At 72.0% G+C, this 57671-nt stretch carries 43 protein-coding genes and 5 pseudogenes (2 of these 48 cut by a window edge); 26 read left to right on the top strand and 22 right to left on the bottom strand.

Features of this window, described 5'->3' with window-relative positions; all coding sequences use genetic code 11:
- The 4 genes in view from ACF1CT_RS19370 to hpaD are tightly spaced (at most 40 nt apart) and all read left to right on the top strand, a layout consistent with a single transcriptional unit that may run on beyond the window.
- Positions 1-666 carry the 3' end of a fumarylacetoacetate hydrolase family protein gene (locus ACF1CT_RS19370; protein WP_391785091.1) on the top strand. Its footprint begins 771 nt before the window's first position, so 666 of the gene's 1437 nt are visible here — the last part of the coding sequence; its start codon lies beyond the left edge, outside the window; the stop codon is at positions 664-666.
- Between the two features lie 40 nt (positions 667-706).
- A complete protein-coding gene (gene dapA / locus ACF1CT_RS19365; RefSeq protein ID WP_391785090.1) occupies positions 707-1627 on the top strand; it encodes a 4-hydroxy-tetrahydrodipicolinate synthase in 921 nt (306 codons plus the stop codon).
- A gap of 24 nt (positions 1628-1651) precedes the next feature.
- Positions 1652-3151 carry a 5-carboxymethyl-2-hydroxymuconate semialdehyde dehydrogenase gene (hpaE, locus tag ACF1CT_RS19360; protein ID WP_391785089.1) on the top strand — a complete coding sequence of 500 codons (1500 nt, stop codon included), beginning with the start codon at positions 1652-1654 and terminating at the stop codon, positions 3149-3151.
- A 19-nt stretch (positions 3152-3170) separates the two neighbouring features.
- Positions 3171-4196: a 3,4-dihydroxyphenylacetate 2,3-dioxygenase gene (gene hpaD / locus ACF1CT_RS19355; protein WP_391785088.1), complete on the top strand. Its 1026-nt coding sequence runs from the start codon at positions 3171-3173 to the stop codon at positions 4194-4196.
- Between the two features lie 69 nt (positions 4197-4265).
- Here the strand turns inward: hpaD and ACF1CT_RS19350 are convergent, their stop codons facing one another.
- The 4 genes from ACF1CT_RS19350 to ACF1CT_RS19335 form a co-directional block, all read right to left on the bottom strand.
- Entirely contained in the window at positions 4266-5513 is a 1248-nt protein-coding gene (locus ACF1CT_RS19350; protein WP_391785087.1) for a multidrug effflux MFS transporter, read from the bottom strand.
- A gap of 29 nt (positions 5514-5542) precedes the next feature.
- Positions 5543-6571 (bottom strand): alpha/beta hydrolase fold domain-containing protein, encoded by a 1029-nt coding sequence (locus ACF1CT_RS19345; protein ID WP_391785086.1) that lies wholly within the window; start codon positions 6569-6571, stop codon positions 5543-5545.
- A 2-nt stretch (positions 6572-6573) separates the two neighbouring features.
- Positions 6574-7536, bottom strand: a complete 963-nt coding sequence (locus ACF1CT_RS19340; RefSeq protein ID WP_391785085.1) for an aldo/keto reductase — start codon at positions 7534-7536, stop codon at positions 6574-6576.
- 79 nt (positions 7537-7615) lie between these two features.
- Positions 7616-8725, bottom strand: coding sequence for a zinc-binding dehydrogenase (locus ACF1CT_RS19335; RefSeq protein WP_391785084.1), 1110 nt, complete (start codon positions 8723-8725; stop codon positions 7616-7618).
- A 99-nt stretch (positions 8726-8824) separates the two neighbouring features.
- Here ACF1CT_RS19335 and ACF1CT_RS19330 point away from each other — a divergent pair, with 99 nt between their 5' ends.
- Positions 8825-10258 (top strand): amidohydrolase, encoded by a 1434-nt coding sequence (locus ACF1CT_RS19330; protein WP_391785083.1) that lies wholly within the window; start codon positions 8825-8827, stop codon positions 10256-10258.
- A gap of 189 nt (positions 10259-10447) precedes the next feature.
- On the opposite strand, the gene ACF1CT_RS19325 is transcribed toward ACF1CT_RS19330, so the two are convergent.
- Positions 10448-11188, bottom strand: a complete 741-nt coding sequence (locus ACF1CT_RS19325; RefSeq protein WP_391785082.1) for an SDR family NAD(P)-dependent oxidoreductase — start codon at positions 11186-11188, stop codon at positions 10448-10450.
- A gap of 92 nt (positions 11189-11280) precedes the next feature.
- On the opposite strand from ACF1CT_RS19325, the gene ACF1CT_RS19320 reads away from it, so the two are divergent.
- The 8 genes from ACF1CT_RS19320 to ACF1CT_RS19285 all read left to right on the top strand — a co-directional run bounded on the left by ACF1CT_RS19320 (position 11281) and on the right by ACF1CT_RS19285 (position 19987).
- Positions 11281-12246, top strand: a complete 966-nt coding sequence (locus tag ACF1CT_RS19320; protein WP_391785081.1) for an aldo/keto reductase — start codon at positions 11281-11283, stop codon at positions 12244-12246.
- Positions 12247-12320: 74 nt separating this feature from the next.
- The gene (locus ACF1CT_RS19315) at positions 12321-13310 is read left to right on the top strand and encodes a methyltransferase dimerization domain-containing protein (RefSeq protein ID WP_391785080.1); all 990 of its coding nucleotides are present in this window, start codon (positions 12321-12323) and stop codon (positions 13308-13310) included.
- A gap of 262 nt (positions 13311-13572) precedes the next feature.
- A complete protein-coding gene (locus ACF1CT_RS19310; protein WP_391785079.1) occupies positions 13573-15084 on the top strand; it encodes an ABC transporter substrate-binding protein in 1512 nt (503 codons plus the stop codon).
- A 110-nt stretch (positions 15085-15194) separates the two neighbouring features.
- Positions 15195-16136, top strand: a complete 942-nt coding sequence (locus ACF1CT_RS19305) for an ABC transporter permease (protein WP_391785078.1) — start codon at positions 15195-15197, stop codon at positions 16134-16136.
- The gene (locus tag ACF1CT_RS19300; RefSeq protein WP_391785077.1) at positions 16133-17914 is read left to right on the top strand and encodes a dipeptide/oligopeptide/nickel ABC transporter permease/ATP-binding protein; all 1782 of its coding nucleotides are present in this window, start codon (positions 16133-16135) and stop codon (positions 17912-17914) included. The genes ACF1CT_RS19305 and ACF1CT_RS19300 overlap by 4 nt, the downstream gene beginning before the upstream one ends.
- Positions 17911-18762 carry an ATP-binding cassette domain-containing protein gene (locus ACF1CT_RS19295; protein WP_391785076.1) on the top strand — a complete coding sequence of 284 codons (852 nt, stop codon included), beginning with the start codon at positions 17911-17913 and terminating at the stop codon, positions 18760-18762. Before ACF1CT_RS19300 ends, ACF1CT_RS19295 begins: the two co-directional genes overlap by 4 nt.
- Positions 18763-18770: 8 nt before the next feature.
- The gene (locus tag ACF1CT_RS19290; protein WP_391785075.1) at positions 18771-19361 is read left to right on the top strand and encodes a TetR/AcrR family transcriptional regulator; all 591 of its coding nucleotides are present in this window, start codon (positions 18771-18773) and stop codon (positions 19359-19361) included.
- A 242-nt stretch (positions 19362-19603) separates the two neighbouring features.
- Positions 19604-19987 (top strand): nuclear transport factor 2 family protein, encoded by a 384-nt coding sequence (locus ACF1CT_RS19285; protein ID WP_391785074.1) that lies wholly within the window; start codon positions 19604-19606, stop codon positions 19985-19987.
- A gap of 10 nt (positions 19988-19997) precedes the next feature.
- Here the strand turns inward: ACF1CT_RS19285 and ACF1CT_RS19280 are convergent.
- Positions 19998-20584, bottom strand: a pseudogene (locus ACF1CT_RS19280) (SRPBCC family protein); the annotation flags it as partial.
- Positions 20585-20636: 52 nt separating this feature from the next.
- Here ACF1CT_RS19280 and ACF1CT_RS19275 point away from each other — a divergent pair.
- A pseudogene (locus tag ACF1CT_RS19275) lies at positions 20637-20941 on the top strand (TetR-like C-terminal domain-containing protein); the annotation flags it as partial.
- A 277-nt stretch (positions 20942-21218) separates the two neighbouring features.
- On the opposite strand, the gene ACF1CT_RS19270 reads toward ACF1CT_RS19275, so the two are convergent.
- The gene (locus ACF1CT_RS19270) at positions 21219-22751 is read right to left on the bottom strand and encodes a hypothetical protein (protein WP_391785073.1); all 1533 of its coding nucleotides are present in this window, start codon (positions 22749-22751) and stop codon (positions 21219-21221) included.
- 295 nt (positions 22752-23046) lie between these two features.
- On the opposite strand from ACF1CT_RS19270, the gene ACF1CT_RS19265 reads away from it, so the two are divergent.
- The 3 genes from ACF1CT_RS19265 (at position 23047) to ACF1CT_RS19255 (ending at position 30248) form a co-directional block, all read left to right on the top strand.
- Positions 23047-26340 carry an FtsX-like permease family protein gene (locus ACF1CT_RS19265; protein ID WP_391785072.1) on the top strand — a complete coding sequence of 1098 codons (3294 nt, stop codon included), beginning with the start codon at positions 23047-23049 and terminating at the stop codon, positions 26338-26340.
- A gap of 4 nt (positions 26341-26344) precedes the next feature.
- On the top strand, positions 26345-29095 hold the full coding sequence (locus ACF1CT_RS19260) for an FtsX-like permease family protein (RefSeq protein ID WP_391785216.1): 2751 nt from the start codon (positions 26345-26347) through the stop codon (positions 29093-29095).
- A gap of 196 nt (positions 29096-29291) precedes the next feature.
- Positions 29292-30248 (top strand): ABC transporter ATP-binding protein, encoded by a 957-nt coding sequence (locus tag ACF1CT_RS19255; RefSeq protein WP_391785071.1) that lies wholly within the window; start codon positions 29292-29294, stop codon positions 30246-30248.
- 146 nt (positions 30249-30394) lie between these two features.
- Here the strand turns inward: ACF1CT_RS19255 and ACF1CT_RS19250 are convergent, their stop codons facing one another.
- Positions 30395-31096 carry an ABC transporter ATP-binding protein gene (locus tag ACF1CT_RS19250; RefSeq protein ID WP_391785070.1) on the bottom strand — a complete coding sequence of 234 codons (702 nt, stop codon included), beginning with the start codon at positions 31094-31096 and terminating at the stop codon, positions 30395-30397.
- A gap of 390 nt (positions 31097-31486) precedes the next feature.
- On the opposite strand from ACF1CT_RS19250, the gene ACF1CT_RS19245 reads away from it, so the two are divergent.
- On the top strand, positions 31487-32104 hold the full coding sequence (locus ACF1CT_RS19245; protein ID WP_391785069.1) for a TOPRIM nucleotidyl transferase/hydrolase domain-containing protein: 618 nt from the start codon (positions 31487-31489) through the stop codon (positions 32102-32104).
- 712 nt (positions 32105-32816) lie between these two features.
- Here ACF1CT_RS19245 and ACF1CT_RS19240 read toward each other — a convergent pair.
- A complete protein-coding gene (locus ACF1CT_RS19240) occupies positions 32817-33044 on the bottom strand; it encodes a hypothetical protein (protein ID WP_391785068.1) in 228 nt (75 codons plus the stop codon).
- Between the two features lie 307 nt (positions 33045-33351).
- Positions 33352-34278: an NADP-dependent oxidoreductase gene (locus ACF1CT_RS19235; protein WP_391785067.1), complete on the bottom strand. Its 927-nt coding sequence runs from the start codon at positions 34276-34278 to the stop codon at positions 33352-33354.
- 747 nt (positions 34279-35025) lie between these two features.
- Here ACF1CT_RS19235 and ACF1CT_RS19230 point away from each other — a divergent pair.
- Positions 35026-35925: a GNAT family N-acetyltransferase gene (locus ACF1CT_RS19230; protein ID WP_391785066.1), complete on the top strand. Its 900-nt coding sequence runs from the start codon at positions 35026-35028 to the stop codon at positions 35923-35925.
- A gap of 16 nt (positions 35926-35941) precedes the next feature.
- Here ACF1CT_RS19230 and ACF1CT_RS19225 read toward each other — a convergent pair.
- Positions 35942-36166, bottom strand: a pseudogene (locus ACF1CT_RS19225) (IS5/IS1182 family transposase); the annotation flags it as partial.
- A 392-nt stretch (positions 36167-36558) separates the two neighbouring features.
- Positions 36559-37119 (bottom strand): hypothetical protein, encoded by a 561-nt coding sequence (locus tag ACF1CT_RS19220; protein ID WP_391785065.1) that lies wholly within the window; start codon positions 37117-37119, stop codon positions 36559-36561.
- A 643-nt stretch (positions 37120-37762) separates the two neighbouring features.
- Here ACF1CT_RS19220 and ACF1CT_RS19215 point away from each other — a divergent pair.
- Both ACF1CT_RS19215 and ACF1CT_RS19210 read left to right on the top strand, forming a co-directional pair.
- Positions 37763-39337, top strand: coding sequence for a N,N-dimethylformamidase beta subunit family domain-containing protein (locus tag ACF1CT_RS19215; protein WP_391785064.1), 1575 nt, complete (start codon positions 37763-37765; stop codon positions 39335-39337).
- A gap of 479 nt (positions 39338-39816) precedes the next feature.
- A complete protein-coding gene (locus ACF1CT_RS19210) occupies positions 39817-40857 on the top strand; it encodes an NAD(P)/FAD-dependent oxidoreductase (RefSeq protein WP_391785063.1) in 1041 nt (346 codons plus the stop codon).
- A gap of 102 nt (positions 40858-40959) precedes the next feature.
- Here the strand turns inward: ACF1CT_RS19210 and ACF1CT_RS19205 are convergent, their stop codons facing one another.
- From ACF1CT_RS19205 to ACF1CT_RS19195, 3 genes are all read right to left on the bottom strand, one after another.
- Positions 40960-41682 carry a GNAT family N-acetyltransferase gene (locus tag ACF1CT_RS19205; RefSeq protein WP_391785062.1) on the bottom strand — a complete coding sequence of 241 codons (723 nt, stop codon included), beginning with the start codon at positions 41680-41682 and terminating at the stop codon, positions 40960-40962.
- A gap of 64 nt (positions 41683-41746) precedes the next feature.
- Positions 41747-42805 carry a GNAT family N-acetyltransferase gene (locus ACF1CT_RS19200; protein ID WP_391785061.1) on the bottom strand — a complete coding sequence of 353 codons (1059 nt, stop codon included), beginning with the start codon at positions 42803-42805 and terminating at the stop codon, positions 41747-41749.
- Positions 42806-43244: 439 nt separating this feature from the next.
- The gene (locus ACF1CT_RS19195; protein ID WP_391785060.1) at positions 43245-44117 is read right to left on the bottom strand and encodes a LysR family transcriptional regulator; all 873 of its coding nucleotides are present in this window, start codon (positions 44115-44117) and stop codon (positions 43245-43247) included.
- Between the two features lie 856 nt (positions 44118-44973).
- On the opposite strand from ACF1CT_RS19195, the gene ACF1CT_RS19190 reads away from it, so the two are divergent.
- Positions 44974-45555, top strand: a complete 582-nt coding sequence (locus tag ACF1CT_RS19190) for a hypothetical protein (protein ID WP_391785059.1) — start codon at positions 44974-44976, stop codon at positions 45553-45555.
- A 382-nt stretch (positions 45556-45937) separates the two neighbouring features.
- On the opposite strand, the gene ACF1CT_RS19185 is transcribed toward ACF1CT_RS19190, so the two are convergent.
- Both ACF1CT_RS19185 and ACF1CT_RS19180 read right to left on the bottom strand, forming a co-directional pair.
- Positions 45938-46675, bottom strand: a complete 738-nt coding sequence (locus ACF1CT_RS19185; protein WP_391785058.1) for a maleylpyruvate isomerase family mycothiol-dependent enzyme — start codon at positions 46673-46675, stop codon at positions 45938-45940.
- Between the two features lie 177 nt (positions 46676-46852).
- Positions 46853-47848: an LLM class oxidoreductase gene (locus ACF1CT_RS19180; protein WP_391785057.1), complete on the bottom strand. Its 996-nt coding sequence runs from the start codon at positions 47846-47848 to the stop codon at positions 46853-46855.
- Between the two features lie 88 nt (positions 47849-47936).
- Here ACF1CT_RS19180 and ACF1CT_RS19175 point away from each other — a divergent pair, with 88 nt between their 5' ends.
- Positions 47937-48542, top strand: a complete 606-nt coding sequence (locus ACF1CT_RS19175) for a TetR/AcrR family transcriptional regulator (RefSeq protein WP_391785056.1) — start codon at positions 47937-47939, stop codon at positions 48540-48542.
- A gap of 570 nt (positions 48543-49112) precedes the next feature.
- Here ACF1CT_RS19175 and ACF1CT_RS19170 read toward each other — a convergent pair.
- Positions 49113-50711, bottom strand: coding sequence for an MFS transporter (locus ACF1CT_RS19170; protein WP_391785055.1), 1599 nt, complete (start codon positions 50709-50711; stop codon positions 49113-49115).
- Positions 50712-50917: 206 nt separating this feature from the next.
- Here ACF1CT_RS19170 and ACF1CT_RS19165 point away from each other — a divergent pair, with 206 nt between their 5' ends.
- A complete protein-coding gene (locus ACF1CT_RS19165; protein ID WP_391785054.1) occupies positions 50918-51751 on the top strand; it encodes a TetR/AcrR family transcriptional regulator C-terminal domain-containing protein in 834 nt (277 codons plus the stop codon).
- A gap of 181 nt (positions 51752-51932) precedes the next feature.
- On the opposite strand, the gene ACF1CT_RS19160 is transcribed toward ACF1CT_RS19165, so the two are convergent.
- Entirely contained in the window at positions 51933-53309 is a 1377-nt protein-coding gene (locus tag ACF1CT_RS19160) for a M1 family metallopeptidase (protein ID WP_391785053.1), read from the bottom strand.
- Positions 53310-53398: 89 nt separating this feature from the next.
- A pseudogene (locus tag ACF1CT_RS19155) lies at positions 53399-54010 on the bottom strand (GNAT family N-acetyltransferase); the annotation flags it as partial.
- A gap of 363 nt (positions 54011-54373) precedes the next feature.
- On the opposite strand from ACF1CT_RS19155, the gene ACF1CT_RS19150 reads away from it, so the two are divergent.
- Together ACF1CT_RS19150 and ACF1CT_RS19145 are read left to right on the top strand one after the other, a co-directional pair.
- The gene (locus ACF1CT_RS19150; RefSeq protein WP_391785052.1) at positions 54374-55042 is read left to right on the top strand and encodes a DUF4232 domain-containing protein; all 669 of its coding nucleotides are present in this window, start codon (positions 54374-54376) and stop codon (positions 55040-55042) included.
- Positions 55043-55526: 484 nt separating this feature from the next.
- Positions 55527-56672: a serine hydrolase domain-containing protein gene (locus tag ACF1CT_RS19145; RefSeq protein WP_391785051.1), complete on the top strand. Its 1146-nt coding sequence runs from the start codon at positions 55527-55529 to the stop codon at positions 56670-56672.
- A gap of 114 nt (positions 56673-56786) precedes the next feature.
- Here the strand turns inward: ACF1CT_RS19145 and ACF1CT_RS19140 are convergent.
- A pseudogene (locus tag ACF1CT_RS19140) lies at positions 56787-56885 on the bottom strand (ketosteroid isomerase); the annotation flags it as partial.
- Between the two features lie 399 nt (positions 56886-57284).
- Positions 57285-57671, bottom strand: the 3' portion of a protein-coding gene (gene manD, locus ACF1CT_RS19135) for a D-mannonate dehydratase ManD (RefSeq protein WP_391785050.1). 843 nt of this gene lie beyond the right edge of the window; 387 of the gene's 1230 nt are visible here — the last part of the coding sequence; the start codon falls outside the window, past its right edge; it ends in the stop codon at positions 57285-57287.

Raw genomic sequence — 57671 nt, 5'->3', positions numbered from 1 at the left:
TCCCTCGCCACCGCCACCCTCAGCTCCCAACTGCGCAAGCGCGGCCTGCAGCACATGACGATCGACGGGGTGCGACCCACCCGCCCCGGCGACAGACTGGTCGGATCCGCGCACACCCTGCGCTACCTGCCGCTGCGCGAGGACCTGTTCCGGAAGTACGGCAACGGCATGAACGCCCAGAAGCGCGCCGTCGAGGAACTGCGCCCCGGCCAGGTGCTCGTCATGGACGCCCGCCGCGACCCCACCGCCGGCACCATCGGCGACATCCTGGCCCTGCGGGCCATGAAACGCGGCGCGGCCGGCATCGTCACCGACGGCGGCCTGCGCGACAGCGCCGCGGTCGCCGCCCTCGACCTGCCCACGTACTACGCCGCCGAGCACCCGGCCGTCCTGGGCCGCCGTCACATCCCCTGGGACACCGGCACCCCCGTCGCCTGCGGCGGAGCACTCGTCCAGCCCGGCGACATCCTCGTCGGCGACGCGGACGGCGTGGTCGTCGTCCCGCCGGACCTGGCCGCGGAACTCATCGCCGACAGCACCGAGCAGGAACTGCAGGAACGCTTCATCGCCGAACAGGTGGCGGCGGGCGAGCCCGTCGAGGGCCTGTACCCGCTCGGTCCCGCCCGGCACGCCGCCTACCGGCAGTGGCGCGACACCCGCCACTGACCACTCCCGCCCCCATCCGCCCCACCCACCGGAGCAGTCCATGAAGTACCGCACCGACCCCGCCACCATCCGCGGGTCCATCGCCCCCGTCGTCACCCCGTTCACCGACGGGGGCGCGGTCGACCACGACGGCCTGCGGGGCCTGATCCGCTGGCAGCTGGAGTCCGGCTCGCACGGCATCTCGCTGGGCGGCTCGACCGGTGAGCCGTCCGCCCAGAGCGCCGCCGAACGCATCGCCGCGATGCGGACCGCCGCGGACGAGATCGGCGACCGCGTGCCCTTCCTGCCCGGCACCGGTTCGCACAAGCTGGACGAGACCCTCGAAATCACCGCCGCCGCCCGGGACCTGGGCGCCGACGCGGCCCTGGTCATCACCCCGTACTACGCCAGGCCCACCCAGGAAGCGCTGTACCGGTGGTATGCCACGGTGGCCCGCGAGTTCCCCGACCTGCCCCTCGTCGCCTACAACGTGCCCTCGCGCACCGCCGTCGACATCGCGCCCGAGACGGTGCGGCGCCTGTTCACCGACTTCGACAACTTCGTCGGCGTCAAGGAGACCACCAAGGACTTCGAGCACTTCTCCCGGGTCCTGCACGCCTGCGGCCGCGAGCTGCTGGTGTGGTCCGGCATCGAGCTGCTGTGCCTGCCGCTGCTCGCGCTCGGCGGAGCCGGCTTCGTCTCCGCCGTGGCCAACCTGGCGCCGACCGCCGTGGCGCGCATGTACGAACTGTGGGAGGCCGGTGAGTTCGACGCCGCCCGGGACCTCCACTACCGGCTGCACCCGTTGGTCGACCTGCTGTTCGTCGAGACCAACCCGGCCCCCGCCAAGTGGGTCCTCGAACAGCAGGGCCGGATCGCCTCGGCCCACGTCCGCCCGCCGCTCACCGGGCCCACCGAGGCCGGCCTGGCCCGGATCCGCGCCCTGCTCGCCGAGGGCGGCGACCTCACCCGGCAGATCTGACCCCCGCGAACGAAGAGAGACGCCATGACCACCGACACTCCGGCCACACGCCCGGCCGACCTGCCCGACGCGATCCACCACTGGATCGGCGGGAAGCTCACCGGCAGCGCCGACGGCCGTACCCTCCCGGTCGCCGACCCCGTGTCCAACACCCCGTACACCACCGCCGCCGCGGGCGGGCCCGACGACGTGGACCGCGCCGTCGCCGCGGCCCGGGCCGCCTTCCCCTCCTGGTCGAAAGTGGGCAACCGGGAACGCGCCAGCGTCCTGTACCGGATCGCGGACGCCGTCGAGGCGCACGAGGAACGGCTGGCCGCCTGGGAGACCTTCGACTCCGGCCTGCCCATCACCCAGGCCAGGGGCCAGGCCAGGCGGGCGGCGGAGAACTTCCGCTACTTCGCCGACGTCGTCGTCGCCCTCGGCGAGGAGGCCTTCAGGGCCGGTGACCAGCAGCTCAACTACGTCGTCCGCACCCCGGTCGGCGTCGCGGGCCTGATCACCCCCTGGAACACCCCGTTCATGCTGGAGAGCTGGAAGCTGGCCCCCGCCCTGGCGTCCGGCTGCACGCTCGTCCTCAAGCCCGCCGAGTGGACCCCGCTGTCCGCGAGTCTGTGGCCCGAGATCCTCGACCAGGCGGGACTGCCCTCCGGCGTGGTCAACATCGTGCACGGCATCGGCGAGGAGGCCGGCCAGGCCCTCGTCGACCACCCGGACGTACCGCTCATCTCCTTCACCGGCTCCACCGACACCGGACGGCACATCGTCCGCAGCTCCGCGGCGCACCTGAAGACCACCTCCATGGAACTGGGCGGAAAGTCCCCGGTGGTGCTCTTCGCCGACGCCGACCTCGAAGCCGCCCTGGACTCGGTGGTCTTCGGCGTCTTCTCGCTCAACGGGGAACGCTGCACCGCCGGTTCCCGCGTGCTGGTCCAGCGCCCGGTGTACGAGGAGTTCACCCGCCGCCTGGCCGAGCGGGCCGACCAGGTCAGAGTCGGCCCGCCCGCGGACCCGGCCACCGAGGTCGGCGCGCTGGTCCACCCCGAGCACTACGCACGCGTGCTCCAGTACGTCGAGATCGGACGCCGGGAGGCCAGGCTGATGGCCGGCGGAGTGCGCCCCGCACACCTCCCGGAGGGCAACTACCTCCAGCCCACCGTCTTCGCCGACGTCCCCAGGGACGCCCGCATCTTCCAGGAGGAGATCTTCGGACCGGTCGTCGCCGTCGCCCCCTTCGACGACGAGGCCGAGGCCGTCGAACTGGCCAACGCCACCGCGTACGGTCTCGCGGCCTACGTGTGGACGTCCGACCTCAAGCGCGGGCACCGCGTCGCCCACGCCGTCGAGTCCGGCATGGTCTGGGTCAACTCGCACAACGTCCGCGACCTGCGCACCCCCTTCGGAGGCGTGAAGGCCTCCGGACTCGGCCGCGAGGGCGGCGCGCATAGTATCGACTTCTATACCGAGTCGAAGATCGTCCACGTGATGCTCGGCGAGGTGCGCACACCCCGCTTCGGCGCGTCCTGACCGCGAAGGAGTAGCACCCATGAGTACACCTCCCGATGTCGTCCGCTCCGCCTATGCCCAGCTCGTCGTCACCGACCTGGCCAGGGCCCGCTGGTTCTGGTGCGACATGCTCGGCTTCCACGTCCAGTACGAGGACGAGACGCTGCTCTGCCTGCGCGGCACCGACGAACTCACCCACCACTCCCTCGTCCTGCGCGCGGGCGGGACGCCCGCCTTGGACCATCTCGCCTACCGGGTGCGCACCCCCGAGGACGTCGACCGCGCCGAGGAGTACTTCACCGCCCTCGGCCGTCCCGTCCGCCGCGTTCCCCGGGGACAGGGCACACCGGGGGTCGGCGACGCCGTCCGTGTCGTGGACCCGCTCGGTTTCCCCGTGGAGTTCTTCCACGACATCGACCGCGCCGAACGCCTCATCCAGCGCTACGACCTCCGCCGCGGCGCCGAGATCGCACGGCTGGACCACTTCAACATCTGCACCCCCGACATACCCGCCGCCTACGCCCACTACCAGGCGCTCGGTTTCGGCTGTTCGGAGACCATCGAGGGTGACGAGCACGAGCTCTACGCGGCCTGGATGTACCGCAAACAGACCGTCCACGACGTCGCCTTCACCGGTGGCGCGGGGCCCCGGCTGCACCATGTGGGCGTGGCCACCCACGAGTCCCACCACGTGCTGCGCACCGCCGACATCTTCGGCTCCGTGCGCAAGGAGCACCACATAGAACGGGGCCCCGGCCGGCACGGTGTCTCCAACGCCTTCTACCTCTACCTGCGCGACCCCGACGGCCACCGGGTGGAGATCTACACCTCCGACTACTACACCGGCGACCCCGACCACGAGACCTACCGGTGGAACGTGCGCGACGACCGCCGCCGCGACTTCTGGGGCAACGCGGTGATCGAGTCCTGGTACAAGGAGGCGTCCCCGGTCCTCGACCTCGACGGCTGCCCCCGGCCCGTCACCGAGGCACTGCTGGACGAGTCCGCCGTCCGGGTCGGCGCCGACGGCCTCGGCATCGTCGACCCGGCCGGGCAGGACGGCTGACACCCGGATGCCGGGGGCGGCGCGCACCGTCCCCGGCATCCCCGTCCGCGCCGGCGGTCCGCCGGCCCCTCACCGTGGGACGCCGCGCCGTCCCACGGTGTTCCCGTCGTCGAGCCCGCTCGTCGTCGAGGGGTTCCCGGGCCGGCGAAGCAGGGGAAGCACGGCGGTCCGGACGAGCACGCACGCCAGGACGGTCGCGGCGGCCATGGTGAGCGCCATGGTCACCTCGGTGGTGCCGGCGAGCGAGACGAGGGGCGCCACCACGGGACCGACGGCGAAGCCCGACATGCCGAGCAGCGCGGCGGCCGTTCCGGCGTGGCCGCCGTGCCCGGCGAGCGCGAGCGCCGAGCTGTTCGGACCGATGACGCCGTAGCAGAACAGCACCAGCGCGAGCAGCACGAGCACGGTGGCCGGACCGGCCCCGGCGAGGACCGCGGCGAGCAGCCCCAGGGCCGCCGCGGCCGTCGCCGCGGTGCCCGCCACGTACATGCGCACCGGCCCGGCCCGGCGTACGACGGCCCGGTTGAACAGGGACCCGAGCACGGCGACGACCGCGTTGGCCGCGAAGACCACCCCGAAGGCGCGCGGGGTGAGGTGGAAGCCGTCCTGCAGGACGAAGCTGATGGACGCCAGATACGTGAAGAAGGCGGTGCCGGTGCACGCTCCCACCAGCAGGTAGCAGACGAAGAGACGGTCGCGCAGCACCGTGCCGAACCGCCGCCCGGTGCCGGCGAATCCGCCGCCTCGGTGCCGCAGTTCCGGGGGATGGGTCTCCGGCAGCAGGGTGGACGCGACGACCAGCAGGGCGAGGCCGACGACGGCGAGCACCACGAACAGCCCGCGCCAGTCCAGGACCGAGCTGAGCTGCCCACCGGCGACCGGAGCCAGGATCGGCGCCAGCGCGCCGACCAGCCCGAGCAGGCTCAGCAGCCGCACCAGTTCGGTGCCCGAGGCGATGTCCCGGGCGGCGGCGAGCGCGATGACGACCCCCGCCGAACCCGTGACCCCCTGCAGGAAACGCGTCACGAGCAGAACCTCGATCGTCGGCGCGAGCGCGCACATCAGCGAGAACACCGCGAACAGCGCGATGCCGCCCAGCAGCGGCCGGCGCCGCCCCAGGCGGTCGCTGAGCGGACCCGCCGCGAGCTGGCCGAACGCGAGCCCGAGCATGCACACCGACATCGACGCCTGGGCGAGGCTGTCACTGGTGTGCAGATCCCTGGCGAGCCGGGGCAGCAGCGGCATGGACAGGTCCATGGACAGCGGCCCGAACACCTCCAGCGAGCCCAGGACGAACGCGGCGCGGCGCGCGCTCATCGGGCGCGCGCCGCCGGGAGGGGCCGTCGTCATCGGGACCGGCCGGTGCGGCCGAGGACGCGCCGCATCCACGAGCGGCGGGCCGCCCCGGCAGCCCGGGACACCTCGGCGTCGGCGGAGAAGCCGGTGAAGCCGTGGTATCCGCCGGACCACACGTGCAGCTCGGCCCGGCCGCCGGTCGCCCAGATGCGCGAGGCGTAGTCCACCGCCTCGTCGCGGAACACCTCGGCGGCCCCGACCGAGACGAAGGCGGGCGGCAGCCCGGAAAGGTCCTTCGCCCGGGAGGGCGCCGCGTACGGCGAGACCGCGTCGGTGCCCCGGTCCGCGCCGAGCAGTGCGTCCCAGGCGGTGTCGTTGTTGGCACGGTCCCAGATGCCGATGCCGTCGTACTGCCGGCTGGAGACGGTGTCGTTGCGGTCGTCGAGCATCGGGCAGTCCAGCAGTTGGCCCGCGAGGGCGGGGCCGCCGCGGTCGCGGGCCATCAGCGCGGTCGCCGCGCTCAGGCCCCCGCCCGCGCTCGCGCCGCCGACGAGGATGCGGGCGGGGTCGACGCCCAGCTCGGCGGCGTGCCCGGCGAACCAGAGCAGCCCCGCGTAGCAGTCCTCGGCGGCGGCGGGCGCGGGGTGTTCCGGAGCGAGACGGTACTCGACGGTAGCGGCGACGGCGCCGAACCGCAGGACGTCCTCGATCAGCCCGGCGACGCCGAAGCACCGGTTGCCGAGCACCATGCCGCCGCCGTGGATCGCGTAGATGCCCGGCGCGTCGCGTGGGTTGCCGTGCGGGCGCAGCACGGTCAGCTCCACGTCCGGCGCCCCCGCCGGACCCGGCGCCGTGACGTGCTCGAACCCGACCGGCCGGTCGCCGATCGCCTCCTCGACGGAAGGCACCAGTGCGGCGAAGTGCGCGCGATTGGCGAGGACGGTGCCGGCCCGCAGCGGGACGCGTTCGATCAGCTCCCGGCAGTTCGCGAGGCCCGGTTCGAGCTCCGGGTCGTAGGGGACGGGGCGCGGGCGCACCGGCCGTCCCCCGCCCGGTTCGCCGGATGCGGTCGCTGTCACGGTCAGGGGCCTTCCGGGTCGACGGCGTCGCGGTCGCACCAGAACGGCTCGACGAGGGCGCGCAGCTCCTCGGCCCCCACCCGCCGCAGCAGGTCCAGGGCGCCGATGTTCTGCCGGACCTGCTCCAGCCGGCTGGCGCCGACGAGGGTGGTGACGTTGGCGGGATGGGTGAGGGTGAAGGCGACGGCGAGCTGGGCGCACGTGGTGCCGAGCTCGGCGGCCAGCCGCGTGACGGCGGGGACGGTCGCCACGATGGCCTCCCGGATACCGCCGGGGTCGCGGCCGATCTCGCGGCCGGGGGAGGTCCGTCCGGCGAGGATGCCGCCCTCCAGCACGTCGGACGCCTGCATGGAGAACCCGTCGGCGAACAGCTCGGCGAACGGCTCGCCGTCGGGGATGGAACGGCGCGCCATGCTGTACTTCAGCTGGGCGATCTGCGGTCCGGGCACCCCCTGCTCGGCGGCGACGCGGCGCAGGGCGTGGATGTTCGCCGCCGACCAGTTGTTCACCCCCCAGGCCCGGATCAGCCCGGCGTCCGTCAGGGCGGCGAGGTCGGCGACCAGGTCCTCCAGGCGGACGTCGTCGCGGCGCAGGTCGCCGAGGATCACCAGGTCGGCGTGGTCGAGCCCGGTGCGCAGGAAGGCGTTTTCGAGCTGAGGACCGAAGCCCCGCTCGCCGAAGCCCTCGATCCACAGCTTCACGGAGGCCAGGTACTCGGAGCGCGGAACCCCGGTCGCCCGCATGATCGCGCCCCACAGCACGTCGGTGAAGACGGGAGGCGTGCCGGGCATGCCGTAGACACCGACGTCGAACAGGTTCACGCCCCGGTCGAGCGCGTGGCGGACCATGGCGACGGCGTCGGCGAAGTCCATCCGGTCGAACGTGTGCCATGAGCCGAGGGACAGCAGCGATGCCTCGAGTCCGCTGCCGCCGATGCGGCGTCGGGGGAGAAGTGCGGGGGACACGTGCGGTTCCTCTCTTCGGGGCGCGGGCGTCGTCGGACCGCCCGGGCGGGTCGGTGGTGTTGGTGCGGCTTCGGGCGGGTCAGGTGATCCGGGGGTCGACGACGGCCTTGATCTCTTCGTGCCGGCCCATCGCCTCGATCCGCGCGGACGCCTCCGACAGGCCGACGGGCGTGCCGAACAGCCGGTCCCACGGCATGCGGTCGCGGAAGGCGGTGAAGAACCCGATCGCCTCGTGGTAGTCGCCGATGTCGCCGTTGAGCGAACCGACGACGGTGAGCTCCTTGCCCATCACCGTGCCGAGCGGGAGCGCCTCGGAGACCGGGCCGGTGCTGCCGACGACGACGACGCGTCCGCGCTGCGCGGCCATCTCCACGGCCTCCCGGCCGACCGAGGGCGCACCGGCGAAGTCGAGCACCAGGTCGGCCCCTCGGCCGCCGGTGAGTTCCCGCACCCGCTCCACCACGGCCGCGGACCCCTGCGCGATGTCCACCGTCTCGTCGGCGCCGAATTCGCGGGCCAGGGCCAGACGCGGGGCGGGAGCGCCGACGGTGACCACCCGGCCCGCGCCGCCGATCCGCGCGACCGCGGTGGCGAACAGGCCGAGCGCTCCCGAGCCCTGGACGACGACGCTGGACGCGGGACGCACCCCGCCGGCCCGGGCGAACGCCCGGAGCACGGTCTTCGCGGCGCACCCCGCCATCGCCGCCCAGGTGTCGGGTATCCCGGCGGGCAGCAGGAGCTTGGCTGCCCCGGGGACCACATAGGCGTACTCGCACAGACCCGCGGTGGCGTGCGGAGGGACGTCGGCGCGCTGCAGGAACCCGTAACCGCGGGCGGAGCAGGCGACCGGCTCGCGCAGCACGGCGCAGCCGTGGCAGGCGCCGCAGGTCGACTCGGACCACCCGATGCGGTCGCCGACGGCGAGTGCGCGGCCCAGCGCGTCGCGGGTGTCCTCGCCGACGGCGACGATCTCGCCGACCATCTCGTGGCCGAGCACCATCGGCAGCATGCCGGGGAAGGTCATCTTCCCGGACCAGATCTCGATGTCGGTGCCGCACAGCGTCGTGCAGACGATCCGCACGAGGGCCGCGCCCGGCTCCGGTTTCGTGGGAAGCGGCAGGTCGGTGAGTTCCAGGGAGGTGCCGTGCGCGGTCAGGACGGCGGCACGGGTGGAGGAGGGAAGGTCCATCGATGCTCCTTCGGATCGAGCACGGGGCGGCTCGACGATGCGTTAGTCTACGGTTGTCGACTCAAATGTCGAGACCCCCGAGAGCAATGAGGAGCACCCGTGCGCACAGTCGACGGCGACGCCCGCACAGCATCGGCAGACCTGATCCTGCGGGGCGGGGTGGTCCATTCCCTCGGTGCGGGCGACGAGGGGGCGAGCGCGATCGCCCTGCGCGACGGACGTGTCGCACGTGTCGGCGACGACCGTGCGGTGACGGAACTCGCCGGACCCTCGACCGAGGTCGTCGACCTCGCCGGGCGGGCCGTCCTGCCCGGCGTCAACGACGCCCATCTGCACGCCACATGGCTCGGCGCCCTCTGGCCGGACACGCTCTTCGGCGGGAACGCGGACCTCGGTCCGGGACCGCAGCGCCCCCTGCTCGACGACGCGCGGCGCCGCCGGGCGATCCTGCGCGCCGGTGACCTCCTCGCCTCGCTCGGCATCACCAGCTACACCGAACCGGGTCTCGGTCCCGGCGAGGACCGCGGCCCGACCGGCGCGTTCGGCACCTCGGTCGTGCGGCAGTACCGCGCGCTCGCCGCCGAGGGGCTGCTGCGGGCCAGGGTCACGGTCCTCGGGCTCTACGGCGAACTCGACGGCCCCAGCGACCTGGAGCACTTCCTCGACGGGCTCGTTGCCGACGACGGCACGACGAGCGATCCGCGATGGCTCCGGTTCGCCGGAGTGAAGATCTTCGCCGACGGCATTCCCCCGATGAAATCGGCGTATACGCACCACTGCTACGCGGACGGCGTCCGGCCCGCGCTCCTGGTGGCGGGCGCCGACGACGCCGAGCGCGAGGAGAACCTGGCGCGGATGATCCTCGCCGCCCACCGCCTGGGCCGGCAGGTGGGTGTCCACGCCACCGGGGACCGCTCCATCGACGTCATGCTCGACGCGGTCGAGCGGGCCCGGCAGGAGCACGACGTCGACCTCGGGCACTACGTCATCCACGGCGACCTGGTGACCGGGCCGCAGTTGCGCCGGATGGCCGCGCTCGGCGTGGGCCTGGACACGCAGCCCGAGATCGCGGTGCGCACCCATTCCCTGGTCGATGCCGCGCTCGGGCGGGGCACGGCGGCGGCCGCGTGGCCGTTGCGCGCGGCGCTGGACGCGGGGGTGCCGCTGTGCCTGACCTCCGACGCGCCCGTGCTCTCGCCGGACTGGCGGCGCCAGATCGCCGCCGCCGACGAGTGGATGGGGCCCGCGGCCGACCCGCGCGAGCGGATGGAGCGGCTGCTGCGCTGCTACACGGTGGAGCCGGCCCGCCAGGACCACGCCTCGTCGTGGAAGGGGACACTCGCCCCCGGCATGGCCGCCGATCTGTGTGTGCTCGCGGCCGACCCGCTGTCCGTGGCCCCGGCCGAACTGCCCGATGTGGAGGTGGACCTGACGGTGGTGGACGGGCGGATCGTCCATGATCGGGGGACGCCGTCCGTGGTCTCCGTGGCCGCCCGGGCGGTGGAGACGGCCGGTATCGCCGAGGCCCCCTGAACCGGCGCCGGTTCTTCCCGGGCGCGGTGACGCCGTTCCGGAACGGCGGAAGCCGTCCGAACCGGTGGAGGGCGCCGGGCCCGGGATGACCGGGCGCATGGGCGCGGTGGCGGACGCGCCCATGCGCCGGGCGGGGCCGGGGGCACCGGCTCCGCCCGCACCCCGTGCGGTCCCGGACGTCCGCCCGGGTCAGGTGAGGAGTTGCCCCCCGTCCACCGGCAGGCTGGTGCCGGTGATGTGCGCGGCGCAGTCGCCGGCGAGGAAGACGGCGGACGCGGCGACGTCGTCGACCGCCGCGAGCCTGCGCAACGGGATGCGGTCCTCCCACGCCCGGCGCTGCGGCGAGCCCTCGGGCATTCCCGCGGCCAGCATCTCGGTGAGGACCGGGCCGGGCGCCACCGCGTTGACGCGGATGCCGTGTGCGGCCAATTCGATCGCCGCCCACCGGGTGAGCGCGTCCACGGCCGCCTTGCTGCTCTCGTAGCCCCCCATGCCGGGGGTGGGCTGCCGGCCGCCGATCGAGGACATGTTGACGATCGCCCCGGCGATGCCCGCGTCGATCATCCGCCGGGCGACCTGCTGGGTCATCAGAAACGTACCCAGCACATTGGTCCGCAGGATCGTGTCGAGGTCGCTGCCGGGCAGCTCCAGGAGCGTGCCGTGCACGGTGAGCAGTCCGGCGTTGTTCACCAGCACCTCCACCGGGCCCAGATCGTCCTGGATCGAGTCGAGTTCACGCGTGACCGACACCGGATCGGTGATGTCGAGAACCCGGCCGTGGACGCCGAGTTCCGCCGCGGCCCCGGTGACGCGCTCCGCGTCCAGGTCGGCGACGACCACGGTGTCGCCCGTCGCCGCGAAGGCCGCGGCGACGGCCCGGCCGATCCCGCCCGCTCCACCGGTGACGAGCACGGTGCGTGTTCTCTTCATCGTCCACTCTCCTCACAGCGTGACCCACGTCACGGCGTCGGCCGTATAGTATACGGTTGTAGACGAAAAACCCGAGGCTTCCGGGAGGAACTTTGAGTGCTGCGAAGACCGTTCCCCGCCGCCCGTTGGGACCCGGCGGTCCCGAAGTGCCGGTGCTGGCCCTGGGGTCGTGGAACACCTGGGACCGCATGGACTTCGACGAGGCCGTGGCGCTGTGCGCACGGGCCGCGGAACTCGGCTGCGCGTTCTTCGACGTCGCGCACTACAACATGGGCCCGCACGCGGAGAACGCCCGCACCGACCTGATCTTCGGACGTGCCGTGCGCGAGGCCGGGCTCGCCCGGGCCGACTGGCACTTCTGCGGGAAGCTCTGGCTCTGGGACTACCCCGACACCGGTTTCACCCGGCAGATGGAGACGTCTTTGGAGCGTGTCGGCGTCGAGCGGGCCGACACGGTCGTCGTCGGCGACTACTTCGGCGAACTCGACGTCGAGCGCGTGGTCACCGACGTCGCCGAGCAGATCGAGGCCGGCCGCTTCGACACCTGGGGCGTCAACAACTGGCGCTACGGCGACCTGCGCCGGGCGATCGACGTCGCGCGCGAACGGGGGCTGGTGCCACCCGTGTTCGCGCAGCTCAAGTACGGCCTGGTCCGCCGGTCGATGGCCGAGGGGAGCCACTACGCCCCACTGTTCCGGTCCGGGGAACTCGCACTGCAGGCGTCCGACGTCCTGGAGGGCGGCATGCTGGCGGGCAAACTCCTCCCGGACCGCAAGATCGGTGCCGACGTCGGCGGCATCCGCGAGCGCGTCGCCGCCGCGTACGGCGAGGTGCGCCGCCTCGCCGACGCGTTCGGCGCCTCCCCGGCCCAGTTGGGCATCGCGTTCTGCCTGGCCAACCCGGCCACGGCCAACGTCCTGGTCGGCGTCTCCCGGCGGACCCAACTGGAGGACAACGCCGGTGCGCTGGCGCTGCTCGACCGGGTCGGTGCGGCGGAGCTGCGCCGGGCCACCGAGAGCCTGTGGCTCGACCGCCACGTCGCCGCGGACGGCACCTGATGACACCGGCCGGCACCGGCCACCGCACGGACCCCCGACCGACATCCGCAGGACAACACCGTCAGGAGAACGCCATGACCGCACCGAGCGCACAGGCCACGCCCGACCGCATCATCGAGATCGCGACCGGCTACATGGGGGCCAAGCAGCTCTTCGCCGCCGCGCGCACCGGAATCTTCCGCGCCCTCGCCGAGGGCGAGCGCGACGTCGCCGAACTCGCCTCGGCCACCGGCGTGAGCGAGCGGATGGCGCGGATCCTCGCCGACGCCATGAACGGACTGGGGCTGCTGGAGCGCCGCGACGGGCGCTACCGGCTCGCGCCGGACGCCACCGCGTACCTGACCGGCGACGGCGACCTCGACCTGCACCCCTTCCTCGGCTTCCTGAACGAGATCAGCTACGGCCACTGGCTGCAGTTCGACACCACGGTCGACACCACCAGCCCCGGCGACCTCCGGATGGACGACGCCCGGTGGCAGACGTTCATGGCCGGGGTCATGCGCTACAACGCCCTGCACGCCGCCATGCTCGCCCGCTCCTTCGACTTCGGGCCCTACCGCGACCTGCTCGATCTCGGCGGCCTGTCACCCGACTTCGCCATCGCCGCGCTGAAGGCCAACCCCGGGTTGTCTGCCCGCTTCGTCTTCGACCCCGCCTCCACCGACGCCATGGCCGAGGCGCTGGACGCGGCGGGCGTCGCGGACCGGGCGCGGATCGAGGCGGCGCCGACCGATACGGCCCGCCCGGGCGGCGACCACGACCTCGTCATGGTGAACCACGTCATCCACCGCTTCACCGCGGAGCAGAACCGCGCGATCCTCGCGGCCGCGCGCGCCGCCGCCGCGCCCGGGGCGACCCTGCTCCTGCTGGACTTCCTGCTGGACGACGACGAACGCCAGCGCGCCGTCGACGCCCTGCACGCGGGGGAGTACTTCGTCATCGACGGCACGGTCGTGTACCCGGCGTCCGAGGTCGAGGAGTGGCTGGAGGCGGCGCACTGGCGCCCGCGCGAGGTGCTCGCCCTGCCCGGAAGCCCGCGCGTCGTCGTCGCCGAGGCGGTCTGACCAGTCGTTCGACCCGCGGCCGGACCACCCGGCCCGGACATGGCCCCTTCGCTCGCCAATCGGCGGCGACGGGGCCATTGTCTTTTTAGCCGACGTCCGTAGACTAACGGCCACGACACGTGAGATGGCGTGCGGGGGAACACTTTCCCACGCACCCGCCCTCGTCGATCGATGGGCCGAGCGCTGCGACGGCGACGAGAACCGGCGATCCTCTCCCGGCTCGATCTGGCATCAGCGCCCCTCTTACCCGAGAGAAGATTCCATGCAGAGGATCTGGAGAGCCACACTTGTCGCGGTCATCGCGCTCGCGCTGGCCGCCTGTACGAACGCCGCCGCCACGTCCGGCAGCACCACCACCGACCAACTCAGGATCGGGACGCTCCTCGACGTCACGTCCTGGGACCCGGCCAACGCCGACATCGGCTTCGACGGCCCCTATCTCTCCGCCGTCTACGACCCGCTGGTCGCGCTGGACGAGAACTCCCGCCCCGTTCCCGCACTCGCCACGTCGTGGTCCTACTCCCCGGACTACCTGACCCTCACCATGCACCTGCGCACGGGGGTCGCGTTCAGCGACGGGCAGCCCTTCGACGCGACGGCCGCGGTGCGGAACCTCGAACACCTCAAGGCGGGCGTCCGGTCCGGGCAGACGTACGCGAACGTCGCGAGCTTCACCGAACTGGACCGGGACACCGTCGTCCTCCACCTGAGGAAGAAGGACGACTCGCTCCTCTACTACATGGGACTGGGCCGCAGCTGGATGGCCTCACCCGCCGCGATCAAGGCCGACGCCCTCGCCGGCGGACCGGTCGGCTCGGGCCCGTACACCTTCGTGGCGGGCAGGTCGACACCGGGATCGCAGTACGTCTTCGACGAGAGGCCCCGCCACTGGGACCGGGCGACCTACCCGTTCCGCACGGTGAAGGTGTTCCCCATCGCCGATCCGACCGCGAGCTTCAACGCCATGCTCTCCGGCCAGCTGGACGTCAACTACGCCAACGCGGCGGACATCCCGTACGCCGAGCGCAACGGCTGGAACATCGCCGCGAAGGTAGCCACCTGGGTGGGCATCCAGTTCACCGACCGCACCGGCAAGCAGCTCAAGCCGCTCGGCGACCTGCGCGTGCGACAGGCCATCAATCACGCCTTCGACGGCGCGGCCGTCCTCAAGTCGGTGGGCCAGCGCTCCGGGGTGGCGACCAATCAGGTGTTCCCGGCCGGCGACCCGGCCTACGACGCCTCCCTCAACGACCGCTACCCGTCCGACATGGACAAGGCCAAGCGACTGCTGGCCGAGGCGGGCTACCCCGACGGATTCCGCGTGACGATGCCGATGTCCTCGATCTTCCAGGCCTGGCAGCCCGCCGTCCAGCAGATCCTCGGCCAACTCGGCATCAAGGTGACCTGGAAGAACATGTCCCCGGCCGACTACCAGCAGAACGCCTCCACCTTCCCCATGTTCGTGGCGGTCGTCGCGCTCGACTCCAACTCGGCGGCGTCGGTGGACGGCCGGATCGCCTCCCGGCAGTGGTTCAACCCGAATCCGTCCACCGAGGCCTTCCCCGAGATCCGGACACTTCTGGACAGCGTCCAGGCGGCCACCGGGGACGAGCAGATCGCCCTGATCCGCACCCTCAACGCGAAGATCACCGACCAGGCCTGGCAGGACGTCTGGTACCAGGCGGACAACACCTACTTCAGCATGAAGGGCATCACCGTGACCCCGATCACCGGCATGATGTTCCCGACCCTGCGGTTCATCCAGCGCGGCTAGCGCTGCGACCGGGAAGGTCCACCGGCTCACCCTTCCGGCCACAGCACCAGTTCCCGTTCCCGCGACGGCCCGCCCCGGAGCGGCCGGCCGCGCACCCAAAGGGGTCCCACATGATCACATTCACTCTGCGGCGCCTGCTCTCAGGAGCCGTCCTCCTGGTGGTCGTCACGTCCGCCTCCTTCTTCCTGGCCCACCTGGCCATCGGCGACCCCACCGCCGCCCTCCTCGGCGACAGCGCCACCCCGGTCCAGCGGGCCGCGCTGCGCCACCAACTCGGCCTGGACCGGCCACTGCTCGTCCAGTTCTGGGACTGGCTCTCCCACGCCCTGCGCGGCGACTTCGGCACCTCGTGGCGCAACTTCCAGCCCGTCTCCGACCAGATCTCCATCCGCGTCCCGGTCACCCTGTCGGTCGTGGTCGCCGCCACCGTCCTGGCCGCCGTCGCCGGAACCGCCGTCGGCGTCGCCACCGGTCTGCGACCGCACGGCGTCCTCGCCCGGGTGCTCAAGACGGCCTCGGTCGTCCTGTTCGCCCTCCCGGGCTTCTGGGTGAGCCTCATGCTCGTCATGGCGTTTGCCGTCAAGCTCCGCTGGTTCCCCGCGGTCGGCTACGTCCCCCTCGGCCACTCCGGCACCGAATGGCTGCGCTCCATCACCCTGCCGTCGATCGCCCTGGCCCTCGGCGCGATCGTGATGATCGCCGAACAACTGCGCAACGGCTTCCTGGAGGTCGGCAACCAGGACTTCGTCCGCACCCTCAGGGCCCGCGGACTGTCCGCCCGCCGCGTGACACTGCACGTGCTGCGCAACGCCTCGCCGGCCGCGCTCACCGTCCTCGCCGTGATGTTCGTGGGGCTGCTCGGCGGTGCCATCGTCGTCGAGATCGTCTTCAACCTCCCGGGCATCGGCAGCCTCACCCAGTCGGCCTCCCAGATCGGTGACATCCCGATCCTGCTCGGACTGACCGCCGTGACGGTCGTCTTCGTCGTCGTCATCAACTTCCTGCTCGACCTCGTGCTCGGGTGGGTCAACCCGAAGGTGCGCGAGAAATGACCGAAGCCGCGTTCCCCGCCACACCCGGACCCGCCCCGGCCGGACAACAGCTCCGGGCGCGCTACCTGCGCCGCCCCGTCGGCGTCGCCGCGCTCGCGGTGTTCCTCCTCGTCGTCCTCGTGGGCCTGTTCGCCCCGCTGCTCGCACCGCACGACCCCAACTTCGTCGACTTCGACCTCACCCAGGAACCGCCCGGCCACGGGCACCTGATGGGCGGCGACTCCGCCGGCCGCGACATCTTCAGCCGCCTGCTGTACGGAGCGCGCACGACCCTGTTCGGCGCCGCCGTCGCCTGCCTCGCCGGGTGCCTGCTCGGCGTCCCCGCGGGTGTGGCCGCCGGTTACTTCGGAGGTCCGGCGGACCGGATCTGCTCGTGGATCAGCGACGCCGTGCAGTCCGTGCCCGGCATGATCGTCCTGCTGATCGTGGCCGCGGGCACCGGCGCCGACTTCACGCTGCTGATGGTGACGGTCGGCGTGTTCATGGCCCCCGCCTACTACCGCATCTCCCGCTCCAGGGCGCTCGCCGTGCGCAAGGAGCCCTACATCGACGCGGCCCGGGTGGCCGGGCTCACCCACACCCAGATCCTGCGCGCGCACATGCTGCGGGCCGTCCACGCACCGGTCATCATCCAGTCCGCGCTGACCGCCGGCGTCGCCATGGGCATGCAGACCGGCCTCCAGTTCCTCGGTATCGGCACCGCGTCGAGCCCCGACTGGGGCCAGATGATGAACGACGGGTTCCGCACCATGCTGACCCACCCGTTGATCCTGTTGTGGCCGTCGGCCGCACTGGGCATCACCATCGCCGCCCTCGCCTTCATGGGCTCGACCCTCGCCGACCTGGTGAACACACGGACCGATCCGGCCCCCCGGCCCGCACCCGCACCCGCGGCCGCACCGCGTGGACAGCAGGACAGCGCCACCGGCGAACTGCTGCATCCCGCACAGGACAGCGCGCTGCGGATCGAGAACCTCCGCGTCGCCTACCGCACACCGCGCGGCGTCAAGCAGGTGGTGCACGGGATCAGCCTGGACGTGGCACCCGGCGAAGTGCTCGGCATCGTCGGCGAATCGGGATCGGGCAAGTCGCAGACCGTGTTCTCCGTGCTGGACCTGCTCCCGGCGGACGGCACCGCCACCGCGGACGGCATCTGGATCGGCGGCCGCGAGGCCGGCAGGCGCCACGCACTGCTCGGCACCGGGATCGGCTACGTGCCCCAGGAGCCGATGAGCAACCTCGACCCCTGCTGCACCATCGGCCGCCAGCTCACCGAACCCCTGCGCGCGGTGCACAAACTGTCCAGGGCCGAGGCGCGGGAACGGGCACGCGCGATCCTCGAACGCGTCGGCATCACCGACCCCGACCGGGTCCTGGCCTCCTACCCGCACCAGATCTCCGGCGGAATGGCGCAGCGCGTCCTCATCGCCGGCGCGGTCGCCGGCAACCCGAGCCTGCTGGTCGCCGACGAGCCGACCACCGCCCTGGACGTCACGGTGCAGGCCGAAGTACTCGAACTGCTGCGCGAGCTCCAGGCGGAGTACGGGATGGCCCTCGTGATCGTCACACACAACTTCGGCGTGGTCGCCGACATCTGCGACCGGGTCGTGGTCATGAAGGACGGCAGGATCATCGAGACCGGCCGGGTCGAGCAGATCTTCGGAGCCCCCGGCGACCCGTACACCGCGGAACTCATCAGGGCCTCGCAGGACGACACCGAAAGCCGCGCCGACCTGGACGCGGCCTGGAACACGGCCGGACGGACGGTGCACTCATGACGACGGACACGAACGACGCCGCGCTGCTGGAGGTGGACGACCTCGTGGTCGACTACCGCCGCGGACGCACCACGTTCCGCGCGCTCAAGGGCGTCTCGATGAGCATCGGGCAGGGCGAGTGCGTCGGCCTGGTCGGCGAGAGCGGCTCCGGCAAGTCGACGCTCGGCAAGGCCGTCCTGGGGCTGGCCCGGGTCACCTCCGGCACCATCAGGTTCGACGGCCGCGACATCACCCACCTGGCAGGAGCCGCCCGGCGCCACCTGGCCGCCGACCTCCAGGTGGTCTTCCAGGACCCCTACGGCTCGCTGGATCCCACCCTGACCGTCGGGCAGATCCTCGCCGAACCCCTCACCGCCTCGGGCACCGGCCGGGCCGACGCACGCAGGGCGGTGACCGACATGCTCGACCACGTGCGCCTGCCCGCGGACACGGTCACGCGCTATCCCGGCGAGTTCTCCGGCGGCCAGCGCCAGCGCATCGCCATCGCCCGCGCGCTGGTGCGCCGCCCGCGCCTCATCGTCTGCGACGAACCGGTCAGCGCACTCGACCTGACGACGCAGGCGGCGGTGATCGACCTGTTCATCGACATCCAGCGGGAGACCGGCGTCTCCTACCTCTTCGTCTCCCACGACCTGGGGGTGGTGCGGCGCATCTGCCACCGGGTCTCGGTGATGTACCGGGGGGAGTGCGTCGAGTCCGGCCCGAACGAGAAGATCACCCGCGATCCCGAGCACCCCTACACCCGGCGGCTGCTGCTGGCCTCCCCGGTGGCCGACCCGGCCCGGCAGGCCGAGCGCAGGCGAAGCAGGCTCGGGCTACGTGCGACGAGCGGATCGCCAGTACCGTAGGTACGACTATGCCGAAGATTATCGACCACGATCAGCGGCGGCGGGAAATCGTCGCGGTCGCGAAGAAGCTCATCATCCAGGGCGGTTTCGAGGCCGCGACCATGAGGAGCATCGTCGCTGAGGCGGGTTTCGCCAACGGCGCGCTCAAGCGCTATTTCCCCAGCAAGGACAGCATCGTCGCCGCCACGTTCCAGAGTGTGCTCGCCGAGATGAACGAGCGGATCGGGGAGAGCGATCCGTCACTCGACCCGAAGGCGGCACTGCGCCACGACATCGAGGCGACGCTGCCGCTGGACCAGTACCGCATAGACGGGGCCCGCGTGCTGCTGGCCCTGTGGGAGCACTCGGTGGCGAACGAGGAACTCGCCTCGCTGTACCGCGATCACCTGCGCGAGTGGCGCCGGCTGCTCGCCGCGCGGATCGCCGCGGCGCGCGGCAAGGACGAGTCCCCCGACGCCGCTGCCGTGACCGACCTCGCGGGGGAGGTCATCGGGATGACCATCGGGGCCAACGTCACCTCCCTGATGTTCCCCGACGGCGCGCTCGTCCCGGAGTACCGCGCCTACGTCGACCGGCTGATGCGGAACATCGCCGACTGACCCGCGTCGTCGTGGGCCCGTCCTCCCCGGCCGCGCGGGGAGGACGACGTCGTGACGCGGCGGACCGCCGCGCGCCCGGCCCCGGACACGCGGGGCGGCCGTCGGCGGACCCCGCACGGGCCGGGCGGACCGCGGTGGGCGGGACCGCGAGACGGGCTCCCACGCGCCGAATGCGTTCATCGAGACGAAGGGGGTGCGGATACGGCATGGCCGACACATCCGTCACCGGAGAGGAAGACAGCATGAGCGACCCCGGCGACGGGCACGAGGCCGTCCGGACCGTCGTGGAGGCCTATGTCTCGGCGGTGCGCGCCGGGGACCCGGAAGCCGTACGGGCGGTCTTCCGCCCCGACGCCCACATGTGGGGCCACCTCGGCGCACAACTCGTCTCCGCCCCGATCGGGGCGTTCTGCCAGGTGGTGGCCGCCGAGTCCGGCGAACGCGCGTGGACCCGCACGTACACGTTCACCATCCGCGCGATCGAGGTGAGCGGCGAGGTGGCGGTGGCGGTGCTCGACGAACGCGGGTACCAGGGAGCGGACTTCACCAACCACTTCTCACTGGTCCGGGAGAGCGGGGTGTGGCTGATCGCGTCGAAGACGTTCTTCCGTCGGGACGCGGACTGACGACCGGCGCCGTGCGGGCCTCGGCGGCGGTCCTCAGATCGTGCAGCCACGCTTCGAGGCCCTGGCAGAGGGTCTCCGTCGCGGTGGGCACATCCGCTTCGACCCGGGCGCCGGTGTGGGTTTCCTCGGTGCTCACGAGGACGCCGCCCTCGACCTTCGTGAAGTTCCATACGTGGACGCCGTCGATGCGCAGTCCTTCGCCGGTCGCGGGGCCGGTCCAGCGGACGCAGGAGTGGGGCCTGAGCTGTCCGACGGTCGAGGTGATCTCCATCTCGGTTGCCGGAGTCGCGGGGGTGGGCGGAATCGGGGTCGTCCACCGGAACGCCGAGCTCTTGCGGAGGGGGGCCGTGGTCGAGGCGTTGCGCTGTTGTGACGGAAGCCTGCCAGGACGGCCAGCGCGCCACGTCCGTCTTCAGCTTCCAGACGGTTTGCAACGGCGCGTGGATCAGGGTCTCGGTCCGTTGGCGAACGCGCGTCGGGATCCACGCCCGCCACGCGGCAGGTGAGGAACGTGCCGGGGTGACGGTGGGCGGCTCCGGCTGGCGTGGCGACGGTGCCGGGGACGGCGAGGGCGAGCGGGACGGCCGCGTGGTACACCTCGAAAGAGCCAGAGGCTCCCGTGTTCGTTAGAAGTCATAACCGGCAGGTGGGCTACCACGCCCCCGAGGACACCACCAGGATTTCTTCCCAGATCATGACCACCCTGCTCGACGCCTGCGCGGCCCTCGCCGAGGACGGTCCCATGACGCCGTTCGACGCGCACCTGGCGGGGCACCGGGACTGGGCCGACGGCCACCCCGCCCAGCCCGCGGCCCTGCACCGGGCCCTGGCCTTCTGGGCCCGGCTGCACGGCGTCCTGTCCCTGGAACTCGCGGGGCACTTCGCCGGAATGGGCATCGGCCCGCCCTGTTCTTCGCCGCCGAAGTCGACGGCCTGCTCGCGCGGCGGCCTTGAGGCCATCAACGCTGTCCCGCCCGTCGGACAGTCAGGCCGGCGTGCCCGGCACCGGACGCGTCCGCTCCGCCGGACCTGCGTACCGCGCTCCCGGGCGCGCAGGGGCTGTCGGGTGACCCGGACGAGAACTGACCGGCGCGGACGCCGGGCCCCGCGCGGCAGGTGCGCCGGATTGCGGCACGTGTGCCGTCCCGCCCCTACCGCGCGCCGCGAGGGGCACCGGACAGGCGCGGGTGAGGCCCGGCCGGTGCCGCCCCGTGAGGACGGCGCGGGGCGGTCAGTGGACGCAGACGTGGGGAGCCGCGACGCCCGTGACCGGGGGCTCGCTCGCGGCGGCGGCACGTGCCACGTCGGCCAGCAGGCGCAGACGCTCCGCGCGGTCCAGATACCGGCCGTCGACAAGGACCGAGTCGATCCGCTGCGTATGACGGATGTCGGCGCGCGGATCCGCGTCCAGAACCAGCAGGTCGGCGCGGTCGGCCGGGAGGCCGAGCATCCGGGCGGGCGCGGTGGTCGCGGCGTGGAGGACGTCGCGGGTGGGCAGCCCGGCCTCGACGAGCAGTTCCAGCTCGTGATGGAGCGCGAAGCCCGGCACCGCGTAGCCCGTGCCGGTGTCGGTGCCCGCGAGCAACTCCACACCGGCCCGGTGGAGTTCCGCGACGAGACGCAGCCGGTGCTCGTAGATCCGGTGGATGCGGGAGGTGTCCCGCGCGGTGCGCCCCGCGGTCAGCGAGGACCAGATGTCGGGCCAGTAGTCGGTCATCCAGCCGGGCAGGTACGCGAACTCCGGTGAGCCGGTGGGGAGCTGGTCGGTGCGCTCCAGGGAATGGTGGACGGTGAGGGTCGGAACGACGCGGGTGCCGTTGGCGGCGAGCCGGTCGAAGAGAGCGCGGGCGCGGCCGACGTCGTAGGTGAGCATCGCCTCCCACTCCACCGCGTGCACTTGCCGGAACCAGCTCGCGTAGCGCTCGAAGCTGGTGCCGAGGGCGGGGTCGATCCGGACCTTCGCCATGGCCCGTCGGATCTCGGCCTCCCGGGACGAGGTGGCGAGGAGAAGGGCGTGAAGATGCTCGATGGACTGCTGGCCCGCGTCGCTCGCGCGGGCGACGGAAAGGGTGTCGGGGCAGTGGCCCGCGTGCCGCAGGCCCTGACGGCGGGACTCGTCGGCGATCGCCTCGTACGCCTCCGGCGCGAGCCGCGAGTACACCTTGACGAAATCGGCGCCGCTCGCTTTCGCCTCGCGCACCGCGCGGCGCGCGGACGGGGCGTCGGCGACCTCGACGACACGCTGGCCGGTGTCATTGGCCCACAGCGAGGGCCGCCCGTCCATGACGGAGCTGGCGATCACCCAGCGCGGGCCGAGGAGCTTGCCCGCGCGGACCTTGTCGCGCCACTCGTGGTGCAGGGGCCCGCCCCACATCTCGCGGACCGCGGTCACGCCGTTGAGCGGAAAGAGGGGCGGGATCACGGCCTCGGGCCCGTCGTTGTGGACATGGGACTCGACGAGGCCACCCATGACGACGTACTTGCCGGTCAGGTCGTACGTCGTCGCCCCGCGGGGAACAGGGACCTCGGCCGAACGGCCCGTGCGGGTGATGCGGCCGTCGCGCACGAGGACGGTACGGTCGGCGCCCGCGCCGAGCACAGTGGCGTGGGTGAGGGCGATGGTCCCGCCGGGACGCCGGCCGGAGGTGGCTTCCGTACGGCCGGGAGCCGTAGGGGGGACGGCCGCCGCGGGCGGTGCGGCGGGCAGGACGGCGGCGCCGGCGAGGGCGGCCGAGGCGGCGAGGGTTTCGCGTCGTGTGGGCATGGCACCACTCTGGTCCGGGCCGGAGCCCCGGTCACTGGCCCCAGGCGGTGGGTACGGGGTGTCGGCGGCACCACCACGGGGAGTGGCGCCACCCCGGGCGCGCCCGGGCCGACCGGCGAGGGCGTGCGACGCGCGCCTGGGGGAGGCGGCAGAAGAGCGGGCCTCGGACGCACGGGCAGCTTTCCAGTCACAATCCGATCAAGCCCGCTTCGCCATCAATGACCCATCGCATCCGGTCTGACAACATCATCGGAAAGTCTGAACAGCGTGACGGCAGAGGCGTGGGGGAAGCCGAGTGACGACGTACGGGGGGCGTTCGGCGCGTACCGCACTCGTTCTGGCGAGGGCGCGGGCACACGGCCCGCTGATCGCCGCCGCGCTCGTCACCGTCCTGCTGACCACGTCCGTGCTGGCGGCCCTGGCCGCCTACTCGACCGCGATCGGCGACGCGGCCCTGCGCCACTCGCTGGCCGAGCCCCGCAACGCCGCCGATGCCGCGCTGGTCGTCAAGGCCGAGATGGCGGCCGATCGTCGCCGGACCGCCGACACCGCCGTACGCGACGGCGCGCGCCGCACGTTCGACGGACTGCCGGTGACCGTGCGGACGCTGGTGCGCTCCGGCCCGTACGCCCTGCCCCCGTCCACCCGGGCCGCGGCCCCCCGGCCCGGCGACAAGCCCGACCTCACACACTTCGCGGCGCTCGATTCCACGCAGGTGCGGATCGGCGAGGGACGCCTGCCGCGCGCGGGCGCGCCGGACGTCGAGGTGGCGGTGCCCGAGACCGCCGCCCGGTCGCTGCGCCTGACACCGGGCACCCGCCTCACCGTCACCGACCGGCTCGACGGGCCGCCCGTACGGATCCTCGTCACCGGCGTGTACCGACCGGCCGAGCCGGCCTCCCCCTACTGGCTGCTGGACGAACTCGGCGGCCGGGGCGTACGGACCTCCACCTTCACCACCTACGGGCCGCTGCTGACGGCGCCCTCCGTCGTCACCGGCGGCCGGGTGAGCGACGGAGGGTCGGCGTGGCTCGCCTCCGCCGACTTCACCCGTCTCACCGCCGACCGGATCGACGCCCTGCGCACCTCAGCGCGCACCGGGCCGGCCGCCCTGCTCGAACTGCCCACCGGGGACGACAGCAAGGGCGGCACGGCCGGCCGGGCGACCGCGAGCACCGCCCTCCCCGAGGTCCTCGACCGGGTCGAGCGCTCCCTGCTCGTCTCCCGGTCCACCCTCCTGATCGTCGCCCTCCAGCTCGCCCTGCTCGCGACCTGCGCGCTGCTGCTCGTGGCCCGGCTGCTCGCCGACGAGCGCACCGGCGAGACCCGGCTGCTGCGCGCCCGCGGCGCCTCCCGCGCCACCCTCGCCGGCCTCGCGGCCCGGGAGGCACTGCTGCTGGCCGGGCCCGCGCTGCTGATCGCCCCGCTGCTGGCAGGCCCACTGATCCGGCTGCTGGCCGGGCAGGGGGCGCTGGCCCGGCTCGGACTGGAACTGGAGGTACCGGCCGGCGGACGTTCCGGGGTGTGGCTGACGGCGGCAGTCGTGGCGCTGGGGTGCGCGCTGGCGGTGACCCTGCCCGCGGTCGCGTCGACAGGGTTCCGCACGCCCCGCGCCCGCTCCCTGCCCGCTCCGCTGCGCGCCGGGGCGGACCTGGGGCTGGTGGCGGTGGCCGGAGTCGCCTACTGGCAACTGGACCGCCGCACATCGGGCGCGGTGAGCGCGGACACGACAGGCACCCTGGGCATCGACCCGCTGCTGGTCGCCGCGCCCGCACTCGCGCTGCTGGCCGGCGCGGTCCTGACACTGCGTCTGCTGCCCATGGCCGCCCGGCTCGCCGAGCGCCGGGCGACGGGCGGGCGAGGTCTGGCGTCGGCGCTGGCCGGCTGGCAGCTCAGCCGCCGCCCGGGGCGCGGCGCCGGTCCCGTACTGCTGCTCGTGCTGGCCGTCGCGCTCGGCGTACTGGCGGTCGGCCAGGGCTCCTCCTGGGAACGCTCGCAGGACGACCAGGCCGACTTCTCGGCGGGCGCCCCACTGCGGATTCTGGGCACCGACGGCGGCGAACTCGGCCGCACGCAGGAATACGCGGCAGTGCCCCATGTGCGCGAGGCCGTCCCCGCCGTACGGAAGACCCTGTCACTGTCCGGGCACCGCACGGCGACGGTGCTGGCGCTGGACACCGCGCGCGCGGCGGACACCGTCCTGCTCCGTCCCGACCTGGCGCCCGCCCCGATGAAGCGGCTGCTGGCCGAGCTGAGCCCCGGCGAGTCCGAGGGCGCGCGCGTGCCCCCCGGGACGACCCGGCTGACGCTGACGACGACCCTGCTCAGTTCCGCGCGGGGCACGAAGAGCGCGGCGGCCGTGACCCTGACGCTGGAGGACGACCACGGCGTCCCCTACCCGCTGCCGGCCGGCGACCTCCCCGCCGACGGGCACCCGCACCCGCTCTCCGTCGAACTGCCCGGCAACCACGGACCGATGACGCTCACCGGGGTACAGCTCGTGCTGCCCGTTCCGTCCCTCCACGCCGAACAGCACACCCTGACCCTCGACGCCCTGACCGCCGCGACCGCCGCCGGCACAGCACAGCGAGTGTCCCTGCCGGCGTCCTGGACAGCGGCCTCCGGCACCAACGGGCAGGGCTCGACCAGCCCCAGGACCTCACCGGCCCGCCCGCACGTCCGCCCCGCCGCGCACCCCACCGCGGTGTACGGCACGGGCTACGTCCCGTCCTACGAGCTCTGGCTCAGACCGTCACTGACACTGCGCATGCAGGTGGTACAGCCCAGGACCCCCGCGGTGGCCGTCCTCGCCACCGACCGCTTCCTCGCCTCCACCGGCGCGCGCACCGGTCAGACGATGGACATCGCCCTCGACGGACAGAACGTGCCCGTGCGGATCGTGCGCGCCGTACGACAACTGCCGACCACCCGGGGCGGGGAGCAGGACGACGACGGCGGCGCCGTGCTCCTCGACCTGCGCGCCGTGAACCGGGTGCTCCAGGCGCGCTACGGGGCTGCCCTCACGCCCACCGAGTGGTGGCTGCGGCCGGACTCGCCCTCGCACGGCGCGGGCATCGCCACCGCTCTGCGGGCCCGCCCCGACCTCGATCCCGGGCAGATCGTCGTGCGCGACGAGATAGCCGCCGAACTGCGCGACGACCCGTTCGGGGCGGGCCCGGAGGCCGCGTTCACCGCGGCGGCCGCGGCCGCCGCGATCCTGGCCGCGCTCGGGTTCGCGGTGAGCGCGGCCGGGGCGCTGCGGCAACGGGACGCCGAGTTCGCGATCCTGCGCGCGCTGGGCGCCCCCCGCCGCCGACTGGCCCGTGCCGTCGTGGCCGAGCACGGCGTCCTTGTCGCGCTGGCGCTGGCCGTCGGCACCGGTCTGGGTGTCGCCCTGACCCGCGCGGTGCTGCCGCTCATCGTCCTGACCGGCGAGGCCACCCGCCCGGTGCCGGACCTGCTGGTGGTGCTGCCGCCGCTGCGGGTGGCCTTCCTGCTGACGGCCGTGGCCGCCGTCCCGGTCGTCGTCGTGGCACTGCTGGCGGCACGACAGGCCGATCCTGTGCGGGTGCTGAGGGAGGGGGAGTGACGTGGTGATCCCGTTCGGACGTGGGGAGCGTGCCGCCGTCCCCTGGGTCCGTACCCGTCTGCGGTCGGCCCCCGGCGCCGCTCTCGCCTTCGCGCTGCTGGTGGCGGTGACCGCCTGCCTGGCCGCCGCGTTCCCCCGCGCACTGGACCGATACGAGGACGCGGGCCTGCGCCGCTCCGTCGAACGGACACCCGCCTCCCAGAGCGTCGTCCGGCTGTCCGCCCCGGCACCCCTGACGGTGGAAATGCCACAGGACCAGCGCGAGGAACTGCTGCGCCCCGCCACCGTGAAGCACGACTACGAAAGCATCCTCGGCACGCTCCGGCGACCCTTCGTCCCCGATCTCAGCCAGTCGTCGTACGGCGTGACCACTTCCGTGAACCACGAGGTGACCGATCCCTGGCTGCCCCGGCCGAGCGGGCAGCCCGCCCGGGTCGCCCTCGTCGCCCAGGCGGGCCTTGCCGACCACGCCCGGCTGCGCGAGGGCCGCCTGCCACGCGCGTCCGGCACGCCCACCGCGACGACGCCCGAGGTGGAGGCTGCGGTCAGCGCGGACACCGCCAAGAGCCTCCGGATCAGGGCCGGGTCGGTCCTGCACGTCCCCGACGCGAACCAGGGCACGCTCACCGTCCGGGTCACCGGCATCGTCGCCCCGCGCGACCGGGACGGCGCCTACTGGACGGCGGAACCCCTGCTGCGCACGCCCGCGCTGATGCGGGTGGCGCCCGCCGACCCGGACTCGCCCCGGTACTGGCTCGGCGCCCTGCTGCTGGCACCGGAGGCGGCCCCCGTGCTCCTGCGCGTCGAGGAACTGCCCAAGCGCTACTGGCGGCTGGCCCCCTCCCCGAACACCCTGCACCTCCGTGACCTGGGCGAGCTCGAATCCGCGGTCGCCTCCCTGGAGTCGGGCCCCAGTCTCCAGCAGATGCGAGAGGCCGCCGACCTCCTCATGGAGTCCTCCACCGACCTCGACGACGTGCTCGCCTCGTACTCCCGCCTGCGCTCCGGCCTCTCCACGCTGATCTCGATCGCGGCGTTCGGCAGCGGTGCGGTCGCCGTCGTCGTCCTGGCCATGGCGGGCGGTCTGGCCGCCGACCGCCGCCGCACCGAACTGGCCCTGCTGCGCGCCCGCGGCGCCTCGCTGCCGGGTCTTGCCGCCCGCCTGCTCGCAGAGACGACGGTGGTCGCCGTCCCGGCCGGGACGCTCGGCCTGGCCGTCGCGGTGTGGGCCCTGCCCGGCGCCCGGACCCTGCCCGCGGCACTGGCCGTCCTCGCCGTCACGGTCGTCGCCTGCGCGGCCCTCCCACTGCGCGCGGCGGCCGCCCACCGGCACATCCGCATTCCCGCGCTCCGTCACGACGTGACATCCGTACGGCCGTCCCGGCGGCGTACGGTCGCGGAGCTGACGCTCGTGACGGTGGCCGCTGGCGCGGTGGTGACCCTGCGCCGGCAGGGCACGTCCGGCGGGTCCGGCGATCAGCTGATCGCGGCGGCGCCCGTGCTGGTGGGGGTGATCGCCGCGCTGCTGCTGGTCCGTCTCCACCCCCTTCCCCTGCGTGGCCTGGCCGGACCGGCCGGGCGGCTGCGCGGTGTGGTGGGACATCTGTCCCTGGCCCGGGCAGGCCGCAGTTCCGTGTCCGCGGTGCTGCCGCTGCTCGCCCTGCTCACCGCCCTCACCACTGCCTCGTTCGGCGGCTCGGTCCTGGCGGGCATCGGCGAGAGCCGTGACCACGCGGCGCTCCTCGCCGTCGGCGCCGACGCCCGTCTGGATTCGACGGTGGGTACCCTGCCCGCGGGACTGACCGACCGGGTGCGCCGGGTCTCCGGCGTGCGGGAGGTGACGGCGGTGGGCGTCGCACACGAGAAGAGGCCGAGCGACGGGCGCCAGGCGGTGCCGGTGGTGGGCGTGGACCCCGGCGGCTACGCGGAGCTGACGAGGCGAACGGGGCTCGGTGCCTTCCCCGGGGAAGCGTTGAAGAAGGACCGGGAGGCAGGCGCCGTGCTGCCCGCCGTGGCCTCCCCGGACATGGCGCGCGCCCACGGCTCGGCCCCGTTCCCCCTCACCACGGAGGACGGCAGCAGTGTCACCGTCCGCATCGTCCTCGTCCGGGACACCACTCCTGCCGTGACCGGCGCCGACTTCCTGGTGGTGGACCGCGCCGGCCTCGGCGCCGCGGCGGCCGGCCCGACGACGCTGCTGGTGACGGGCCCGGAAGCGGACGGCCGCGCCCTGCGCGAGGCGGCAGGGGACGCGGTGTCGGTCCGCCTGCGCGCCGACGAGAGAGCCCAGTACGTCGACTCGCCCCTCCAGTCCGGCGTGGAGCACCTCTACACGGCGGCGGTGGCCGCGGGCGCCGGCTACGCCGTGCTCGCGCTGCTCCTGTCACTCCTGCGTGCCGCTCCCGAGCGCATCGCCCTGCTCGCCCGCCTCCGCACCATGGGCCTCACCCGTCGGCAGGGCCGCCGCATGCTCGTCCTGGAGTCCCTGCCGCAGGCCGTGCTCGCCGCGGCGGGCGGCGTCCTGACCGGCTGGGTCACGATCCGCCTGCTGTCCCCCGGCATGGACCTGACGGCGGTGGCCCTACCGCCCTCGGTCGCCGCCCCGGAGCGGACTCCGCTGCACGCCGACGCCTGGTCGCTGACGGTGCCCGCGCTGTCCGTGGTGGCGGTGACGGTGGGAATCGCCGGTGCACAGGCCTGGTGGGCGGGCAGGAGAGGGGCGGTGCGGGAGTTGAGAGCGGGTGACGCGAGGTGAGAAGGGCGGCGCAACCCGTCCCCGGCGGGTCCGGCGACGCACCCCGGGGGCTCCGACGACTCCGGCCCCCGACCCCGGCGGCCCCGGACCTCGGCGGACTCGGCGGTCCCGGCCTCCGCCCCGGCGGCCTCGTCCGCACGCGACAGTCCCGGAGCATCCTCGCCCGGCCGCGGCCCCCCATGGACCAAGGAGACCGATGACGACGAATCCCACCCTCGCCGACCTGGCCGACCAGGCGACCGCCACCCGCACCCGGCCCGCCTACGGCCACGACGCCCTCATCACCTGCGACCGTCTCGTCCGTGTCTTCTCGACGGACGGCGTGGAGGTGCAGGCCCTCCAGGGCCTCGACCTGCTCGTCCGCCAGGGCGAACTCATGGCCCTGGTGGGAGCCTCGGGCAGCGGCAAGTCCACCCTGATGAACATCCTGGCCGGTCTGGACACCCCCACCGCCGGGGCGGCCCAGGTGGCCGGTCACAACCTGCTGGCCATGACGGCGAAGGACCGCCTGTCCTACCGGCGCAAGGTGGTCGGCTTCATCTGGCAGCAGACCTCCCGCAACCTGCTGCCGTATCTCACCGCGGCCCAGAACGTCGCCCTGCCCCTCCAACTGGCGGGCGGGCGGCGCCGCTCCCGCGCCCGTGCCGAACGTGCCCTGGAACTTATGGAGTTGCTCCAGGTCGCCGACTGCCGCAACCGCCGTCCGCATGAGATGTCCGGCGGTCAGCAGCAGCGGGTCGCGATCGCCGTGGCCCTCGCCTGCGATCCGGCGGTGCTGTTCGCCGACGAACCCACCGGCGAACTCGACTCGCACACCGCCGAGCAGATCTTCGCCGCCTTCCGCACGGCGAACGAGGAGCTGGGCACCACCATCGTCATCGTCACCCATGACCGTGCCGTGGCCACCGAGGTCCGCCGCACGGTCGCCATCCGCGACGGGCGTACCTCCACGGAGGTGCTGCGCCGCAGCGAGGTCGACGAGACCACCGGTCACGAGACGCTGGTGGCCCGGGAGTACGCGATGCTCGACCGGGCCGGCCGCCTCCAACTGCCCGCCGAGTACACGAAGGCACTCGGCATGCGCGACCGAGTGGCGCTGGACCTGGAGCAGGACCACATCACCGTATGGCCGGACGACAGCACTCACAGCTGATCGTCGCCCGCGGACCGGGCGGCGGGCGCGCGGGCCGCTCAGGGCGGGCCCCGAGGCGGAGCGCGCCGGCGCCTTCGTACGCGACGCCCGCATCGTGCGCGCGCCCGGCGTCTTCGGCAGGCGTCTTCGGCAGGCGGCGGCCAGGGCTATTCCCCCGTCGCCTCCCGTATCTCCCCGTCGCGCAGTTCCAGCACCCGGTCGGCCAGGCCGAGCAGGGTCGCGTCGTGCGTGGCCACCAGCGCGGTGACCTGTTCGCTGCGCACGACCGCCCGCAGCAGTTCCATCACGGCATGGCCGGTCTCCGCGTCCAGCTGCCCGGTGGGCTCGTCGGCGATGAGCAGCGAGGGGTTGTTGGCCAGGGCACGGGCGATGGCGACCCGCTGCTGCTGGCCGCCGGAGAGCTCGCCGGGCCGCTGGGCCGCGTGATCGGCGAGGCCCACCAGGGACAGCAGCAGGTCGACCCGCTCCTCGCGCTCCCGCACGTCGGCACGGCGCATGCGCATCGGCACGCCCACGTTCTCCGCGGCCGTCAGGATCGGGATGAGGCCGAAGGACTGGAAGACGAAGCCGATCCGGTCCCGGCGCAGCGCCAGCAGGCCGTCCTCGCCGAGTTCCGACAGGTCCAGACCGTCCACGGTGACCCGGCCCCGGTCCGGTGCGTCGAGCCCACCGACGACGTTCAGCAGCGTGGTCTTCCCGGAGCCCGAGCGCCCCTTGAGCGCGACGAACTCACCGCGGGGTACGTCGAAGGAGACGCCACGCAGGGCGTGGACGGTGGCGGCTCCCCGGCCGTACGACTTGTGGACGTTCTCGACGCGCACCATGGTCCGCGTGACGACCTGGCTCATGTATTCTCCCTCGAACTCCCGTGGGCCGGTCGTCAGTATCGCGGCCTTCCGCCCGGTCCTCAATCACGCGCCAGGCGCCGCCCCCGCCATGAAGGACCCGACAGCCGCGTACGGGGTGGTGGACGTGCTGTCCACCGGCCCGGACGCCGCCGCGGTCGAGGTACACGCCCAGTCAGGAGACGCAGGTGTACTTCCTCCTGATCACACGCCTCCCGGCCAGGTCGCGCACCGCCCTCCTGCGCTTCGACCTCGATGAAGCCGCGCCACGGCCGCCCCGGGGCGTGGATGTGGACGGGAACGGGCACGGCCGGGGGTTCCGGGAGCGTCGCAGCTTCCGGGGCCGCCGAATAATCCCGTGTCGTGGCACCGGCGGAGGTGCAGACTTGCGTCATGGCGGACATGACGGCGTTCCAGGAAGCGATCACCACTTGGGCGACCGGCGGTTCCGACGGACCGGCGCGCGATCTGGCGGAAGGCTTGGGGGCGCGGACAGCGGTCCTCCTGGAAGGGCTGAGCGACCTCGCGGCAGTCGAGGCGCTGGCCGCCCGGCGCGGCCGGGACCTGGCCACCGAGGGCGTGTGTGTCGTGGCGATGGGCGGGGCGATGAGCGTCGGTCGCTATGCCGGACTCCTCGGGCCGCCCGGTCTTGGTCTGCGCCTGACGGGGCTCTGCGACGAGGGCGAACGGGGCTTCTACGAGCGCGGCCTGGCGCGGTCACAGGCGTCGCTGGAGGACATCTACGTATGCGCTGCGGACCTGGAGGACGAACTCATTCGCGCGCTCGGCACGGAGGGGGTCGAGGAGATTCTCCTCGCCGAGGGCGACTTTCGCTCCTGGCAGACCTTCCAGCGCCAGCCCGCACAGCACGGCCGGCCCCGGCATCAGCAGATGCGTCGCTTCCTCGGCACGAAGAAGGGACGGAAGATCCGCTACGGCCGCCTCCTCGTCGAGGCTCTCGCGCCGGACCGGACACCGCCTCCGCTCGACGGTCTCCTCGCGAGCCTGTGAGCCGTGGAAGGTTTTCCGTTCCGGGCGTGATCCGGCAGCGGACGGGCGCGGACATCGATCGGCCGGCCGGGTGGCGACGGCTGGGCGGGCTCCGCTCCGACCGGCCTGCCCCCGCCGGAGGCCCCGGACTGTTTCTCGCCCCGACGAGGTCCGAGCCGACGCGTACAACGGCCACGGTGGGCGCCGCACCGTCGCCGAGGTCACTGACGTCCGTACCCCTTCACCACCGGGGGACCACCGCGGGCACCGGGCGCCCGGCCTTGCGAAGGCGATGCTCATGATCGTCCTCCCCGCGCGCCGCGAGGCCCGCAGGCCGGCGGGCGGCTCGCCGGAGCAACACAGTTGACGGTTAAACCATTGCGTGTGCGGGGTGACATCGCCATGTGCCGGGGCGAGGCGGCTTGTTCTTGAGCTTCCGGGCCCAAGTGCCGTCGCCGGGGGAGTCGTAGCCGGGCTCCGTGCGTGCGGGCTCTCCCGACGGGCGGACGCTGGGCTCGATGCGCACCCCGGCATCACGGAGGGACGTGTGCAGATGCTCGGCCCCTCGTATCGGACGTTGCCGAACACGCCCCACGGGCGGCGCGATCCGCTCCGGTGCGCGGGGAGTGCCGACGGCATCGCCACTCGGCGATGCCGGCCGTTGAAAGGGCGGCGCGGAGAGCCGGTCAGGCGGGCGGGGTGCCCCTGTCCGCGGGGACGGGGCACCCACGGGTCAGGCGGTGGTGACGTCCTGGGTGGTGATGGTGGCCGGGACCTGAAGGTCGGGCAGCGCCGCGCGTATACCGGCGACCGCCGCTTCCAGGAGGGCCTGGCGGTCGGCCGGGGCGAGGTCGCCGTAGACCGGCTGGCCGGGCTCGATGCTGATCGTGATGGTCGCCTTGTACTTGTCCGGGTCCGATCCACCGTGCGGGCGGAGCTGGGCACTGACAGGGATGGACATGTGGTTCCCTTCGATCGCCTCGCCCGAGTGGCGAGGAGGCATGGGCGAACGGACCGGCCGTGGACCGGGGAGCCGGTCCGTATGCGCAGGGGACGACCGTACGGCACTTGCCGGTGTCACCGTCGGCCCCAGCCGTCATTGATTCCTCGGTCCGGTGCCTGGACCGTGCCGACCGACAGGAGCGTGCCGTTCCGGGGGAGGGGCCCGGGGCCTTCCGGCCGACCGGGCGCCGCGTGCCGAGGCCGGCGCCGGAGTCGGAGTCGTCGCCCACGGTCCCGCGGTCTGTGCGGGGTGTACGGCCCCGGGCCTACTCGTCGGTGTCCGCGACGCGGATGATCGTCTTGCCGGGAGTGCGTTCGCCGGGTGCGAAGGCCGCGGAGGTCTCGGCCAGTGGCCGCACCGAACCGATGACGGGCCTGAGACGTCCGTCGCGCACGCGGGCGGCGAGGTCGGTCAGGCGGTCACGGTCGGGTTCGACGACGAAGAAGACCGCGCGACCGTCCTCGGGGCGGACGGTGACGGGACGGGCGATGGTGACGAGCGTGCCGCCGGGGCGCACCAGGGCGGTGGACCGGTCGAGGATGTCGCCGCCGATGACGTCGAGGACGACGTCGACATCGCCGATGTCCTCAAGGCGTTCGGCCTGCAGGTCGACGAAGGCGTGCGCGCCGAGGCCGAGGACGGTCGTACGGTCGCCCGCGCGACCGGTGCCGATCACGCGGGCCCCCGCTTCGCGGGCGAGCTGCACGGCCAGCGAGCCGACACCGCCCGCGGCGCCGTGGATCAGCGCGGTCCGGCCGGCGGCCAGCCGGGCGTGGTCGAAAAGACCCTGCCAGGCGGTGAGCCCGGAGACGGGCAGGGCGGCGGCCGTGATGTGGTCGATGTCGGCGGGCAGCGGGGCGAGGTTGCGGGCCTCGACCGCCACGTACTGGGCGAGCGAGCCGTCGCGGGTCCAGTCGGCGAGGCCGAACACGCGTTGACCGATGCTCAGCCCGGTGCTGCCGTAGCCCAGTTCGGTCACGACGCCGGACAGCTCGTGACCGGGAACGCTGGGCGTCCGGTCGCGGCCCGAGCGGTCGGTCCAGGTACCGGGCCAGGCCAGCTCGCCCGGGGTGAACCCGGCGGCGTGGACGCGAACGATCACGTCGTTCTCGGCTGCGTGCGGATGCGGCAGGTCGGTAAGGGCCAGGCCACGGACACCGGCATCGCGGTCGCGGACGGTGATGGCTTGCATGAAGGGGTTCCTCGCAGTACGGGGACAGTCCGTTTCATTACGTTTTCCAACCCTAAGGGCTTGCCGATCAGGATCAAGAAAACGTGTTGATGATCGGCAAGCCCTTGGTCGGCTGCCGGAGGCTCCAGCCCCCGCAGGTCCGGTAATGCGATGATTTCCAGCCGTCCGTACCCCGTCCCGCAACGCGCCGGGAAGGAATCGAACAGGTCGGCAGCGGGGCCGTGCCAGAGCTCCGTCCCTCCGCGGCGGCACCCGAGAGCCCCGCCGCGACCACGACCGGGCGGGCCGCCCCGGGGGCGACTTGCCCGCCCGCGCCCACGATCCGTCCACCGCTCCGTCCACCGCACGGGCTTCCCGAGCACGTTGGACCTCGATGCGGTGGCCCCGGCCTTCGAACGGGCGCAACCACGTGGTGCCTGCCCGGACATCGGGCAACGCACCACCAACGATCGGCGCGGGGCGGGAGGTCAGGTATGCGCGGTGGTCACCACACCACACGGCCACGGACCGGTCGGGGCGGCAACGGCGCGGTGGCTGAACTCAGTTGTGCCGTAGTGCACCCGAAATCCCATGGACCGATCCACGGAAGATCATCTAGTGTGTGGTTCCACGCCATACGACGGACGGAAGGAGGCGAGTGCCGTGCAGTTCACATCTTTCCAGCGCTCCCCCTTGTCCGCTGTCCCGGCGTGGTTCGTGAATTTCTGACCGGGAGCGCGCCAAGCAGCCTGAATCCCGGAGGAATCCATGACCGATCCGGTCATCCGCACGCTTTCCGCGAGCGACGCCCGTCTCTTCGACGCAATGCCCGATCCGCTGGGCGCCCGTGAAGGCCATCTGCGTACCCGGTTCCGCAGCGACTGGATGCGTGTCGCCCTGCGCGACGGCGAGGTCGTCGCACGTGGCGCGTGGTGGGGCGGCCCCGACGACTCGGAGCCCGTCAACATCAACTGGTTCGACGTCGCCGAGGGCGAGGAGGAAGCGGGGGCCGAGCTCCTGCGCTCGGCTCCCTGGCAGGTCGAGCTCGAGATCAACCTGCCGGGCGGCTGGCGGGACGAGCCCGACCTGCGCGCCGCCGCCGGTGCACGCTTCGCCGCCGCGCGAGCCGCCGGTTACGAACTCCTTGTGGAACGTTTCCTGTACCGCTGGACCCCGGACAGGGGTCTGCCCGAGCGGCCCGGGCGCCTGCGCTTCAGTGCCGAACCCGACGACACCGTGTTCTTCGACGCGCTGCGCCGCATCCACTCCGTCACCCTGGACGGCCACGCGCTCAGGGCCGTCGAGCAGGGCGGCCTCGACCGGGCCGCCCGGGAAGAACTCGAATTCTTCCACTGGTGCCCCTCCCCGCGGGAGTGGTGGCAGCTCGCGCACACGCCGGAAGGAGACCTGGTCGGCATCCACATTCCGGCCCACAACCCCTCCGGCCCGACCATCGGCTTCATCGGAGTCGTTCCGGAACAGCGCGGTAACGGCTACGCCTACGACCTCCTCGCCGAGTGCACCCACTTCCTCGTGGAGGATGGCGCAGAGTTCGTCAGCGGGGCGACGGACCTAGGCAATTTCCCCATGGCCGCGAACTTCGCCAAGGCCGGTTTCCCCGTCGTGAGGGAGCGCGCCAACTTCCACCCGGTGGGCCGAGCGCTCTAGGGCTGTTTCGTTTGGATCAGAGGGCAGACCAGAGGAAGACGCCCGCGTTGTGAAGTCCGGGGAGGTAGATGGCCGCGGTCCTCCCGTAGCGGGTGGCGATGCCGCGCCACTGTTTCAGGCGGTTGGTGCACCGCTCGACGGTGTTGCGTTGCTTGTATGCCTCACGGTCGAAGGATGGCGGTCTGCCGCCCGCCTGTCCGCCCTGCCGCCGGTTGGTCTGCTGGTCGGCCCGCTGATCCAAACGGAATTGCCTGGTGCCGGCCATGTGCCGCGAGGGCTGTCCCGTGATCCACCACGGATCACGGGACAGCCCTCAGCCTGTTCTTGGACCCTCAGGGGCGAAACCGTCGATGATGCTCCATGAGAAGCAGTGTGCGTCAGGCGAGATGTTCCGGTGTGTCGCGTGCCCGGTCCACCTCGTGGTCCACCAGGTCATCGGCGTCGTCCGGCGACTCAGCCGGGACGACGGCCTCGGCCGAACGGGGAGACCGCATCCGCCCACACGGCTGCCGCCGCCTCGGATGCGCAGCCGCACGACGCCGCTCGCCCCGACCCGCCCCCATTGCCCGTCGCGGCCAGGCACCCCGCGTTCACCCCGCTCCCGGGGCACCCCACGGCCCGGGAAGGCCCCCGTTACCCGGGGAAGGGGGTGACCGTCTGTCCGCCGGCCAGCGCGTCGAGCTGTGCGGCGGCATCGTCGTCGAGGAAGAAGAGCGTCATGGCCTGGCCATTGTGCCGGACATGGAAGCGCCGGCTTCCGTGCTCCAGCTCGTCGATGAGATAGCCGACCACCATCAGGTCGGCCCAGTCGTCCCTGACTTCGACGGGCCAGTTGATCCGTCGGCCGTCGGCCGTGTACTCGATCCACGCCTCCTGCGTGCCGAGGTCCACGTGGTCCCGCAGGCCGGACAGGGCGTCCGGCAGGCCCGCGATCCGGCACAGCTGCCTGGCAATCGCCACGTACGAACCCGGGCCACGGACGCACTCGGTGTCGAAGTGCCACGCCCGGTCGCAGAACCATCGTTCCCATGGTTCGTCCTCGACCGCGCAGCCCAGAGCGAACAGCACCAGGTCGAATGGCTTGCGCTCGTACGCCTCACGCGGCCACGAGTACAACAGCTCGTCCACGGTCCGGCCGACGGCGAGCGGCAGCCCCAGTTCCGCCAGTCTGTCCAGTTGATCTTCAAGACGCATGACCGGGATCGTAACCGCCCTTTCGGACAACACCCCCGGGCGGTCGCACCGGTGCCCCTGCGGAAGACGCCCGGCGGACGTCGTTGACCCTCGCCCGGGGAAGGGCGCGTGCCGACCGGCTGCCTCCCAACGGGCCTCCGAACCCGTTCTTCTCGGGCGTGGTGGGAGTCCGGGGTGTTCAGTGGCAGGGCGGCGCCCGGCCCGACCGAGGCGTTGGCGGGCGACGGTGTTCACGGCCGGCCCGGCGGCTTTCCACCCCATCCGGCTGGGAGACCTTCGGGGGCGCCCGCTGCGGGCCCGGCCCCCGGCGGTCGGGCGTCGACGCAGCCGGCGAGGACATCGAGCGTGGTTTCGGCCGAGCCGAGCCGGCTGTTCGGGTGCGTGGTCCTTCGGTCCTTCGGTCCTTCGGCCGGAGGACCGCGTGCGGGGCGACGACACCGGTGATGAACCGGCGGTGCGACAGGACCATGCCCGTGGGGGCATCCGTGAGCGTTCCGGAAGCCCGCCGGAGCACCTGGGAGCCGGGAGATCCGCGATCCCGCGACACGACGCGGTCCCGGTTCGGCGCTGCTTCGTCGTCCCCGAGCACGTCGCAGGGGACGATGGCCGGTGACAGTGTTGCGGAACGGGTTCGGCGGGTGACATGAAGCACCGTGAAGGGCAGGACGCCGGCATCCCCGGCCGGCTGGACCGCAGGCTTTTCCTCGCCGCGGCGGCGAGCGGGGCGATGGCCGGCGGCGCGGCGGTGACCGGTTGTCACTCGTCGGGGACCGGCGGGTCCTCCCCGTCCGGCTCCGACCGCCGCGCCGAGAGGGGGGAGAACGCCCTGGCGGGGGACTCCGACTGGCGGATCCGTTCGGTGGGGCCGTCCGGGGCCATCGAGGGCTACACCGACAAGGTGAGTGTGCTGCCGGGCGAGGAGCTCGGCCTGTATGTCTCCACCTCCGCCCCGGCGTTCCGGGTATCGGCCTACCGCGTCGGCTGGTACGGCGGGGCGCAGGCGCGACTGGTCTGGCGTTCGCACCGTGTCGCCGGGTCGGTACAGGGCCGTCCCCGGCTGGTCCGGGCCACCCGTACCGTACGGGCGGACTGGCGGCGCACACTGTCCATCCGCACCAGCGGCTGGCCGGAGGGCGCGTACCTGCTCCGGCTGGATTCGGAGGACGCCCACCAGCGTTACGTGCCACTGATCGTCCGCTCGGCCGGCGCCGCGGGCAGGATCGTGTTGATGCACGCCCCGGCAACATGGCAGGCGTACAACCGGTGGGGCGGCTACAGCCTCTACCAGGGCGAGAACGGCGCCTACGGCACGCGGTCGCTCGCCGTCAGCTTCGAACGGCCCTACGACAACAACGGTGCCGAGAAGTTCATGGTCTACGAGCGGGCGGTGGTGGTTCTGGCGGAGAAGCTGGGCCTCCCGCTCGCCTACACCACGGGCCCCGACGTGCATCACGATCCCGGCATCCTCCACGATGCGGCCGGAGTCGTCTCACTGGGACATGACGAGTACTGGACGCCGCAGCAACGGGAGCACGTCACCCGTGCGCGCGACGCAGGTACGAACGTGGCCTTCCTCGGAGCCAACGCCTGCTTCCGCAGGGTCAGGCTGGAGCCGGACGCCACCGGCGCCGCCCGCACCGTCGTCTGCTACAAGACCGACTACCTGCGCGATCCGTACCTCGCCGACCACCCGGACATGCCGACCAACGACTTCCGGCAGCCCCCGGCCGCATCCCCCGAGTCCTCTCTCACCGGCGTCCTCTACGAAGGTTTTCCCGTGGACGCCCCGTATGTCGTCCGCCGGAGCGATCACTGGATCTTCGAGGGGACAGGTGCGAAGCGAGGAGCGTCCTTCGACCATCTGGTCGGGGTGGAGTACGACCGGGTCACCCCCGGCATGCCCACCCCGGCACCGCTGGAGATCATCGCCCATTCCCCGCTCGTCTGTAAGGGCAGGCCCAGTTACGCCGACTCCGCCTACTACACAGTGCCGAGCGGGGCGGGCGTCTTCGCCTCCGGGACGATGCGGTGGGTGGAGGCCCTGATGGCGGGAACCCGCGAGAACGGACGCAACCACGGCATGGACGCCCGTACCGGAGCTTTCGTCACCCGCAGCACGCAGAATCTGCTCCGTGCCTTCGCGGCGGGCCCGTGCGGCCGGAACAAGCCGAAGCCCAGGGACGACGTGCGAGACGTGTACGCGTCCGGATCACACTGACACCGTCCGCACCGCCCCGTCGGAGAACGCCGTTCGCCACCGGCCGCTTCTCCTCCCGGCCGGCCCGAGCCCGAGCGAGCTGCCCAGGAGCCACCGCCCTGCGGGCATGACGGGAATCCGGGCGGCTGTGAAACTGACCCCTCCGGGAAACCGCCCGAGCAGTACGTCGGGGGCCGTCGTAACGGGCCTCGACGGAGGAGAGGCCCCACCGTCCTCTGTTGGCTTCGAGGAGACGTGTCCTCCCCGCTCACCACGGCTCCGTTCGTCTTCCGGGTCCTGCGCGGGGTACGAGGAACATCGCTCGACGTGTTCGGCTACGCCCACATCCGCCGCGAGGGCCCGGCGTGATGGTGCCGCGGGGCACGGCGTGCCGGTCCCGGTTCGCTTCCGAAGCGCGTTCGCGGGGGCGGGCGCGTGCGGGAAGCGGCCATGCTCCGGACGGTGGAGTTGCCCGAACCGCGCCGGATATCATTTTGATCATGTCACGTATCAACGGTCGTGAGGACGACCCGATCCTCGTGATCGGTGCCGGTGTCGTGGGCGCCTCGATCGCTTACCATCTCGCACGGTCCGGCCGCCGGGTCACGGTCCTGGAAAGGAATTCCGCGGCTGACGGCGTGACCGGGAAATCGTTTGCCTGGATCGGGTTCGCGAAGAGTGCCGCAGAAGCCTATTCCGACCGGTTGCGAGGGCGTGCCGCCGAAGAATTCGACCGTCTCCAGCGCGAGCTCGCGGAGCCCGTCGGCCTTCGCCGTCGTGGCGCCATCACGTGGGAGGCAGTGGAAGCGGAGACGCGGGAATTCGTCGACGCCCATCGTGCGCTCGGTCATCCGATCAGCCTCCTGAGCAGGGAGGACGTGCTGGCTCGTGAACCCGGCCTGCTCGAAGCCCCGAAGGTGGCCGCATACGCCCCGGGCGATTTGGGGGTCGACCCTGTCGCGTTCACGCGAGCGCTCCTGCGAGCCGCCGAGGAGAACGGCGCCACGGTTCGTTCGGGGACCGATGTGCTCTCATTGCTGACGGACGGTACCGGGGTGCGCGGCGTCTCGACCGCCCACGGGCCCGTCCTCGGCTCGACCGTCGTGCTCGCCGCAGGGACCGGAATTCCCGGACTTGCTGCGTCGATCGGAGCCGCTGTCGAGATCGATTCCTCACCCTGCTGCCTGATCAGATACTCGACACCGTATCCGCTGGTGAACGGCATTCTTTCCGGACCGGATTTCGAGATCAGGCAATTGGACGATACGACGCTGATCGCGGCCGAGGACGTCCCGGAGGGGTTCGAGGACGGCCCGCGCGAACTCGCCCGGCGGACCCTGCGCGCGATCCGCGGGCTCCTCGCCGGAGGCAACGAGGTCGAGTTGCTGGACGCGGTCATCGCCGGCCGTCCCATACCGCGTGACGGCCGGCCCCTTCTTGGTTACGCGGAGGGAGTCAGCGGCCTGTACGTGGCCGCGGCACACCCGGCGTTGATCCTGTCCGGGGCGATCGGGTCTCACGTGGCGCAAGAACTCGCCTGACCGGGCGGGGTGCGCGGGGGAGCAGCAGTCCCGGGCGGCCGTCGTGCCGTGGTGGGGAAGCGCGGCACAACACCGCCCGCGAGCGGTGTTGTGCCGGGGCGCTCATGCGGGGGAGCCGGGGGAGACGACGTCCCAGGTGCCGAAGGCGGTCAGGCCGGCCGACGCGGCCAGGGCGACGGAGGCGTGGTTGTCGAGTTGGCACCGGTACTGGGGTTCGTGGCCGCGTGCGATGGCGTGCCGGGCGAGGGCACGTACGACGTGGCGGCCATGGCGGTTCCCGCGGAACGCGGGCAGCGTCAGGACGCCGAAGTCGGCGACGGGCGCATCCTCCCAGGGGTAGGCGCTCCCCGCACAGACGAGCCGGCCGCCTTCGAACGCGCCGTAGACGGCCCAGTGGTCGAGTTCGACATAGGAGTCCTCCAAGTCCTGCTCCGAGGCGGAGGACTGGAAGTCGGCGAAGGCCGCAGCGTCGTCCGCGGTGAGGCGGCGGACCGCGACGGCATCCGCCTCGACGAGCAGCGCCTGCCGTGCCGCGTCCGTGAAGTAGAAGAGGTGATCGGCACCGTGAAGGGCGATGCCGGATGCCGCCAGCCCCCGGCGGAAGGCCGTTTCGTCGAGGTGCTGTCCGGCGGTCAGGCCCATTGCCGCGCCCACCGCGGGGGTGAGCAGGACGTAGGTCCGTCCGTCGGTGGTCGTCAACACGGTGAGGCGCGCGTTCTCGGGAAGACCGGGGTCGACGGTGACGGTGACCGTGCCGCTGCCGCAGAGTCGTTCTCCCGTGGAGTGGGGGGAGAGCCAGAGGTCGGCTATCGCGGAGGGGAACAACGGGGGTTGCCTTCTTTCCGGTCGAGGGGAGGGACGGTGGTCGCGGGCGACGGGCCGAGGAAGGTCAGAACTGCTTGACGAGGCTCATGGCACGGTCGGTGGCGGTGAACCCGAGCCGTTGGTAAAGCCCGAGGGCGCCGGTGGGGCTGTCGGCGTCCACATCGAGCACGGCGAGCTCGTGCCCCGCGGCGCGAAAACCGCGCAGGACGTGGGTGAGGAGCGTGCGCGCCAGGCCGCGGCCGCGCCACGCCCGTCGGGTGCCGACCGCGCCGACGTAGCCGAACGGGCGTCCCCGCAGCGGCCATTCGTCCGGGTTGGAGCTGCTGAGCACGAACCCGACGACCCGCTCGTCGCCCGAGGCGCCGGGGGCGACGGCGAGGACGGAGAGGTCGGGGCGGAACGCCTCCAGACGGTCGTCGGAAGCCCAGTCGGCGGCCGTCGCCGGGCGCGTGCCCCAGTGGTCCCGGAACGCGTCGTTGAACGCCGACCGTGCCCGCTCCGCCCAATCCCCGCCGTACGGCACCAGCCGGATGCCGGGCTGCGGGCTGGGAGCGGCGATGGGGAGGCGGAGGTCGCGTTCGAGTTCGAGCCACCAGCGGGTCGGCTCGTAGCCATGGGCCTGCAGGAGGCCGGTGGCGGGGGTGACGTCTTCCCGCGCGTCGGCGACGAGCCAGCCGGGCAGGGTGGACTTCGTTGCCACGAGGTGTTGGAGGCCGCGGCCTTCCTGCCAGGCCAGCAGCGCGTGCCCGATGCCCTGGCGGCGGCGTTCCGGGAGCACCACGGCGTCCAGGTCGACCCGGACCACGGGACCCCGGCTCGCCGATGTGGTGGCGGAGCCGAAGGCGACCGCTCGCCCTGAGTGGTCGAGGGCGATCACCGCGTCCTGCTGTGGATCGAAGTCCTTGTCGTTGAACGCCTCCACCAGCTCGTCCAGCGTCACCAGGGAGCGCGGGTGGTCGAGTGCGCCTGCCGAGCGACGCAGATCGAGGATGAGCGGGAGATCCTCGTCGGTGACACGGCGCCAGACGAGATCGGCACCGACCGTGGGGAGCGGGAGCGTCCGAGGAGCGGTTGTGCGCTCGTGGAGCGGGCGGAGTTCGTTGCTGCCTGCCGTCGTGCTCACGAGCGCCTTGCCTTTCGAGATGTCCGCAGCGTGTTGTGGAATCACGCCGGCCTTTGTCTCTCGCCGCGATCCAGTGCGTCGTCAGCGGCGCTGCGCCTCATCCCGCATGACCGGCGGCGCTCAGTGATCTTGCCTGGGACGAAGTCTGCGATGTGTCCGGTTGCTCCGCAACGTCTTTTTCACCCCCCGGCGCAACCCGGGCGTCGGTACGGTGCGGTCGAGGTCGCATCAGGTGTGCGGCCTCGCGCAGGAACGCGCCCGGGTCCGGCCGGGCCGGCGGATCGTGGACCTTGCGCAAAGGCATCGGTCAGGCCCGCAGCCGGCCCTCGCGGCGTGCCTGGGCGAGGTGGAAGGGCAGACGCCAATACATCGGCGGGGTGTGCGGCAGCGCCCCCTCGGAACCAGTCGTCGCGGGTCGGGATGTTGTTGACGGCCGCGGCTATCGGCTTGGGGCCACGGCCTTGGTGAGTCTGTCGAAAACGACACGGACGGCTGGCGAGGGCTGCTCGTGATGGCTGATCAGGCTCAGGCGTGCGTGGACGTGGGCGTCCTCGATCGGTGCGGCGGTGAGGTTTCGGGGGGCCGCAATCACAGACGGGAGCACGGCAACGCCGCCTCCGCGTTCGGCCAGGCCGAGGAGTGTGAGGGGAGAGCTCGCTTCGATGTCGATGCGCGCCTCAAGGCCGACTCGGGCGCATGACTGGTCGTAGGCGTCGCGGATTCCGCCGCTCGATGGCAAGCACAGCACGGGATGTCGCTGAACGTCCGCGAGACGCGGACGGGGACCGAGAGCACTGTCCGGTGCTGCGAACACGTGGAGTTGCTCGTCGCTGACAAGGTGCTGCACGAAGTCCGTCCGGAGCATGCCTGCGTAGCCGACAAGCGCGATATCCAATGTGCGTTCGAGGATGCCGTGTTGGAGCTCTGTGGCGTTGCCCTCGTGGACATGGAGGGTGATGCCGGGGTCGGTTCTGCGCAGACTCGCGACGACATCGAGGAATCCCGGGATCGTGCATCCGGGAATCGTGCCCAGGCGCACCGGCCCGCGGACCGCATCCGCGAACTCTGCCGCGGTGCAGACGATCGCGTCCAGACCGGCCAACGCTTCGCGCGCCAGGGGAAGGATGGCCTGCCCCGCCGGTGTGAGGCCAAGAGTGCGGCCCCGGGTGAACAGGCGCTGACCCAGCTCTCGTTCCAGTTTCGCCAGCTGCGTGCTCACGCCGGACTGGCTGACGTGGAGCCGGGACGCAGCCGCCGTGAAGGAGCCTTCGGCCGCGATGGCGGCGAAGTAGCGAAGCTGATGGACTTCCATAACTGTTGATGATAGTTCGCATCTGTTCCATCTGTTGGACAGATAGTCGGGTGTCTTCGAGGATCGAGTCATGAGCAGCCTTGAGCAGGATCGACGAGACCTGCCACCGCCTGGAGGAATGGCGCCCTCGATACGATTCGGGCCGTGCCGGCCGACGGGATTGATTTCGTCGGCGCACTGGGGCGAGCCCGCGGGACCGAAGAGTTCCTCACCGGCCCGCGCGGTCCCGGCCAGGTCATGACCCGGATCGGTGTCCGGGCGAGGCCTGCCGATTCCACGAACGTGATTACCTGACTCAACCTGCGCACGTCTGTTGCCGCACCTGCGGCATCGGCGGAGCGGACACATGCCGAGAACGGGAAAATCATCCGGACCAGGTCTGCGATCGATCCTCGTGACCTCCTCGCCGGGCCGGAGAAGCCCAACCCCGCACGGTGAGTGTCCCGCCCACTCGATCCGTGCGGCACGGGAACTCCCCGCCGGCGGCAGCGGCACATGCGCACCGCGAGGAAGTACCAGGTCCGCGAGCTGTACGCCCAGGCAGAAGCATGGGCGGAATGCGACCGGCATTGACAGTTCCGGCTCAGCACCGTGTTGACCAGGCGTCCTGGCCTTCCCGCACCGCGTGCCAATCCCGGAACTGAAAGTCCCGGCCGTGCCGGTGCACGGTGGCCGGTCGGCCGTCGGACTGCGACGGCCGGTGCACGACGATCGGGGCACTGTCCCGCGTCCGCACCGGCGGTTGCCCGGTCCGCGATGCCGGACCGCGTCGCCGCACGCCTGACGGGGCCCTGCGGTGCATGCGCCGGAGTCCTGGAGGCCCTGTCGTCGAACTCCCACTGAAAGAGAGACGGACGTGGACGAAGTACGTATGCTCGGCCTGTTCGCCGGCACGAACACCGACCCCTTCGGGGAGCTTCTGCTGCGCGCACTCGCCGGGCCCGGGCCCAGCGCTGTACGCATCGACCTGTGCCAGGTGCCCGAGGATCTGCCCGCGCACGCCGACCCCGGCACCTCTCTCCTCCCGCCACAGGTGCGGAAGCTGCGGGCGCTGGTGGCGGACACGCACGCGCTGCTGATCGCTCTGCCCGAAGCTGACGGGCCACTGCCATGGCCTTGGTCCACAGCCCTGAACTGGCTGGGCTGGCCGTCCACGAACTCTCCGCTGCCGGCCCTGCCGACCGCCGTACTGACCACGGAGGCCTCCACATCCCTGCCCTGTTCGTTCTCCTCCGCCGAGGAACTGCTCACCAGCGCGCGCTGCAACCTCGTCGGTCCGCGCACCGTCGTTCCCCGCGCAGCCAGGACACTGCGCCCGCAGCCCGACGGGCGGGTACTGGTCACCGACCCCGGAGTCATGCTGCGGCTGCTGACGCACATCCACCGCACCGCAGCGGCAGCCCGCTCCGCCGCCCGGAACGTCGGGCCACAGCAGTGAACATCGCTGTGCCCGCCACGTCCGGGTCGGGTTCTGGACGCGGAGTGCGCTCCCTCCTCGCGGGCCTCACCACTGCGGAACGGGCGCCGGCCGAGCGCGGCTGCGTGAGCGTTCCCGAGGAACTGCCGGCGAGAGCGAAGCAGGGCGGTCGTCCGAAGCGGTAGCCTGCGGCTTCCTTTCGGCGACGCTCCGGCTCGGTGATCGAGGGGCCGTCGGGCTGCGGCGGCGCCGGGCACCTGTCACGCGGGAGGAACCGGCCGCATCGCTCCCTGCCGAGTGGTGCCGTCCCGTCGGGTGCGTGTCCCCCCGCCGCGCTTGGTGGGGCCCGCGACGTTCCGCCGCGGCGAAGGCTTGGGACGGGTCGGACGCGGGCGTGGTCCGGTCAGCCTGTCGGCCCGCCGGCGGCGAGTTGATCGGCCCAGTACCGCTGGTGCGGTTCCAGGTTCAGGCGTGTCCGGCCCCACAGGTCGAGGTACAGCCCCTCGGCGGTGCTCGCGATCCGGGTGTCGCACGGTTCGCCCGGTACCGCCGCCCGGGTGTGGACCGTCGCCTCGGTGAGTTCCGTCAGCCAGCGGTCGCCCGTGTCGGTGCTGTGCACCTCGATCCGGCCGGTACCGGCGAAGCGCCTGCCGTCGCGGACCCCGGCGGCCAGGTGGACGGCGAGGATTTCGTCCACGCCGTCGGCGGCGACGTCCGCGGGGATCGTCAGTGATTGCCCCACGGCGTCAGCGACGTCCCTTCCGTGGACGAACGCCTCGTGGGTGAGGCATCGCGGCCAGAAGGAGACGATGTGCGGCTCGGTGGACCAGTTCCACGCGTCGGCCAGGGGGTCGGCCGCGGCGAGGCGGTTCAGAACCTCGTCCCATTCCTCGGCTACCCACGGAATCAGCCGGTCGTCGGGGAGCATCTCGGCGTCGGTGAAGTCGGGTTCGCCGGCTCCCTGCTCGACGCAGGCGTGGACGAAGGAGGCGACGTTGCCGAGATGGTGGACGACATCGCGGATCCGCCACTCCGGACAGGCGGGAACGGAGTCGTCGAGCCGGTTTTCGGCCATGCGCCATACGTGCGCGCCCACCGCCCGGGTCGCCTCGATGTGGTGTGCGGTGTCCAGCGGATTCATCAGGCTGAGCCCTTCGGCAGAGGAGGTCGGTAACGTGTCGGATCGGGCAGTTCGGGAACGTGTCCGGCTTCCCGCCGGGTTCCTTGCCGTCGGCCTCGTCCGCCGGGAACGGCGGCGACCGGCGGCGTCGAAACCCGTCTCATGGCCTTTGTCCGGGGCTGGTTGGGCGGGGCGGGGTCACCACGCCGGCTCCAACGGTGCCGGGGATGCCAGGGCGGGGAAGTGCGGGATGACCTCTTCACCGAGCTGCGCGACCACTTCCGCCGCGGGGCGTCTGCCGTGCTGGACGCCGAGCGCGCCGTGGTTCACCCCGGCGTCCCGCCAGCGGCCGAGCAGTTCGAGGAGCCCCTGCGTGCCCGTGCGCAGCACGAAGCCGCCGCGCAGCGGGGTGGGCGGGAACCCGGGGTCTTCGTCCAGGTCGATCCAGTCATTGGTCGCGACCGGGCGGAATTCCCCTTCGGGGACCAGGGCCCGCCATGCCTCGATCGTGCGTCCGAGGGCCCGTGGGCCCTCGGGTGTGGAGGTGTTCATCGGGTGGACCAGCCGTCCGTCCGCGTGCTCGGCGATCCACTCCGGGGACTGCTGGGAGGAGCCGGTGACCAGAAGCGGGACACGGCCGTGCACCGGCTTCGGCAGCAGATGAGCACCGCCGGCGCCACCCGGCTGCTCCGCCCTCAGCAGCTCCCGGAAGGAGCCGACCGCCTCCCGGTAGCGGGCGCCACGTGCCGCGTGGTCGAGACCGTACGCCGGGAATTCCACCGGACGGTCGCCGGACGCCGCGCCGAGTACCAGCCGGCCCCCGCTCAAGTGGTCCAGGGAGGCCGCCTGCTTGGCCAGATCGATGGGGTGCCTCAGCGGGAAGATCACGCTGCCCGCGGCGAGGCCGATCCGGGAGGTGTGCGCCGCGAGCCAGGTCAGGGCGGTCCACGGGTCGTACACCTGCCCCACGTCGCCGAAGGAGGGGTCGGCCAGTGGCACGTCCCGGACCCAGGCGGCCGCGAACCCGTGGCGCTCGGCCTGCTGGACGATCTCCGTCTGACCGCGCAGTCCCGCCATGTCCCCGGCGTAGGGCCAAAGCGGCAGGAACAGCCCCACGGTCAGCTCGCCCGGCGCGAACATGCGCCCGTAGCCGGGATGGCTCTGCCACGAAGACGCCTGTGCTGCTGCTCTCATCGATACCTGTCCATGGTTCTGGTTGGAACGATCGATCCAGAGCATACGGCAGATTGGATCGATCGTTCCAACCAGTACACTCGCAGCCATGGCAGCCCCCGCACCGATCGACCGTTCGTCCGAAGCCGACACCCGTCGCCGGATCATCCTGGCCATGGTCGCGCTGCTTCAGCAGCAGGGATACGAGAGCGCCTCGATCAAGCGCATCGCCGCCGCCGCGCAGGCATCACCCAGCTCCGTCTACCACTTCTTCCCCGGGGGCAAGCAGGAGCTCGCCATCGAGGCGATGCACCACGGCGCACGGGGGTTCAGTGAACTGCTCACGAAGGGGCTCTCCTCCTCCGCCGATCCGGCCGAGGCGACGGCTGCCTGCGCGCTGCTGCTCGCCGACGACCTCAAGCAGTCGCACTGGAGCGACGGCTGCCCGGTCGCGGTGACCGCCCTGGAGACCATCGGCCGTGTCCCCGGCCTCCAGGAAGCCGCGACCCGGGCCCTCACCGGATGGCGGGACCTCGTCACGGCCAAGCTGACCGAGAGCGGCATCGCGCTGGACACCGCCCGGTCCCTCGCCGGGACGGTCGTCAGCACGCTGGAGGGAGCGGAACTGCTCAGCCGCGTGACCGCGGACGACACGCCCCTTCGCGACGCCGCCGTGCACCTCGCGCAACTCGTCGGGGCAGCGCCCCGGAACTGACCTCTTCTCGGCGATACCGCGTCGGGACGCGGCCGTCCACGCGCCTGCGCTGCGCCTCCGAGGCGCCCGGGCCGATTCGCGTGGCCTCGTCGGCGGGGGCGCCGACCGTGTATTCCACGGCGGCGACCCGCAGCTTTTCGGCAACGGCCCGCTGAAGTCCCCTCCGGTACGAGTATGCGGACGTACGCGCAGAGACCCGGCCGTGCCCGCCGGCCGTTCGGGATCCGGCGCGCATCCGGCACCGAGCGGCCCGGACAGCGGTGAGACGACCACGAGGTCCCCGGGCACGAGGGCCCGAGGGAGCAGCAGTTGGGACAGCTGAGGCAGCGCGGGCAGGACAACCGAGGCAGTATCCCGAGGTGTGCGAGGACACGCGGCACATCTTCCGACCGGCTCCCCACCCGGCCCGGAAGAGGCTCACTGCCTGCCGGTTGATCGGCGCGTTGTGGATTGCCGCATGTCCGTGATCGCAGTGCGTCCTCCCGCGGGGCGAACGTCTTCGGACTCGGCCCGGAGGCCGGCACGACGGCCGGCGCGGACGCCGTCCTGCCCACGGTGGCCTTGTCGGCCCTATGAAGGAGCCCCGGATCGCGCCGCGGTCCCCGCCCGTTCCCCGTCATCGTGCTCCGCCGGGGACGGGGTGGCCTCGGGGCCGGTCCGCGTGCGTGTGGTGCGAAGCAGGGTGGCGATGAGGATGGCCGCGCCCGTCATCAGGACGGCGCTGACGACCGAGGCGATCCTGGCCTCACGGGCGAAGGCGTCGAAGGCCACGGTGCGCAGGGATTCGGCGGTGCCCCTCGGGAGGGCGGTGGCGGTCTCGACGGCGCCGCCGAGCGTGTTTCTCGCCGCTTCCAGTTCCATGGACGTGAGGCCGTCAGGAGCGTTGGCCGCCAGTTCCGAACGGTAGACGGTGGTGCCGATGCTGCCCAGGAGCGCGATGCCCAGCGCCCCGCCGAACTCGGCCGAGGTCTCGGCCATGGCGGAGGCCGTCCCGGCCCGCTCCGGGGGTGCGGCGGAAAGGATCACCTCGGTGACCACGGCGGAGACGGCGCCGATGCCGATCGCGACGACGGTCATGCCGCCGACGAGGTGGATGATGCCCGAATCGGCCCGGAGCAGGGCCAGCACGACGTAGCCGGCGGTCGCCACGAGCAGTCCGGCGGCGATCACGTTGTGTTTGCCGACGCGAGGGGCGAACGCGGTGGCCAGGGCGATGCCCAGGGGCATCACCAGAAAGGTGGGAAGGGACCACACGGCCGACTCCAACGGACCCATGCCCAGGACGAGTTGCATGAACTGCCAGTTGAACAGACTGAAGCCGACCAGCCCGAACGTCGCCAGCGCGTCGATGAGCAGAGGCACGTTGAACCGGCGCGTGCGGAACAGCTTCATGTCGATCACCGGGTTCGCGGCCCTGTGCTGGCGGCGGATGAACGCCGCTCCCACGGCGATTCCAGCGGCGCAGCACGTCAGGAGAATCCACCCGAAGCCGTGCTCCGCCATGGCCTTGATGCCGTAGATGATGCTGAGCACGGCCACGAGCGACATGGAGGCGCCGAGCAGGTCGAAACGGCCCGGCTCGGGGTCGCGGTACTCGGTGAGCAGCAGTGGGCCGAGGATCAGCAGCAGGATCATCACCGGCACGTTGACCAGGAAGACCGATCCCCACCAGAAGTGCTCCAGGAGCAGACCGCCGATGATCGGGCCGAGCACGGCGCCGCCCGCGAAGCCCGCTGTCCAGATGCCGACCGCGGTGGCCCGCTGTGAGGCGTCGTGGAACATGTTCCGGATCAGGGAAAGGGTGGAGGGGGCCAGCGTGGCTCCGGCGATGCCCAAGAGTACGCGCGCCGTGATGAGCGTGCCGGGGCTGGTCGAGAGGGCCGCCAGGACCGAGGCGACACCGAAGGCCGCGGCGCCCGTGAGCAGCACGCGTCGCCGTCCGAAGCGGTCACCGAGTGTGCCCATCGTGATGAGCAGGCCGGCGAGGAGGAACCCGTAGGAGTCCATGATCCACAACTGCTCGGAACTGCTCGGGCCGAGGTCGGCCGTCAGGGACGGGAGCGTGATGAACATGACGGACATGTCCATGGACGCCAGCAGGCAGGGCAGCACCAGGACGGCGAGACCGACCCACTCCCTGGTTCCGGCCCTTTTCTCTTTTTCGGTCATGCCCTCTCCCGGGTCGTGCGGCATCCGGATGGATTCGACCACCGGATGCGTACTGTGTACGCAACGATGCGTGCAGGGTACGCATGCATGCCGAAGTGGGACAACGACTTTTTGACGTGCGTTTTCTTTATCGGCTTGGCATGTGTTCATGGTGCCGGGCTAGAATTTCGACACAACTCTGATGTGTGACGAAAAGGAGTTCACTGATGTCCGTGCAACCGGCGTGCGCGTCGTGCGGAAGGGCGCTGGAGCCCGCGGACCGGGGGAGGCCGAGGCTCTACTGTTCCCGCGCCTGCCAGGCGAGGGCCTATCGGGCGCGCAGGGTCGAAACACCGGCCCGCGTCCCGGAGGGCGACGACGGCGCGCGGCATCTCACCGTCGAGCGCGTCGTGCGGGCCGGGATCGTCATCGCGGACGCGGAGGGGCTCGACGCGCTGTCGATGCGCCGGGTCGCCATGGAACTCGGCACCGGCACGATGTCCCTGTACCGGCATGTGGCGTCCAAGGACGATCTGGTGACCCTGATGGTGGAGGCCGCGATGACCGACGTGCCGCTGCCCGACTCACCACCGCGGAACTGGCGTCATGGCCTCGAACGCGCCGCGCACCGCGACTGGGACCTGTACCACCGCCACCCGTGGATCCTGCCGAGGGTCATGGTGACGACCCGCGCCTATTTCAGCCCGGCTCTCGCGGCGGACAGCGAAAGTGCCTTCTCCTCGTTCGACGGGCTCGACCTCGAACCCGCCGATGCCTTCCGGTACATGTTCATGTTCGCCTCCTACGTGCAGGGCGTGGCGTTGATCCTCGTCAGCGACGCGGAGGCGGAGCGGCAGTCGAAGATCGCCGCGAAGCACGGGGAGAAGGCTTCGGAGTACGCACAGGACCCGCTGTACGAACCCGGGGCGTATCCCCGGCTCGCCCGCGCGATGCGCGCGGGCGCCGACCCCTGGGACCTCGATGCCTTGTTCGCCTCAGGTCTTGCCGGTGTCCTGGACGGCATCGCGGCGGACCTCACGCGACGGGGCATCGACGCCTGAACCGCACGGGGTGGCCCGGCACCCCCGCGCGACCGGCCGCCCGGGCGACCTCCTGGTGCGGTGGTCCGACGGTGAGGTGTCCATGCAGCCGGATGCGGACGAGACCTGCCTGAACCGCGAGATCACGCTGGTGCACCCGTCCGCGCAGGGCCGCCGGCCGGGCCGCCCACCTCGTATCCCGTCAGATACGGGAAGGCTTCCTCCTGTCGAAGAGCCAGGTGTCGAAGAGCGCGGTCAAGTCCTTCCCGGACCTGCTCTCGCACAGGGCGATGAACTGCCGGGTGTCGGCGTTGCCGTGCCGGTGCTGCCGGGTCCAGGAGCGGAGGATGTCGAAGAAGGTCTCGTCGCCGACGGCCCCCCGCACCTTGTGCACGACCATCGCACCGCGTCCGTAGACGGGCGGGTCGGAGACGTGCCCGCCGCTGGGCGGATCCGCCGGTGGGAACGCCCAGATGCCCTCGCTCCCGGTGTCCGTGCCGTCGTAGAAGTCCTCGAAGATCTCCGTGGCGCTCCTGTTGCCCCGTTCCTCCTCCCAGAGCCACTCCGCGTAGGTGGCCAGACCCTCGCTGAGCCACATGTCCTTCCACTCGCGCGGGGTGACGGAGTTGCCGAACCACTGGTGTGCCAGTTCGTGCACGAGCAGCGCCTCGTCGGGCGCCTCGCCGAAGTAGGGCCTGGTCTGGGTCTCCAGGGCGTAGTCGAGCCCGGGCAGATGGTCGACGACGGCACCCGTCGAGGAGAAGGGGTAGGGGCCGAAGCGTTCGCCGGCCCAGTCGACGATCTCGGGCACCAGGGCGGCGACACCGGCGGAGTCCTCGGCCTCGTCGGGGTCGATGGCGACGTAGACGGGCACGTCATCGGCCGTCCGGCCCTTGTGGATCTCGAAGTGGCCGACGGACACGTGCGCGAGGTAGCCGGCCATGGGCTCCCGGGTGCGCCAGTGCCGGGTCACCGTCGCGCCCCCGTCCTCCTCCGCGATCAGCTCACCGTTGCTGATCACGTCGTAGGGGGTGCCGTCCTCGTCCTTGGGCACGGTGACCGTGATGTCGTACGTGGCCTTGTCCGACGGGTGATGGTTGCCCGGGAACCAGGTCATGGAGCCGGACGGCTGACCCAGGGCCGTCGATCCGTCGTCGGTCTCCATCCAGCCTTCCCTGCCTCCGTCGTCGTCGCCGAGCGTGCGCGGAGTGCCGTCGTAGGTGACGACCGTCTTGAAGACTTCGCGGTTTCTCACCGTCCTCGCCGGTGTCACGAGCAGTTCGTTCCCCGAGCGGGCGACTTCGGCCCTGACTCCCTGCACCGTGGTGGTGCGTATCCGCAGCCCCGACAGGTCGAGGTTGAAGCGGCTTAGGTCCAGGGTGGCCCGCGCTGTGATGACCGCCGTGCCCTTCAGGTGGTTGGTCTCGGGTACGTAATCGAGCGTCAGCCCGTAGTGCATCACGTCATAGCCGCCATTGCCGAGCGCCGGGAACAGATGATCCCCGACTCCGGCCGTGCCGGGCCGTGCGACCACGGCACCGCCGTTTCCCGGTGTGGAGCCGGTGCAGGAGGTCGTCACGACCAGGAGGAGTGCTGTGGCCGGAGCCCAGCCGGACAGACGGCCCGGGACCGCCGTCCGAGGCCGTCCGCCCTTCGCCCCATGCGGTTTCATCTCGTGTCTCCCATCGATTGCAGGACGCGAGACGTCAGAAAGCCGGCACCGTCCGTTGGTTGCCTCAAGACCGGCAAAACTTCTTCGCGCCTCGCGGCCGGCGTGGCGACGTCCGTGTTCCGTGACCGAGACGGGCATGGACCGCACGGACGGGAGGGGACCCTGGAAGCGCCTTCACGCGGAGGGGCCTGCCGAACCTGTCGGGTCCAGTGGGGATGATCCCGGCTGAGCCGGACCGCCGACACGGGGCGGCTGACGCGGCCACCGGGGTCCCGCCGACACCCGTGGGTACATCCGCGGCCTGCTCGTCGGACTCCAGCCCCACCGGCACTCCCGTGGTGAGCGGCGCTCCACTCCAGGTGACGCTGGTCGTACGCGAGTTCGATGTGTTCGCCGGAGGGTGTGCGGCCGACCTCGGTTCCCGTCCGGTTGTATCCGCTGCGCTCCAGGCATCGCCGGGACGGGAGATTGCTGGACGAGGTGCGTGCCGTCAATTCGCTCAGGCCACTGCGGGCTGCCAGTACCGCCGTGATCCACAGCGCCGCGGCCGAGTGGCCCAGGCCCCTGGGGCCGGGATGGAGCCAGAACCCGACTTCGGCAGATCCGTCCGTGCCCCGCGCACAGTTGCAGGGTCCGGCGGACGCACACGTTCGTCAAGGGACGGGACATGGGTGAGGCCCAGCCGTCGAAGCCGGCGCCGAGCCGTCGTCGAAGCCCTCGGCCGGCAGGGCGGCGAACGGCCGGTCCGGGGCCGCCCGGTGCGGGTGCGAGTTGCTGGCGGCATGGTTCCGGCGTCGTGCAGGAGCACCCGAAGGGAGGGTCCCAACTAGTGCTCCATAACGCTGTGTTGACGGACCGTAGGGTCGACGCGCCTGTGACGGAACGAAGACGTCGCGGAGGGCCGCCTGTGACTCGGTGCGAGATACAAATAATTCCGACCACATGCACCGCGCCATTCCTGGGGGAACACCGTGAAGTACATCCGCATCACCGCTCTTGCCGTCATCGGCGTCGCCGCCACCCTCTCGCTCACCGCCTGTGACGGCGACAGCGCCGGGAAGGACTCGTCGTCCTCCAAGGGGTCCACGTCCTCGACTTCCTCCTCCTCGGACGTCGGCTCGAAGCCGGAAGGCGGCTCGGGCTCCGGCGGCTCGGAGGCCGGTACGAAGTCGGGCTCCGGTGAGGACACCGAGACAGGAGCAGCCGCGAACGGCGCGACGAAGACCGGCGGCAAGCTCGCGTTCTGCAGGACGAAGGACCTGGCCATCGATGCCAGGGACGCCGCGCCCGACAAGGACGCCGGCAGGATCGACATCACCATGGTCAACCGGGGTTCGACCACCTGCTCGGCGACGGGCTTCCCGGGCGTCGACATCAAGGACGCCGACAACACCTCGAATCCCATCGAGCGCGGCCACGCCCAGCCGCGTATCACCACCCTGAAGCCCGGTGAAGCCGCTGTCTTCGATCTCGCCTACGACATCGACAACACCGGCGGCAGCCTCGCGTCCCCGACCAGCCTCCTGGTGACGCCCCCGAACGAGACCCACACCGTGAGCCTGAAGTGGCCCGCGGGCGCGGGGGACATCAAGGGCGCCTACACCGACGTCGAGGTCTACCCCACGCACACGACCGAATAGGGGCGACGCACGCCCGGTCCCGCGGCCAACCGCCTCATGTGGCAAGGGGCTTGACCATCCGGCGTGCAGCCGGCCCGGGTCGGCGACGCTTGGCGTCCTTCCTTGTCCCAGCAGGTTCGCGGCTGCATCTGTGTCCGGCGGTGCCGGCAGGGCGGCCGGAGACAACGTCCCGGAGCCGGAGGGCGCCCCCGCTGCCGACCGCAGTCGGGGTGCTGCCGATACCGCCTGGTGCCTGGCGGTCGGCGGCACGGCGGCCGGTATCCCCGAGCCGGAATCCCGAGATGGATCGGGTGGCGGCACGTGGAGGGATGCATGGATCCGGGCCCAGCTCGTCCCCGCAGGGGCGGAAGGCTGCTGGGCCGCTCGCACCTGACCGTTCCGGGGAACGGCTGAAAACGGCTCAACCGTCCCGACCGGGATCAACCCGCCGCTCGCCTCTCGCAGTCCCCTCCCGTGACCGCAGTTCACGATCACGGGAGTCCGCATGCCAGCCGCACGTACCGTCCGTACCCTCCTCGCTGTTGGACTCGTGGCCGGGATCACCGTCGCCGCGCTCGCCGCCCCCGCCGCCGCCGCGCCGCCGGCCGAGCCGTCCCACGCAGCCACCCAGCAGGCCCTGGACGCGACAGTCGCCGAGGGGGTGCCCGGGGCCGTTGCGCAGGCCCGTGATGGAAAGGCCCGTTGGGTCGGCACCGCGGGGGAGCGGAAGGGGAGCGATCGCTTCCGGGTCGGATCCATCACCAAGACCTTTACCGCCACCGTCCTGCTCCAGCTCCAGGCCGAGGGCCGGCTCGACCTCGACGACCCGGTCGAGAAGTGGCTGCCCGGTGTGGTGCGCGGGCACGGGCACGACGGGCGGAAGATCACCGTCCGCCAGCTGCTCAACCACACCAGCGGCATCTACAGCTACACCGAGGATCCGGCCTTCCAGGAGAAGGTCTTCGGTTCCGGCTTCCTGCAACACCGCTACGACACCTGGACCCCGAAGCAACTCGTCGCCGTCGCGACGGCGCACGAGCCCGACTTCGCCCCCGGAAGTAGCTGGAACTACTCCAACACCAACTTCGTCCTGGCCGGGATGGTCGTCGAGAAGGTGACCGGACGTCCTTATGGCAAGGCGATCGAGAACCGGATCGTCAAGCCGCTCAAGCTGCGCGCCACCTCCGCGCCCGGCACCGACTCCCGTATGCCCGAGCCGAACTCCCGCGCCTACTCCAAGCTCTCCAACGAGACCGGCGGGCCCACGTACGACGTCACCGAGCTCAATCCGAGCATCGCCGGAGCCGCCGGCGAGATGGTCTCAGACGCGAACGACCTGCAGACCTTCTACCGTGCGCTGCTCAAGGGCCGGCTGCTTCCGGCGGCCGAGATGAAGGAGATGACCAGCACCGTCCAGGTATCTCCCGACCTGCCCGGCGTCGGCTACGGGCTCGGTCTCATGCGGCAGAAGCTGAGCTGTGGCAAGGAGGTCTGGGGGCACGGCGGCGGCATCCACGGGTCCCATTCCGAGGCTCAGGCCACCCGGGACGGGGAGCGTTCCCTCGCCGCGAACCTCAACGCCGACTGGACCGGTGACACCCAGAAGCTGATCGAGGCGGAGTTCTGCGGCACGGCTCCGGCGAAGCGCTAGCCGTCAGCGGGGCAGGACCGGTAGCCGTCAGTGGGGCAGGACGCTCCGTGCAGGCGGCCGGCTGCCGGTCACGCCTCTGCTGTTGGCGATCGGTCTGTGGCCCCTCACCGACCCCTCCGTCCCGCATGCCTGGGCGACGGCGAGGCTGTCCTCGTGGACGTGGTACCGGGTGACAAGGCAGCTTTCAACGGTGAGGTGCGGAGCGAACCGCGCGGGAGTTCTCCGGGGTACGCGCAGGACGTGACGGAGCCCTTCCCCCCGGTGGGGGAAGGGCTCCGTGTTCGAGCGCCGGGCAGGCCTCGCACCTGCATCTCCCCGCAGGAAGCGGGGCGTCTTTCCTTGGACCACCAACGCAGTGTCAGCCGCGACGAGCTGCCGCGAACTGCCAAGATCAACTGTAGCGCACGCGGACCGTCGGCCGGCCTCGGCCCGAGCGCGGCGGACACTGCCGGGATTCCGGCCCCGGTGAGGCCGAAGACGCTGCGACGGGACGGGCAACAGCAGACGGGTGCCCGGACCGACCGCCCCAACCCGGCCCACGGCGGCACCGCGAGGCCGGGGGACCGGGGACGTGGTGCAGGGAGTGGTGGGCCGGACTGCCGCGCCAAGGGGTCACCAGTCGTGGATGGTGCCGTCGGCAAGCCGGTTGCAGGGAAGGTACGCCTGCTGGTACGGGTGGGCCGCGGCGGCTTCCTCGTCCAGCTCCACGCCGAGTCCGGGGGTGTCTCCGGGGTGGAGCAGGCCGTCCTCGAACGTCATCGACTGGCGGAAGACCCTCTGCGTGGCCTCGCTGTGGCCCATGTACTCCTGGATGCCGAAGTTGTGGATGGCAAGGCCCAGGTGGGCTTGGGCAGCCAGGCCGACGGGGGAGATGTCGGTGGGGCCGTGGAAGCCCGACTTGATCTGGTATTCGGCCGCGGTGTCCATGATCTTGCGCAGCGGGGTGATGCCGCCGAAGTGGGTCGCGGCTGCCCGTACGTAGTCGATGAGCCGTTCGGT

Source organism: Streptomyces sp. NPDC014734, from assembly GCF_043083325.1.
Classification (GTDB): Bacteria; Actinomycetota; Actinomycetes; order Streptomycetales; family Streptomycetaceae; genus Streptomyces.
The sequence above is the reverse complement of the archived record's forward strand: the minus strand, read 5'-3'. Positions and strand labels throughout refer to the sequence as shown.

Bases quoted from the DNA above. Each gene is read 5' to 3' on its own strand.
- dapA (WP_391785090.1), top strand. From the start codon at position 707: ATGAAGTACCGCACCGACCCCGCCACCATCCGCGGGTCCATCGCCCCC.
- hpaE (WP_391785089.1), top strand. From the start codon at position 1,652: ATGACCACCGACACTCCGGCCACACGCCCGGCCGACCTGCCCGACGCG.
- hpaD (WP_391785088.1), top strand. From the start codon at position 3,171: ATGAGTACACCTCCCGATGTCGTCCGCTCCGCCTATGCCCAGCTCGTC.
- ACF1CT_RS19350 (WP_391785087.1), bottom strand. From the start codon at position 5,513: ATGAGCGCGCGCCGCGCCGCGTTCGTCCTGGGCTCGCTGGAGGTGTTC.
- ACF1CT_RS19335 (WP_391785084.1), bottom strand. From the start codon at position 8,725: ATGGACCTTCCCTCCTCCACCCGTGCCGCCGTCCTGACCGCGCACGGC.
- ACF1CT_RS19325 (WP_391785082.1), bottom strand. From the start codon at position 11,188: ATGAAGAGAACACGCACCGTGCTCGTCACCGGTGGAGCGGGCGGGATC.
- ACF1CT_RS19315 (WP_391785080.1), top strand. From the start codon at position 12,321: ATGACCGCACCGAGCGCACAGGCCACGCCCGACCGCATCATCGAGATC.
- ACF1CT_RS19310 (WP_391785079.1), top strand. From the start codon at position 13,573: ATGCAGAGGATCTGGAGAGCCACACTTGTCGCGGTCATCGCGCTCGCG.
- ACF1CT_RS19305 (WP_391785078.1), top strand. From the start codon at position 15,195: ATGATCACATTCACTCTGCGGCGCCTGCTCTCAGGAGCCGTCCTCCTG.
- ACF1CT_RS19300 (WP_391785077.1), top strand. From the start codon at position 16,133: ATGACCGAAGCCGCGTTCCCCGCCACACCCGGACCCGCCCCGGCCGGA.
- ACF1CT_RS19295 (WP_391785076.1), top strand. From the start codon at position 17,911: ATGACGACGGACACGAACGACGCCGCGCTGCTGGAGGTGGACGACCTC.
- ACF1CT_RS19290 (WP_391785075.1), top strand. From the start codon at position 18,771: ATGCCGAAGATTATCGACCACGATCAGCGGCGGCGGGAAATCGTCGCG.
- ACF1CT_RS19285 (WP_391785074.1), top strand. From the start codon at position 19,604: ATGAGCGACCCCGGCGACGGGCACGAGGCCGTCCGGACCGTCGTGGAG.
- ACF1CT_RS19270 (WP_391785073.1), bottom strand. From the start codon at position 22,751: ATGCCCACACGACGCGAAACCCTCGCCGCCTCGGCCGCCCTCGCCGGC.
- ACF1CT_RS19255 (WP_391785071.1), top strand. From the start codon at position 29,292: ATGACGACGAATCCCACCCTCGCCGACCTGGCCGACCAGGCGACCGCC.
- ACF1CT_RS19250 (WP_391785070.1), bottom strand. From the start codon at position 31,096: ATGAGCCAGGTCGTCACGCGGACCATGGTGCGCGTCGAGAACGTCCAC.
- ACF1CT_RS19245 (WP_391785069.1), top strand. From the start codon at position 31,487: ATGGCGGACATGACGGCGTTCCAGGAAGCGATCACCACTTGGGCGACC.
- ACF1CT_RS19240 (WP_391785068.1), bottom strand. From the start codon at position 33,044: ATGTCCATCCCTGTCAGTGCCCAGCTCCGCCCGCACGGTGGATCGGAC.
- ACF1CT_RS19235 (WP_391785067.1), bottom strand. From the start codon at position 34,278: ATGCAAGCCATCACCGTCCGCGACCGCGATGCCGGTGTCCGTGGCCTG.
- ACF1CT_RS19230 (WP_391785066.1), top strand. From the start codon at position 35,026: ATGACCGATCCGGTCATCCGCACGCTTTCCGCGAGCGACGCCCGTCTC.
- ACF1CT_RS19220 (WP_391785065.1), bottom strand. From the start codon at position 37,119: ATGCGTCTTGAAGATCAACTGGACAGACTGGCGGAACTGGGGCTGCCG.
- ACF1CT_RS19215 (WP_391785064.1), top strand. From the start codon at position 37,763: ATGAAGCACCGTGAAGGGCAGGACGCCGGCATCCCCGGCCGGCTGGAC.
- ACF1CT_RS19210 (WP_391785063.1), top strand. From the start codon at position 39,817: ATGTCACGTATCAACGGTCGTGAGGACGACCCGATCCTCGTGATCGGT.
- ACF1CT_RS19195 (WP_391785060.1), bottom strand. From the start codon at position 44,117: ATGGAAGTCCATCAGCTTCGCTACTTCGCCGCCATCGCGGCCGAAGGC.
- ACF1CT_RS19185 (WP_391785058.1), bottom strand. From the start codon at position 46,675: ATGAATCCGCTGGACACCGCACACCACATCGAGGCGACCCGGGCGGTG.
- ACF1CT_RS19180 (WP_391785057.1), bottom strand. From the start codon at position 47,848: ATGAGAGCAGCAGCACAGGCGTCTTCGTGGCAGAGCCATCCCGGCTAC.
- ACF1CT_RS19175 (WP_391785056.1), top strand. From the start codon at position 47,937: ATGGCAGCCCCCGCACCGATCGACCGTTCGTCCGAAGCCGACACCCGT.
- ACF1CT_RS19170 (WP_391785055.1), bottom strand. From the start codon at position 50,711: ATGACCGAAAAAGAGAAAAGGGCCGGAACCAGGGAGTGGGTCGGTCTC.
- ACF1CT_RS19165 (WP_391785054.1), top strand. From the start codon at position 50,918: ATGTCCGTGCAACCGGCGTGCGCGTCGTGCGGAAGGGCGCTGGAGCCC.
- ACF1CT_RS19145 (WP_391785051.1), top strand. From the start codon at position 55,527: ATGCCAGCCGCACGTACCGTCCGTACCCTCCTCGCTGTTGGACTCGTG.